Source organism: Bacillus sp. AF62 (assembly GCF_050312695.1).
In the GTDB taxonomy this organism is placed as follows: domain Bacteria; phylum Bacillota; class Bacilli; order Bacillales; family Bacillaceae_G; genus Bacillus_A; species Bacillus_A cereus.
The window spans coordinates 1-57671 of sequence record NZ_JBNPJZ010000076.1 but is presented as its reverse complement, the minus strand read 5'-3'; the positions used below and the strand labels follow the sequence as shown (position 1 = coordinate 57671).

The following is a 57671-nucleotide window of genomic DNA, read 5'->3' as shown; positions in this document are numbered from 1 at the left end:
TCGCAATAAACAACCACCCTTGAAACATTACAATTCCATCTATTATCTCATTTCCTTTCCATAACAAAAACGGAATTGTGCTGATTATAATGACAAATTCGATGCTGAAAACCATTTTCTTTTTTCGACTATATGCTTTCCATTCATTCCAGCGATACATAGGAGCAAAAATCAATACTCCTATACATAATATAACTGGTACCCATTCACTGTTAAGAAATTGTCCTGAAATAATTGATAATAGTAAACAAACTAGCACACCATAATATCCTATTTTTTCTCTCATTCGTACTCCCCCATTCTACTTCTCCTTTAATATGTAACTTGCTATACTTATAACAATTCTTAGAAAAATAACAACTATAATTACAAGATAAAGACCGTTTGCAGAAGACATCCATTCTTGAAAAATAGACATTTTCTCCATTTGTTTCTGACCCTCTATTTAAATAACCCCTGCGAACAATGAGCAAACAACGATGATACCTATCATAATTCCGATACTTTTTACTGTATTGTTTCATACCATCCCAGTTATATAAAAGTATAAATACAAACCCGAAAACAGGTATAATACTTATCCATTCATTGTTTGTAAATAGCTTTAAAATGATTAATAGACTACAAGATATGATAAATCCCAAAAATCCAATTTTTTTGTGCATAAGCCCTCCTCGAATTCCATTTTTAGGATTAATTGTATTGTAACATCCATTTTTTATCCTTACCATTTCAGTACATGAAATTTTACCTTTTTTTCTGTTTCTTATACTCACATACTTTCCCTACTTTCATACAATAAACTACACGATTGCCTAAGGATGTGAATGTTATGGGCGTTGAATTAACGCTATTACACGCTCTCTATGTTATTTGTTTACTCACTATTATTACCTTTTTTATTCTCCGGAAAGATACTACAATTATTTGTATCGTTTTTATCTTTTTATTAGCATTAACTGCTACAAGTTCTATCCCTCTTGCCGTTAGCGGCATTTTTCAAAGTTTTATTTACGCCATTACTGAGCTATTACCAACTATATTAATCATTTCTATTATTGTATCCATGAGCAATTTACTCGTTCATACCGGTATAAATGATACAATGATTTCACCATTTACAAAGATGATCCGTACCCCTACCCTCGCCTACTGGATTATTGGCCTTTTGATGATGACAATTTCTTTCTTCTTTTGGCCTTCTCCCGCTGTCGCCTTAATGGGAGCTATTTTATTACCGGTTGCTGTACGCGTCGGTCTCCCCCCAATTGGAGTAGCAATTGCTATGAACTTATTCGGTCATGGGATTGCTTTATCCGGCGACTTCGTTATACAAGGCGCACCAAAATTAACCGCAGACGCTGCTGGTCTCCCTGTTTCCAGCGTCGTATCTGCAAGTGTTCCACTCGTTATCGTTATGGGCGTTGTGACAACTTCCGTCGCTTTTTTCTTCTTACGAAAAGAGTTTCATACAGGCTTAGCTATACAAGAATCTATTCTATCAACTGAGTCTTCTAAAACGCTCACTTCATTATCTCCTCGCACAAAGAAATGGCTCGCTATTTGTATCCCTATCGTATATATCATTGATATCCTTTGCATGATTCAATTTCAACTACAAGGAAGCGACGCAACTGCACTTATCGGCGGAACAACTGTTATTATGATTATCATCATTTCTCTCATCGCCTACAAAGGTAATGGACTGAATAAAACGACCGATTATTTCATAGAAGGGCTCCAATTTGGCTTTAAAATTTTCGGACCAGTTATTCCTATCGCTGCACTCTTTTATTTAGGAGATAGTGGCTTTGTGAAAATTATCGGAGACTATTTACCGAAAGGTTCACACGGAATCATTAACGACTTAGGCATCGCTTTATCTCAAACTGTTCCTTTAAATCAATATGTATCGGCAGGGACATTAACCATCGTGGGTGTCATTACCGGCTTAGATGGATCAGGTTTTTCAGGTATATCACTTGCTGGTTCCATTGCCAATCTTTTTGGAACAGCACTTGGCCATGGCACAGCTACATTAACAGCACTCGGGCAAATTGCAGCTATATGGACCGGGGGCGGGACGTTAATTCCTTGGGCACTTATTCCTGCTGCTGCGATTTGTAAAGTCGATCCATTTGAACTTGCACGCCGAAACTTTTTACCGGTTGTTATCGATTTAATTGTCACCACAATCGTTGCGATGTTTATCCTATAACGTAACCAAGTGTTCTCTTGCTTACGTTTTTTGCTTGTAAAATTCATCATGAATTGTCAGTTTTCAAGAGGGATTCGTTATTACTTAGCGAAATTATATTAGGAGAGTAATTATTTCAAAACGTTTACGAGAAACAGATTACTGCAATTAGAAAAGGGGACATACCTATGAATGAATTGATTTTCGTCTTATTAATTTGTCCATTATTTATCTTTATCGTATCTGTTATTGGAACACGCAAAACGAAAACGTATTACGTAATGCCGATTGTAACGTTTGCTAGTTTTTTAATAATAGGTGTTATCGCCTTTACTCCAAAATTTTTCTTTTGGGTTGGCATGTACAGCATCTTCTCGTTTATCGTTTCTTAAATGACGCTATTGTTTGTGAAAGGATATGAGGTTGCTGAAAACGCTAAATAGTTGTTAACAAGGAGACAGCAATATGATTTTCTTTGATATTGATGGAACTTTACTTGATTATGAGGCTGCTGAAAGAAATGGTATTATAGATTTTTTTCAAATATATAATACTATTTTTTCAGGCAATGAATTAGAGGCAACGAAAGTCTGGCATGAATTATCAGAAGAATATTTCAAAAAATTTTTATCCAGGGAATTATCTTTTCAAGAACAACAAGTAATGCGAATGTATCATTTATTTAAAACATATGGAGTAAACCTATCACCCAAAGAATCTCAGCATAGATTCAATCAATATATAGAACTATATAAGAACAACTGGACCGCGTTTGAAGATGTACACTATACATTACAGAACTTGCAGCAAGGCGGTCACTCATTAGGTATCATTAGTAATGGTGACTATGAACAACAAGTCGAAAAATTAACTGCCCTAAACATTTTAAAACATTTCAAATATATATTTACTTCTAGTGAACTTGGTATATCGAAACCAGATCCTGAAATTTTTCACAGAACCGTATTACAATCGAACCTTGAAATGAAAGATTGCTATTATATTGGCGATCGATTAGAGACTGATGCGATTAGTAGTACAGCAGCTGGGATGCAAGGGATATGGTTAAATCGAGATAACTCACAACTCAAGTACGATATTCCTACTATCTGTTCTTTACATGAAGTTTTAACAATAATATAAAAAACGACCGCGTTCCCCCGCGGTCGTTTTTTTCATGTTACGCTGTGATCCAAGCTTCGTTAGCTGGATTTTTACGCCACTCTTGTAATTTTTTCGTTTCAGCTTGTCCGATCATACCTTTTTCTGCTGCAACTTCAGTTAATGCACTGTAATCACTTAAAGAATATGATGCTACGTTAGCTGCTTCTAGCTTTTCTTTTCCTGCTTCTAGCTCGTATGTGAAGATTGATACGATTCCTAATACTTCACAGCCAGCTTCGCGAAGTGCTTCTACACATGTAATTGCACTTCCGCCAGTTGAAATTAAGTCTTCTACTACTACAACTTTTTGACCTTTTTCAGCTTTTCCTTCAATTTGATTCCCTTTACCGTGGCCTTTTGCTTTACTACGTACGTAGCACATTGGTAAATCCATACGATCGCTTACCCATGCAGCGTGCGCAATACCAGCAGTTGCTGTTCCTGCAATAACTTCTACAGTTGGGAAGTGCTCTTTAATTAACTCTTCTAATCCAGCTGCAATCGCTTGACGTACTTTTGGATAAGATAAAGTTAAACGGTTATCACAATAAATTGGTGATTTCATACCTGAAGACCATGTGAATGGATCATTCGGTTGTAAAAATACTGCTCCAATTTCTAATAAATGCGATGCGATTTCTTTTTTCATACTGTTACACCTTCCCACTGTTGTTTTACTGTTTTATACGCTTCAAGCGGATTTTCTGCTTTTGTAATACTACGTCCAACTACGATGTAGCTTGAGCCAAGTTCCCTCGCACGTTTCGGTGTTGCTACGCGCACCTGGTCATTTACATCATCGCTTGCAAGACGAATCCCCGGTGTTACTGTTACAAATTCATTTCCGCATACTTCACGTAATTTTGGAACTTCAAGCGTTGAGCAAACAACGCCATCAAGTCCACTTTCTTTCGTTAGTTTTGCATAATGAGCAACCGCTTCTTCTAACGTCTTCTCAATGCCGATCTCTTTTTTCATCATAGCTTCCGAAGTGCTTGTTAGTTGTGTAACTGCAATGCAAATCGGTCTCTCTTTTCCTTCTTGCTTACCTTCCTCTAATCCCTCAATCGCAGCTTTCATCATGCTGCTTCCCCCAGCAGCATGAACATTTACCATATCAACATCTAGACTAGCTAGGCTACGCATAGCGCTTTTTACTGTATTCGGAATATCATGAAGTTTTAAATCTAGAAAAATCTTATGTCCTTTTTCTTTTAAGTACGTAATAATTGCAGGGCCTTCTTTGTAAAATAACTCCATACCAACTTTGACAAATAACTCTTCCCCTTCAAAGTGGCGCAAGAATTGTTCTACATCTTGTTTCCCTGGAAAATCTAGTGCAACGATTAACGACTGTGACATGTTTGCTTCCAGCTCCTTCCTTGACATTCCGAAATGTGATCAAATCCTAATTCATCTAGTAATGCTGGTAACTCTTCAATAATTGTCGGACATACGAACGGATCGATAAAGTTCGCTGTACCTACTGCAACTGCGCTTGCGCCAGCGTAGAAGAATTCAATTACATCTTCCGCTGTTTCAATACCACCCATTCCGATAATTGGAATGTTAACCGCTTGGCTTACTTCATGTACCATACGAATTGCTACTGGCTTAATCGCAGGACCTGATAATCCGCCTGTACGGTTTGCTAAAATTGGTTTAGCTGTTTTTAAATCTAAACGCATACCAAGCAATGTATTAATCATCGTTAAACCATCTGCACCTGCATTTTCAATCGCTTTTGCAATTTCCACTATGTTTGCCACGTTCGGTGACAACTTCACGTATACAGGTACTTCAGAAACCTCTTTTACTCGCTTCGTTAAATCAGCAGCAATTTCAGGATTTGTACCAAAGGCGATACCACCTGTTTTTACGTTCGGACAAGAAATATTTAATTCTAGTGCATGGACATTAGGCGCTTTAGAAATTTCCTTTGCAACCGCTACGTAATCCTCAGCTTGTGAGCCTGCAACGTTCGCAATGATTGGAAGGTCAAATTGTTCTAACCATGGTAATTCAGAATTCATTACTTTTTCTAACCCTGGGTTTTGAAGTCCGATCGCATTTAACATGCCGCCCGGTGTTTCAGCAACACGAGGTGTTGGATTTCCATAGCGTGGTTGTTCTGTCGTCGCTTTAATCATGATTGATCCTAGTACACTTAAATCGTAAAACTGTGCATATTCACGACCAAATCCAAAGCATCCAGATGCCGGTATAATTGGATTTTTTAATGATAATCCTGGTAATTCAACTTGCAATCTGTTCATAGTACAACCTCCCCGATTGGAAATACTGGTCCGTCGCTACACACCTTCTTGTAAGAATGTCCACTTGGATCTTCTTGTAAGTGGCATACACATGCGAAACAAGCTCCAACACCGCAGCCCATACGTTCTTCTAATGAAATATAGGCTTTTTTCTCTTTGTAACGTCCTTCTAATGCACGAAGCATCGCTAACGGACCACATGAATAAAGAATATCAAAGTCAATTCCGTAATTATCAATTACATCTGTGACAAATCCTTTTGTACCGTGTGTACCATCTACTGTCGCAACGTACGTATCACCAAGTTCTGCAAATTTTTCTTCATAGAAAACTACATCTTTCGTTTGAAAACCTAAGATGTGAATTACACGTACACCTTTTGCAACGAGGCGCTGTGATAGTTCATAAAGTGGTGGTACACCAATCCCCCCGCCTACTAGTAAAGCTGTTTGACCAGCTTCTGCTTCTTCTACAGGAAAACCGTGTCCTAGTGGTCCTAGTACGTCTACCATTTCACCTTGTTTTCTAGTTGCTAATGTTTTTGTCCCTTGTCCTTCCGCACGATATAGCATTGTAAATTCGTTCTTCTCTTGATCTACATTACAAATACTAATCGGGCGGCGCAGAAGGGGCGCAATGCCCTCTGCTACCTTAATGTGTACAAACTGCCCTGGTTCGTTCATTTGCTGTACTAAAGTTCCTTGAAGCACTAACTCGTAAATGTTTTTTGCGATTTCTTTTTGATTAACGACGATCATATTTTGCTTTTGCATCATGCATGTACCACCTCGTGACGCTTTGTTTGCGTAATTTCTTTCATTGAATGAGCTGAGAATGTCATAGATTCTAATACTCGTAAGATTGCTCTTGTTGTATCAAGTGATGTTAAGCAAGCCACACCATTTTCTACTGATTCACGGCGAATGCGGAAACCATCACGCGCTGGTTGTTTACCCTTTGTTAATGTGTTAATTACAAACTGTGCTTTTCCTTGACGGATAATATCTAGTAAGTTGTAGTCTTCAGAATCAATTTTGTTTACAACTTGTACTGGGATATTTTGCTCTTCTAATGATTGTGCTGTTCCAGCTGTTGCTAATAAGTTATAGCCGATTTCGTGGAAACGTTTTGCAATTTCCATCGCCTCTTCTTTATCTTTATCCGCTACAGTAATGATTACTGATCCGTGCGTTGGGATGTTAATTCCTGAAGCAACTAATCCTTTATATAATGCTTTTTCAAGCGTTAAGTCTTTACCCATTACTTCCCCTGTTGATTTCATTTCAGGTCCTAATGTTGTATCAACTGAACGTAGTTTCGCGAATGAGAATACCGGAGCTTTTACATATACTTCTTTCTCTTCTGGGTGATAGCCCGTTCCGTATCCTTGCTCTACTAGGTCTTGCCCTAAAATAACTTTCGTTGCAACATTCGCCATCGGTACGCCTGTAATTTTACTTAAGAACGGTACTGTACGGCTTGCACGTGGGTTTACTTCAATTACGTACACTTGATCTTTGAATACTACAAACTGGATATTTAGTAATCCAACAATGTTTAATCCTTTTCCAAGTGCAATTGTATGTTCAATGATTTGTTCTTTTAGTTTTTCAGATAAACTTTGTGGTGGATATACTCCAATTGAGTCACCAGAGTGAACTCCAGCGCGTTCAATATGTTCCATAATACCTGGAATGAATACATTCTCACCATCTGAAATTGCATCTACTTCAATTTCTTTACCAACCATGTAACGGTCGATTAATACTGGGTGATCTGCATGAACTTTAACTGCATTTTTCATGTAGTGCAGCAGTTCTTCTTGACGATATACGATTTCCATCGCACGTCCACCTAGTACGTAAGATGGTCTTACTAATACTGGATAACCAATTTCTTCTGCGATTGCTACCGCTTGTTCTACAGTCGTTGCTGTTTTACCAACTGGTTGCGGGATACCAAGTTTTGTTAAAGCAGCTTCAAATTTATCACGATCTTCTGCACGGTCTAAGTCTTCAAGTGATGTTCCTAAGATTTTCACACCGTGAGCCTCTAATTTCGCCGCTAAGTTAATTGCCGTTTGTCCACCGAACTGAACAATAACGCCTTCTGGTTTTTCTAAATCAATGATGTGCATTACATCTTCGATTGTTAATGGTTCAAAGTATAATTTGTCAGAAATACTGAAGTCTGTTGAAACTGTTTCTGGATTGTTATTAACAATGATTGCCTCATATCCAGCTTCTTTAATTGCCCATACAGAGTGAACTGTTGCATAGTCAAACTCAACCCCTTGACCGATACGGATTGGACCAGACCCTAGTACAACAACACTCTTACGATCTGTTATCACCGATTCATTCTCATCACCATATGTGCTGTAGTAGTATGGTGTTGCAGATTCAAACTCTGCCGCACAAGTATCTACCATTTTATAAACAGGAGTTATATTGCTTTCTTTACGCATATCGTAAATTTCACGCTCCGTTTTGTTCCAAGCAGCTGCAATGTAGTGATCACTGAAGCCCATTTCTTTCGCAGCTTGTAGTACTTCCATATTTCCTACATTCGCTTTTACTTCGCGTTCCATATTTACGATGTTTTCAATTTTTTGTAAGAAGAAGAAGTCCATTTCACACCATTCGTTGATTTCTTCTTTCGTTACACCTTGACGAATTGCTTCTGCTACAATAAACAGTCGCTCATCGTCTGCTTTAATAATGCGTTTTTTCATTGTTTCTTTATCAAGTTCTTTTAAGTGGTCTAATTCTAAGTGATAAATGCCAAGCTCTAAAGAACGAACCGCTTTTAATAATGATTGCTCTAAGTTACGTCCGATTGACATAACTTCACCAGTTGCCTTCATTTGTGTACCAAGTGTTCTGTTTGCTGATTCAAACTTATCAAATGGCCAGCGTGGAATTTTTGAAACAACATAGTCTAATGCTGGCTCGAAGCAAGCGTAAGTTTTTTGTGTTACTGGGTTTATGATTTCATCTAATGTTAAGCCGACTGCAATTTTCGCTGCTAATTTTGCAATTGGATATCCAGTCGCTTTAGATGCTAGTGCAGATGAACGACTTACACGTGGGTTTACTTCGATTACATAGTATTGGAAGCTATGTGGATCTAGTGCAAGCTGAACGTTACATCCACCTTCAATTCCTAATGCACGAATAATTCGTAATGAAGTGTTTCGTAACATTTGATATTCACGGTCGCTTAATGTTTGGCTTGGTGCTACTACGATAGAATCACCTGTGTGAACCCCAACTGGATCGATGTTTTCCATGTTACATACTACAATCGCGTTATCATTCGAATCACGCATTACTTCATATTCAATTTCCTTACAACCAGCAATGCTCTTTTCTAATAAACATTGTGTTACTGGACTATGTTTTAATCCACCGGATACGATTTCAATTAGTTCTTCTTCATTACTACAAATTCCGCCACCTGTTCCTCCCATTGTAAATGCTGGGCGAACAATAACTGGATAACCAATTTCTTTTACAAATTCATGTGCTTCTTCCAGCGTATGAATGATCGTACTAGATGGAATTGGTTCATTTAAATCCTGCATTAATGTACGGAATAAATCGCGATCCTCCGCTTGCTCGATGGCTGATAATTTGGTTCCTAAAATTTCAACTCCGCATTCTTCAAGTATGCCTGATTTCGCAAGTTCAACAGCCATATTTAACCCTGTTTGACCACCTAATGTTGGTAAGATTGCATCTGGACGTTCTTTACGAATAATACGGCTTACGAATTCTAATGTTAATGGTTCGATATATACTTTATCTGCTGTTGCAGTATCTGTCATAATTGTTGCTGGGTTAGAGTTAACAAGGATTACTTTGTAACCTTCTTCTCTTAGAGATTGACAAGCTTGTGTACCAGAGTAGTCAAACTCCGCTGCTTGCCCAATTACAATTGGTCCTGATCCGATTACTAAAATTGTGTTAATGTCTAGGCGTTTTGGCATAACTCTTCCCCTTCTTTCTTGAAGTTTTCAATCATTGCTAAGAAATCTTCGAATAAATCATTTGCATCTTCAGGTCCTGCTGAAGCTTCTGGATGGTATTGTACTGTAAATGCTGGGAACTTCTTATGACGAAGACCTTCTACTGTTCCATCATTTAAAGCAACATGTGTAATTTCAAGCTCTGTATTTTCAACTGATTCTTCTTCTACTGCGTAACCATGGTTTTGAGATGTAATTGCTACTTTTCCAGTTGCAAGATTTTTTACTGGATGGTTTAAACCACGGTGACCGAATTTCAACTTACTTGTATTTGCACCAGATGCTAGAGCGAACAATTGATGTCCTAGGCAAATTCCGAATAAAGGAACTTTACCGATAATGTCTTTTAACATTTCAATTGCTTCTGGTACATCTTTTGGATCCCCAGGTCCGTTACTTAACATAATTCCATCTGGGCTAAGGCGTAAAATTTCTTCTGCTGTTGTGTTGTAAGGAACTACAATTACATCACAGTCACGCTTATTTAATTCTCGTAAAATACCATGTTTCATTCCGAAGTCTACAAGTACAACTCGGTGTCCGCGTCCTGGACTTGGGTATGGATCTTTCGTTGATACGCGTTTCACGTGATCTGTAAATACTGTCGCTTTTAATTGGCTCACGATGTATTCTACATCTGCATCCATGTTACAAAGGCGTCCGCGTAATGTACCGTATTGACGAATTTTTCTCGTTAATTTTCTCGTATCAATTCCTGCTAATCCCGGGATGTTTCTTTCTTTTAAGTAATCATTTAACGAAATTTCATTACGGAAGTTTGATGGATGATCACAAATTTCGTTTACGATTAAACCATTTACAGATGGGTGAATCGATTCGAAATCGTCACGGTTAATGCCGTAGTTTCCGATTAATGGGTACGTGAATGTTACGATTTGACCGCAATATGATGGATCAGATAATGTTTCTTGATATCCAGTCATTCCTGTTGTAAATACAACCTCACCTGACTTTTCGATTTCTCCTCCGAAACCTTTTCCAATTAATACTGTTCCATCTTCTAAGATAAGTTGTCTTTTCATACTAATGCACTCTCCTTTTGCCATGCGATCTTACCACCAACGATTGTCATTACCGGCCATCCTTGGCATTTCCAACCTGCGAATGGTGTATTTTTTCCTTTTGATAAGAATGTTGTTGGATCAATCTCTTCTTCTTGTTTTAAATCAATGATTGTAATATCAGCTGTTCTACCTTCTTTCAGGCGACCTGCTTCTAAGCCGAATGTATCAGCTGGCTTTTCTGTTAAATATTGAATTAATTGTTCTAGCGTAATAACTCCTTTTTTCACAAGGTTTGTGTATAGAAGCGGGAATGCTGTTTCAAAACCAGTAATTCCGAATGGTGCTCTTTCAATTCCTTGTGCTTTCTCTTCCGCTGTATGCGGTGCATGGTCAGTTGCGATCATATCGATCGTTCCATCTAATAAACCTTCAATTAATGCTGCATGGTCTTCTTTTCCACGAAGCGGTGGGTTCATTTTAAAATTAGGATCAGCTGATGGAATATCATCTTCACATAACACTAGGTGATGTGGTGTTACTTCTGCTGTTACTTTAATTCCAGCGCGTTTCGCATCACGGATTACACGTACTGAACCTTTCGTACTTACGTGACATACGTGATAGTGACAATCTGCTGCTTCCGCAAGCAATATATCCCTTGCAATATGTACAGATTCACATACTGATGGGATACCGTTTAATCCGTGTTTCTCAGAAAACTTCCCTTCATGTACACAACCTTTATTAATAAGCGTATTCTCTTCACAGTGCGCAACTACTGCCATATCTAATTTTGCTGCACGTTTCATAGCCGCTAACATCATGCTCGCATCTTGTACGCCTACGCCGTCATCTGTGAAAGCAAATGCTCCAAGTTCTTTTAATGTTTCGAAATCTGTCATTTCAGAACCAGCTTGACGTACTGTAATTGCTCCGTATGGTAGTACGTTGACATGTGCTTTTTCTCTAATACGATTTTGCAAGTCTTCCATATGTTCTCTGCAATCTGGTACTGGACGTGTATTTGGCATTGCACAAATTGTAGTGAATCCACCTTTTGCCGCTGCTAGTGTACCTGTTTCAATTGTTTCTTTATGTTCACCACCTGGTTCACGAAGATGTACGTGTACATCTACTAATCCAGGTGCGATTAACTTTCCGTTCACATCGATTACTTCAGCATTATCTGCCGTAATATTTTCTGCTACCTTAGCGATTTTACCGTCTTGTACGAGAAGATCTGTTGCTACAATTTTTCCTTCTTCATTCATATAACGACCATTTTTAAACAAGTAATTCATGTTTCATTCCTCCTAATACATTTGGTAAGGCGCGTTTTAGTACAGCCATTCTTACGTAAACTCCATTTTCCATTTGTTTAAATATGCGTGAACGCTCACACTCAACAAGTTCACTTGCAATTTCAACATCACGGTTTACAGGAGCTGGATGCATAATAATGCTTCCTTCTTTCATACGCTTTTCTCTTTCTACTGTTAATCCGTGTTTCTCATGATATTCTTTCATAATGTCTGTTTCATAATGATCATGACGCTCATGTTGTACACGGAGTAACATCATTACATCCACTTCTGGAACAAGTTCATCTAATGGTTTGTATGTTCCAAATGTGTTGTCTTCACCTTTCCACTCTTCTGGACTTGCAAAGTAAATTGTTGCACCAAGCTTCGTTAATGCTTCTGCATTAGAACGTGCTACTCGGCTATGACGAACATCTCCTACTATTGCAATCTTCAAACCTTCAAATCTTCCAAACTCTTGTTTAATTGTAAGAAGGTCGAGTAGGCACTGCGTTGGGTGGTTTCCACATCCATCTCCAGCGTTTAAGATCGGGATATTCACCTGATCTTTTAGTTCATCGAAGTAGCGATCTTGCTCATGGCGGATGACCACTGCTTTTGTTCCGATTGATTCTAGTGTTCTTATCGTATCGTATAAAGTTTCTCCTTTTTGTACGCTAGATGCATCAGCTGAAAAGTTTAAAACATCTAGTCCTAATCTCTTCTCAGCAACTTCAAAGCTAAATCTCGTTCTCGTACTATTCTCAAAGAACAAGTTTGCAACAAAAGTTTGCTCTGTCGTTTTGCTCTCTTTTCCATTCGCAAAATCTTCTGCGTCTTTTAGGATTTCTGAAATTTCTACTTCCGATAATTCACTCATCGTTAACAAATGGCTCATCGTCATCCCTCATCTTTCTGATTTTTATGTTACCACTTTTGTATTTTTATAACAACCTTTGCATAAAAATACCCTAGTCATGTAAGACTAGGGTGCAAGGAAGAAGCCACCCTTTTCCGTCTCACAGGACTGAATTAAAAGGTTATTTTTATGAAGCAATCTGCTTAGATTGTTTTGTATGTTTTTCTTGTTTTGATTCTGGTAGTAGTAGATTTAACAGTACACCTACAATTGCTGCAAGCGCCATTCCTTCGACTTGGAATGAATCCCCTACGTGAAGTACCGCTCCACCAATACCGATTACTAGTATTACTGATGCAATCATTAAGTTTCGTTTGTCACTTAAATCTGTTTTATCATCTACCATCATGCGTAATCCGCTTGATGCGATTACACCGAATAGTAAGATTGATACCCCGCCCATAACTGGTGTTGGGATCGAATGAATCAGTGCAGAAATCTTACCGATAAATCCGAACATGATTGCGAATACTGCTGAACCGATGAATAAGTATACACTGTATGCTCTCGTAATTGCTAGCACACCGATGTTTTCACCATACGTTGTATTCGGTGGCCCACCGATTAGTGATGCAATTAATGTTGCTACTCCGTCACCGAAGATCGAACGGTGTAAACCTGGTTTTTCAATTAAATCTCTTTTAATAACATTTCCAAGTACAATTTGATGTCCGATATGTTCTGATATTGTTACTAGTGCAACTGGTACCATCAAGAGTACAATCTTCCATGAAAACTCTGGTGTGTATGTTACAAATGGTACTGTGAAATCTGGTACAACAAACCATTTTGCCTCAGCTACCGGCTTTAAGTCTACTAGCCCTTGGAAGTAAGCGAAGATATATCCGCCGATAATGCCAAGTAACACTGGTATGATACTGAAAAATCCTCTTCCGAATATCGAGCAAATGATTGTAATTGCTAATGTTACTAATGCTACTGAAAAATGTGTAAAGCTGTATTTGCCATCCGCACCGTTCATCGCCATGTTAACTGCTGTATGTGCTAAAGCTAGACCGATTACCATTACTACTGGACCAACTACGATTGGTGGTAGTAGTTTCATAATCCACTCTGATCCTGATTTCTTAATTCCGAGTGAGATTAAGATGTACACAAGCCCTGCTAGCAAACCACCAAGCATTGCTGCTCCCGGCCCACCTGCCGTTTTCGCTGTTATAATCGGTGCGATAAAGGCGAATGATGATCCTAAATATGTTGGTACTTGACCTTTCGTTATAAGAAGAAACGCTAGCGTTCCTAATCCACTTGATATTAATGCTACTGATGGATTCAATCCTGTTAAAAACGGAACAAGCACTGTTGATCCAAACATCGCGAACAAATGTTGTATACTTAAAAATAACCATTTTCCCGGTTTCGGTACTTCATTAACGTCTAACACTGGCTTTTGTTCCATTGTTACATCCTCCTTCAGTTTAAATCTTTGCAATAAAAAAACTCTTTGTGCCTGTGCACAAAGAGTCCTATACTTTCGTATGCCAAATTTGACATATGAAAGCCAAGACCCTTTGGCAGCCTCACAGGACTACATTTAAAAGGGCTTTACTTATCGTATATGCTTACTCGATCTTGTTGATCTGTCTCTTGCAAATCAACTTCGATACGCTCTTCACTTGATGTTGGAATGTTCTTTCCTACATAATCAGCGCGAATTGGTAATTCACGATGACCTCTATCAACAAGAACCGCCAATTGAATTTGAGATGGTCTACCTAAATCCATAAGAGCATCCATTGCTGCTCGAACTGTTCTTCCTGTATATAATACGTCATCAACGAGGATAACTTTTTTCTTCGTAATATCTACAGGGATATCAGAACCTTTTACAAGTGGTTCTTTATTTTTGGATTGTAGTGTTAAATCATCACGATATAACGTAATGTCTAACTCTCCAACTTCCATTTCTTTTCCTTCAATTTGACCAATTCGTTCTGCCAAACGTTGTGCAATAAAAATTCCACGAGTTTTAATTCCGACAAGAACACAATTATCGACACCTTTATTTCGTTCCACGATTTCATGACTAATTCGTGTTAAAGCGCGGCGAATCATTTGGTCATCTAAAACGACAGCTTTCTCTTGCATGCTCTACACCTCCAAGCTTTTTTTCTTGCGTGAGAGTAATGGTATAAAAAAAGTCCTCTCAGCGTGTGCGAGAGGACTTTTGAAAAAAGGATACAACATACCCTAAGTATTTCAAACCGTTACCTTCTCAACCTCACGGGGCTGTGTTAAAGGATCATTATTTAACTGTTGTCAGTATCTCAGTTTTCTTATGATTTGTCAATACTATTTTCGTAAAATATTTAATGCGTCTTCAAACACTTCTGGAATCGGTGCCTCAAACTGAATATATTCACCAGTACGAGGATGATCAAAGCCTAAAATACCCGCATGAAGTGCTTGTCCATTCATATCTAATGTTTTCTTCGGACCATACTTCGGATCTCCTGCAAGTGGATAGCCAATATATTTCATATGAACACGAATTTGGTGCGTACGTCCCGTTTCTAAGCGACATTCTACAAGTGTAAAGTCTTTAAAACGTTCTAACACTTGGAAGTGCGTAACAGCGTTCTTACCATTTTCATCAACTGTCATACTTTGACGCTCTTTCTTATCACGACCAATTGGTGCATCGATAGTTCCCTTATCATGCGGAATCACACCGTGTACAATCGCTTTGTAACGTCTCGTTACTGTTTTGGCTACAAGCTGATTTACAAGCGATTCATGTGCCATATCATTTTTAGCAACCATTAATAGTCCAGATGTATCTTTATCAATACGATGCACGATACCTGGACGCATTACACCGTTAATGCCTGATAAGTCTGTACAATGGTGCATAAGGCCGTTTACAAGTGTACCACTTGTATGCCCTGGTGCTGGATGTACAACCATGCCACGTGGCTTATTTACAACAAGCACATCTGCATCTTCATAATAAATTTCTAAATTTAAATCCTCTGGTTGAATATCTAGCGCTTCTGGCTCAGGAATCGTTACTGTAATTTCATCTTCTTCTTTTACTTTATAATTCACTTTTACTGCTTTCCCGTTCACTGTCACAACATCATCTTTAATCCATTGCTGTACTTGTGAACGTGACCATTCGTTATTTATCCCTGTAACGAATTTATCAATTCGCTCGTTTTTTTGCTCTGCTGCAACTGTTACTTGTACTACTTCACTCATTCAATTACTCCTTCGCTTTCTTGCCTTCTAATAATGTTTGAATAATAATTAATACAACACCAATACATAATGCTGAATCAGCTATATTGAATACTGGATAGTTGTACGAGAAAATATACACGTGAATGAAATCCACTACTTCTTGTCTAAATACACGATCAATAAAGTTACCAATTGCCCCGCCCAAAATTAGACCTAACGAAATACCTAGAAGCTTGTCTGTTTTCGCATACTTTTTCATATAAAATACGATAAACACTACAAAAACAACTGTAATAATGTAGAAGAACCACATTTTATTTTCTAAAATACCCCAAGCAGCGCCTCTATTTCGATGTGATGTTATGTATAATACATTGTCGATAATCGGAATACTCGTACCCAATTCCATGTTCTTTACAATTAACCACTTCGATATTTGATCGATAGCAATGACGAATAACGCTATTACATAATATATCATTTTCATTTCCCCCACAAAGACAGTGTACCTCAAAATTTTAGCATAGCTGCTACCTTTTCACAATGAACCTTTATAGAAGAATAAAATAAATTAAAAAAAGGTAATATAATATCGTTGTGCGTATTCATACATTTACCTTTTCATAGAAGAATTCATGAATCGTACGAGCAGTCGGCATTGTCTTCATTTGCTTTGTCGAAATTAATCTCCCCGTCTCTTCACAAATACCGTACATGTCTATTTCCATTTTAAATAATGCGCGTTCTACATCCTTTAAATCCTCTTTTATATCATGTAATAGCAATTTTTTCTTTATCTCTTCCTTAATTTCATATCCAAGCTCTTGGCTGAACTCGACATCATATTTGTGCATTACTTCTTTAGCTAGTCTCTCTTGCAACTCTTTTCTCATCAATTGCAATTCTTCTTTTATTTCCATGTAAATTTCATTCACGTGTACATTCCTCCTAGCTGTAATGTACAGTTAGTGTGTCCGAAATTTATTTGCTTACCTCACACACATTTTTCCTTCACAGGAAAGAGTCTGAAAAGTTTTTTTGATATGCCATCAACAAAAAAACTGACTGCATGAATAGCAGTCAGTTTTTTATTATTTTACATAGTTTTCTTTAACAACTGTTGCACAACGCTCACATAATGTTTCATGTTCAGCATCTTTACCAATTGTTTCTGAAACTACCCAACAACGTTCACATGTTTCACCAGTTGCTTGAGCAACAACAACCGCTGTATGTTCATACTTCGGTGCATCTGCTGGCGCTTCATCCATCATACCACCAAGTTTATACTCAGAAACGATGAATAATTGCTTTAAGTCTTCGCTAATAGACTCTAACATAGCTTTCATTTCTGCAGTTGGATATAGCGTAATGCTTGCATTTAATGACTTACCGATTACTTTTTCATTACGAGCTACTTCTAGTGCTTTTAACACGTCATCACGTAATGTCATAAATGCATCCCATTTTGTTTTTAACGCTTCCGCGTCATCTAATTGTACAGCTTCTGGCATATCAGTTAATTGTACACTTTCTTCTGTTACGCCTGGAATATATGGCCATACTTCATCAGCTGTATGCGGTAAGATTGGTGTTACAAGTTTTGTTAACGCAACAAGAACATCATATAATACAGTTTGAATTGCACGACGATCTTCGTGATTTGCACCTTCAATGTATAAAATGTCTTTTGCAAAGTCTAAGTAGAATGAACTTAAATCAATTGTACAGAAGTTATGAATTGCATGATACACAGCAGCGAAGTCGTATGTCTCATATGCTTCTTTAACTTTTGTAATTAAGTCATTTAATTTCACTAACATGTAACGATCTACTTCACGAAGTTCAGCTACAGCTACTGCATTTTCACTTGGCTTAAAGTCGTCTAAGTTTCCTAATAAGAAACGGAATGTGTTACGGATTTTACGATACACTTCTGCTACTTGTTTTAAAATATCATCTGAAATACGTACGTCAGATTGATAGTCAACAGAAGATACCCATAAGCGTAAAATGTCTCCGCCTAATTGATCCATAATTTTCTTCGGTACGACGATGTTTCCAATCGACTTACTCATTTTACGTCCTTCACCATCTAATACGAAACCGTGACTTAATACGCCTTTATATGGAGCTTTACCTGTTACAGCAACTGCTGTTGATAATGAAGAGTTAAACCAACCACGATACTGGTCAGATCCTTCTAAATATAAATCAGCTGGACGCTGTAAATCTTCGCGCTCTTCTAATACCGCTTGGTGAGAAGAACCTGAATCGAACCATACATCCATGATGTCTGTTTCTTTACGGAATTCGCCATTTGGGCTACCCGGATGTGTAAATCCTTCTGGTAATAGATCTTTCGCTTCACGCTCGAACCATACGTTAGAACCGTGTTCACGGAATAAATCTGCTACATGGTTAATTGTTTCATCCGTAATAATTGGATCACCATTCTCAGCATAGAATACCGGAATTGGCACACCCCATGCACGCTGACGAGAAATACACCAGTCACCACGGTCACGAACCATATTATGAAGACGAGTTTCTCCCCATGCTGGTACCCATTTCGTTTCCGCTACAGCTTCTATTAATTCTTTACGGAATGCTTCAATAGATGCAAACCACTGTGCTGTCGCACGGAAAATAATTGGTTTTTTCGTTCTCCAATCATGTGGGTATGAATGTGTAATGAATGTTAGTTTCAGTAACGCGCCTACTTCTTCTAATTTTTCTGTAATTGGCTTGTTAGCTTTATCATAGAATAAGCCTTCAAATCCAGGTGCTTCATTTGTTAATACACCTTTATCATCGACTGGGCAAAGTACTTCTAATCCATACTTTTTACCAACAACGAAGTCATCTTCCCCGTGTCCTGGTGCTGTATGAACACAACCTGTACCTGCATCTGTTGTTACGTGATCTCCTAGCATAACTAATGAATCACGATCGTAGAATGGATGTTTTGCAACTGTGTACTCAAGTTCGCTACCTTTTACTGTTTTCACAACTTCAGCATTTTCCCACTCTAACGTTTTTGCAACTGTCTCAAACAGCTCAGAAGCAATGATATATTTCTCATCATTTACTTTTACAATACTATATTCAAGCTCTGGGTGAACAGAAATACCTAAGTTTGCAGGTAATGTCCAAGGTGTTGTTGTCCAAATGATGTACTTTTCATCACCTTCTAATACATTCTTTCCATCTTTTACAGGGAATGCTACGTAAATAGATGCTGATTTTTTATCTTGATATTCAATTTCAGCTTCTGCTAAAGCAGATTCACTCGTTGGAGACCAGTAAACTGGTTTTTGACCTTTATAGATATAACCTTTTTTCGCCATGTCACCAAACACTTTAATTTGTTGTGCTTCATAAGCTGGCTCTAAAGTAATATATGGATTATCCCAATCTGCACGTACACCTAAACGCTTAAATTGTTCACGTTGACGTTCTACTTGTTCATATGCATACTCTGCACATAACTTACGGAACTCAGCAACTGTCATTTCTTTACGTTTTACGCCTTTATTTGTTAAAGCTTGTTCAATTGGTAAACCGTGCGTATCCCATCCTGGAACATATGGCGCACTAAAACCAGTCATTGATTTATAACGAACAATAAAGTCTTTTAATACTTTATTTAATGCATGTCCCATATGAATGTCACCATTCGCATATGGAGGTCCATCATGCAATACAAATAAAGGACGACCTTTTGTATGTTCTTGTACTTTTTCGTAAATATTCATTTCAGCCCATTTTTCTTGCATTGCAGGCTCACGTTTTGGTAAGTTCCCACGCATTGGGAACTCTGTTTTCGGCATCAGTAATGTATTTTTGTACTCCATGCTCAATTCCTCCTTACATGTATAAAAGAAATACTTAAAAAACGGAATAAAAAAGAGACTTTCTCATCCCAAAAAGGGACGAGAAAGTCTCCCGCGGTACCACCCTAGTAGATCATATACATATGTATAGAATCCTCTTTATATTCTTAACGCGAATACACGCCTACGCTTACTCTATTTGTTCAGCGCGGAACTCCAGGGTGATATTCCCACTATCTCCTTATCCTGAGCTTACACCATCCTCAGTTCGCTATATAAGGTTTGAAAAGGTACTTATCCCTATCTTCGTTTTTCTTAATAAATATGTTGTTTAAAATTATATGTAATAATGAGAAAAACGTCAAGCTTACACTGTTTCTTCTTTTTTCAACAGTTCATCTACTTCGTCTTCTAACTCAATTAGTTTATCCCAATCATCGTTGTTTAACATTTCAAGCTGTGTTTCTAATAACATACGGAAACGAGTTCGGAATACTTTCGCTTGTTTCTTTAGCTCTTCAATATCAAAAGCAACTTTTCTTGATTTTACTAATGCTTCGTTAATAATACGATCAGCATTCTTTTCAGCTTCACGCACAATTAATTTCGCTTCTTTTTGCGCATTACGTTTTACTTCTTCCGCTGCTTCTTGCGCAACAACGATAGATTTGTTTAACGTATCTTCAATATTAGAGAAATGATCTAACTTCCCTTCTAACTGCGCAACTTTTTCTTCTAAAGCTTTTTTCTCACGAATGACCAATTCATAATCTTTGATAATTTGATCAAGAAACTCATTTACTTGATCTTCATCATAGCCACGGAATCCGCGACCAAATTCTTTGTTATGAATATCTAATGGTGTTAACGGCACAACGCCACCTCCAAGTAGTTATCTAAATTTCCTCTTTCAATTATATCTTTTCTTCGACAAAATAGGAGGATTTCCTTCTAAAAAACCAATCATTTTAGTATACCATACAAAATTCTCCATTTGTCGCGTTTTGTTCTACCTTCTACAGAAAATAATTTACTTCGGCCATATCCTCTAACAGAAAAAACGTCTCCTGGATAACATTCATAAGAAGTTTGCTCCACTGTTTTCCAATTGACTTTTACTAAACCATTTTTTATGAAAGGTTGTACTTTCTGTCTAGATAAATGTAACATTTCAGCTAACATAACATCTAAACGAAGTGAAGAAACCGTTCCAGATTTCTCCCCCCACGTTTCATGTATTTGTAGAATTTGTTCTCCTTGCACTGCTGATAAGGAGACTTTTACTTTTCCTATTGCTTGTAAGTTCATCTCAATGTACGATACGATTTCTTTCGCAACTACAATTTGGGCACGATTTTCTTGCAGCAAAATATCACCACATTTTTCTCTCGTTAAACCAAGAGACATAAATGTACCTAATATTTGCCTATGTTCTAGCGTATAAAACTTGGAAGGATAGTCAATTTCTAATACTTCTACTTGAAATTCTTCTTCATTTAATTCTAGATAGTCTGGATAAATGAGTGCTCTTTTACGCTCTGCATTAGGCGTTGCACCACCAAATTGCACAGCGACATCTCCTTGTCCAATTACCATAGAAACAATTTGTTGCTGTCTTGGATCAAGGAAATCTGTTAATTTCACTTGATGGTACTCCGCTGTTTGCTTCCACTCCAGCACTTTATCTACAAAGACCTCTTCATCAGGCCTAAAATGTTCGTAAATGCTCATGTATTTAACCTCTTACTATAAGAAATAGCTGAACAAACTGAACAAACCACTTTTAGCAAGTTTTAACGCAAAAATCGCAACGAGTGGAGAAATATCAATCATACCAAGCGGCGGAATAAATCTGCGGAATGGTTCTAAATACGGTTCACAAATTCGCGCCAAGAACTCTCCAAAAGATGATTCCTTTGCACCAGGAAACCATGATAGGAGAATGTAAATAATCAGTGCCCACGAGTAAATCTCGATAGCAGAACTTAACACCATTAAAACTGTTGTCATGGCGTATTACCACCTCTTTATATTTGTTTCTTCTTCTTCACCGAATAACTCTGAAATTGCACCAACAATATCAACATTTTCAGGTGTACACATAAATGTTTTCGGTCCTATTTTTTGAATGTCCCCGCCTATAGCGTATACAGTACCACTTAAAAAGTCAACGATACGTACCGCTTGATCAGTAGACATTCTCTGCAAATTAATTACAACAGCTCGTCTACCTTTTAAGTGGTCCGCAATCCCTTGTGCTTCCGAATATGTGCGTGGTTCTAATAAAACAACTTTTGAAGATTGTTTTGCTGTTTCAATACTCACAACATTTTGCTTCGGTTGCGCTTTTGGAAACGTAACATCTTGTTGTTCTGGTGGATCTTGCTGCTTTTTCATGTCTGTTTGCTCCTTTTCATAACCATATTGAGCTGCTTCTTTTTCTTCCGGTGTATCAAAAAAGAAGTATTTTACTTTTGACCAACTCATAATAAGATTCTCCTTCCTTTTACGCTTTTCCTACTAAAATCGTTCCCAAACGAATATATGTAGCCCCTTCTTCAATTGCAATCGTGTAATCGTTGGACATTCCCATTGATAATTCTTTACATGGCGCATGTAATAACTCTAGCTCCTGCACCTTTGTTTGCAACATACGTAATTCCTTAAAACAGCGTCTGATTTCTTCCTCTTCTTCTGTAAATGGAGCCATCGTCATTAGTCCAACCACTTCAATTTTATCGAATTCTTGCAAACTTTGAATAAAAGAAACAACCTCTTCTATTGCTAATCCTTGCTTCGATTCTTCAGATGAGGTTTTCACTTGAATAAAGCATTTCACTTTCTTATCAGCACGTTTCTGAATTTCTTTCGCCAGGGAAAGACGATCTAACGAATGTAAATAATCAATTTCATTAATGATTTCTTTTACTTTTCTCGTTTGTAATGAGCCAATAAAGTGCCAATTAACTTTTGAACCGAAATGCTCATATTTCTGTAAGAAACCTTCATTTCTATTTTCACCTAAATCGATAATTCCAGTTTCAATTACTTCGTTTGTTTTTTCAATCCCTACAGTTTTTGTCACTGCAACAAGTTTAATATCTTGCAACGAACGTCCAGCTCGAACGCAAGATTCTTTAATAGCTTCGTTTACAATTACTAAATTTTCTTGTACTGTCACTTGCTTCCTTCCTCCTTAAAACCTATGAAACTCAACATTCTTCCTGTCTTACCTTGATCACGACGATGAGAGAAAAATAGTTGCTCTTCACAGCTTGTACAAAGAGATGACATTACAATATGCTCTTCTTTTATGCCTGCTTGTACACATAATATACGATTAATTTCTTTTAAATTAATTGCGTACTGCCCGTCAGAATTTTTTTGATGAGGAACAGCACCGTTAATTACTTTCTGTGCTGCTGTTAATACTCGATCATCCACAACATAACAACAAGATCCAATCGACGGTCCAATTGCAACATGAATTTCATCACTTGAAATACCTTCTGCATTCCACTTTTGAATCATTTCCTTTGCAATCTCTTGTACAGTGCCTTTCCATCCAGCATGCGCAAGTCCTATCATACCATGTGATGGTGCATAAAAATAGAGCGGAACACAATCCGCGTAACAAGACGTTAACAAAACATCTTCATTACTCGTATAAATGCCATCTGTTTTTGAAATGCCGTCCTCATATGAATAAACGCCACTTCCTTTTTCCTGTTGCCCTACTTTTTCAACATGATGATCATGAACTTGTTCAGAGCAAATCCAGTTTTCTAATGGTTTTTGTAACTTATTTGCTAAAATGCGTCTGTTTTCATGAACGTTCTCCACGATATCATTCACATGTAATCCTAAATTCATCGCATGAAAGGAGCCCGTACTTATCCCACCATCTTTTGTCGTAAATCCAGCAGTAATGTTTCCAAGTTCTTTCCACGCTTGTAAATACAGTATACCGTCCACATATTTAAATGGTTCTCTCATAATAAAGCGGCTCCTTTTAATTAAAATAACAGAAAAAAGCATGGTACTTCCTGTCTATTTTACCATACTTTTATTTTTTCATAATCCTAACAGAAAAAAAAGAGGAATTTGTAATATTCTTTATGAAATTGTCGGTGTTTGTATTGATTCTGTTACAGTATTAACAGGATCTACTCTTACAAGTATGACATCCTCCCCAATTTTCACAATTTCCTTCCAAGGAATTACAATCTCAACATCTTTTCCAAAAATACCTAGCATACGTGTCTGTTTGGAAATAATAACAGAACAAACTTGCCCTGTGTTCATATCAATTTCAATATCTCCAATATTCCCAATCCTTTTTCCATCTGAAATATTTATAACATCCTTCATCTGTAACTCTGAAATTCGTATCACCATTTTTACCCTCTCCCTTATATGACGAATTGGAAGCTGTTTCTCATATTTACAGGAAGCCACCTATACGAAACACCATGCTAGTTTCATTATATGAACACTAATCCCCTACTATGAGCACAAACTATATTACATATAAAAAGGTCTCACCATAATTGGTGAGACCTTATCCTTGAATCGTTTTATTCATTTGTTTAATGGCTGACTTCTCTAAACGTGATACTTGAGCTTGGGAAATCCCAATTTCTTCTGCAACTTCCATCTGTGTCTTTCCTTGGAAGAAACGTTTTCTAATAATCATTTTCTCTCGATCATTTAAACGCTTCATTCCTTCTTTCAATGCTAGTTCTTCAACCCACTGCTCGTCCTTTTGTTTTTCATCACTTAACTGATCCATAACAAAGATAGGATCTCCTCCATCATTATAAATCGGTTCAAATAATGAAACTGGATCTTGAATTGCATCTAAAGCAAATACTATCTCTTCATGAGTTACTTCTAGCACTTTTGCAATATCCATTGCTGTTGGTTCTTTTGAATTTTCTGCAATTAACTTCTCTCTTACTTGCAAAGCTTTATACGCAATATCTCGCAATGAGCGCGATACGCGAATCGGATTATTATCACGCAAATATCTGCGTATTTCCCCAATAATCATCGGCACAGCATACGTTGAAAATTTTACATTTTGGCCTAAATCAAAATTATCAATTGATTTCATAAGTCCGATGCAACCAACTTGGAATAAATCGTCAACATATTCTCCTCTGTTATTAAATCTTTGGATGACGCTCAGTACAAGACGTAAGTTTCCATTCACTAATTTTTCTCTTGCGCTTATCTCTCCACTTTGCATTTCACGAAATAATTTACGCATCTCTTCATTTTTTAATACTGGAAGTTTAGCTGTATCAACACCGCAAATTTCTACTTTGTTTCTCGTCAAAGTGTTCCCTCCTATCGGGAGTTGCTGTACAGTGTAAAGTATTTCCTTTGAAGGGGATTTTATGCATATGGTTTTTTCACGATTTTTCATTTAAATTATCTTTCCTAATACAACTAAATAGAATAAGACCAGCCTACATAACGGCTGGTCTTATTCTTCACACCATTTTATTAAATTCTTTTCGTAATCTTTTTATAATTCTTTTTTCTAAACGCGAAATGTATGACTGTGAAATCCCAAGCATATCCGCCACATCTTTTTGCGTCTTTTCCTCTCCTCCAGCAAGCCCAAACCGAAGTTCCATAATTTGTTTTTCACGATCATTTAATTGGTGTAATGCTTTCATTAAAAGGTGACGATCTACAGTAGCTTCTAAATCTTTTGTAATAATATCATCATCTGTACCTAACACGTCAGACAACAATAGTTCATTCCCATCCCAATCAATGTTTAGCGGTTCATCAAAAGAAACTTCCGAACGATTTTTGTTATTCCGACGTAAATGCATTAAAATTTCATTTTCTATACAACGCGATGCATATGTTGCTAATTTTATTTTCTTTTCTGGATTAAATGTATTTACCGCTTTAATAAGGCCGATTGTTCCTATACTAATTAAATCTTCAATATTTATCCCTGTATTTTCAAACTTTCTTGCTATATATACAACGAGCCTTAAGTTGCGTTCAATAAGTAATGACCTTGCTGCCTGATCTCCTTTTGGCAATTTATTCAAAAGAACTTCCTCTTCTTCTTTCGTTAACGGTGGTGGCAACGCTTCACTTCCACCAATATAATAAATTTCATCGGTCTTAATTCCTAATTTCAGCAATACTTTATACCAAAGGTATACTAAATAAAATTTTAATTTCATCATATTATCCCGCCTCTCATTATTAAGCGATCACCATTTTTTGTGAAATCAACATTTTGGGATGCACAATACATTGATACTCCCCATTAGTAGACAGTTGTTGTGTATTTAATCCAATTAATACTTTGTTTACAACAATAGAACTACCTTCATGATCAACTTGCACACTGTCAGGCTTAATTGCCCACAAAAATTGACTTTCTACTCCTACTGCACGGAAAGGAATTAAACGTAATTTTGTCGCCCAACCAGAATCATTTTCTGGTATTTGAGGAATTTCTGTTTTGGAATAAATTTGTTCTGTTAACCAAGATGGTAAGCAATGTTCTAATGATGAAACATGCATAATCATAACGGGTGTTTTTGTTAATGGGTCGTAAAGTTGGTTCCCACTGTCAATAAGACCTGCCAGTTCTAGTTCTTCTTCCGCTAATTGAATTTTTACTTTCACAATTTGGTCATAGTGTATTTTCGTGACCTCTACGCTTTCAATACGCTTTTTAGAAAAATAATAAATTACCGGAAAACCAAAAATAACAAATAACCAACTAATTGGATCGCCGTAAGAAATTGACTGAGATTGAACCAATCCATTTACCATTTCATTCGTTTGCAAAAAGAAATGAGTTCCAATTAATCCTCCGCCAACCATAAAGGTTACAAAGTAAAAAGTAAAAACAGTTTGTGCATAATTTCTAAATGTTGTAAACCCAAATGCTGTATACACAATAAGTAACGAGTACAGTAGTTTCATAATTGGATGTGTCATCATAGAAGCAAAAGGAGTAAAGGCAAAAATAACAATAGTTGAACCTATAAATGCCCCTAACACAAGCCTCCATCTTTTGATCTTCTTTTTTAACACGGTAGCTGTTAATAAAAGCAAAAGAAAATCAATGCAGGCGTTTAACAACCAAACAACGTCGGCGTAAACAACCAAACAATTCACCTCTTTTTTCAAGTTGAGACTAGTATAATGCATATCCAATAGGAAAGTGTGTCAATTTGCGGAGGTGTTTTTTTGTTATTTTGTGATTTCTAGACATAATCTGTCGGTAAAAAATAAAAGTACAAATTCATAGAATGATATACTCTTATTTTCACCAACAAAATATATTGAAATATACGAAATAAAAAAAGACCTGCTTAGCAGGTCTTTTCCATTTAAAAAACAAAAAAGGAGCATGAAAGCTCCTTTTTTTATCGTCTACGACGGTTACGTAAAAATGCTGGAATATCGATATCATCTGAATCTGAATGACGCTCATGTACAACTGGCTCTTCACGCTTCATTTCACGTTTTACTTCACGTTGTTTTGAAGGTTGAGCTACTGGTTGTTGCTGTTGTTGCGTGTGGTTCGCATTCGGACGAATAATTGGTTTTGGTGGTTGAGTTGCAATGCTATCATCAAAACCAGTTGCAATTACAGTTACAACGATATCATCTTTTAATCCTTCGTTAATAACAGAACCGAAGATCATATTTACTTCTGGATCTGAAGCTGAAGCTACGATATCTGCCGCTTCTTGTACTTCATATAAGCTTAAGTTAGCGCCACCCGTAATGTTCATGATAACACCTTGAGCTCCATCAATAGATGTTTCTAGTAATGGACTAGAAATCGCTTTTTTCGCAGCTTCTGCAGCACGATTTTCCCCGTTACCAGAACCAATACCCATTAAAGCAGAACCTCTATTAGACATAATTGTCTTTACGTCTGCAAAGTCTAAGTTAATTAAACCTGGCGTTGCAATTAAATCCGAAATACCTTGAACACCTTGACGTAATACGTTATCAGCTTCACGGAATGCTTCTAACATTGGCGTATTTTTATCAACAATCTCTAATAAGCGATCGTTTGGAATTACAATAAGAGTATCTACATTTTCTTTAAATGCTGCAATACCAGATGCTGCTTGCGTCGCACGCTTACGTCCTTCAAAAGTAAATGGACGTGTTACAACACCAACTGTTAAAGCACCTAATTCTTTTGCAACTTGAGCAACAACTGGAGCTGCACCAGTTCCAGTTCCACCGCCCATACCGGCAGTTACGAAGACCATATCCGCACCACGAAGTGCTTCTTGGATCTGTTCTTTACTTTCTTCTGCAGCTTTTTTCCCTACTTCAGGGTTTGCGCCTGCACCAAGTCCACGCGTTAATTTTCCACCAATCTGCATTTTCGTTTCAGCTTTTGATAGATTTAATGCTTGTGCATCAGTGTTCACAGCGATAAAGTCTACACCTTGTACACCGTGTTCAATCATACGGTTTACAGCATTGTTTCCGCCACCGCCGACACCGATAACTTTTATATTCGCTAATTGATCTTGAGTAGTATCAAACTCTAACATGTCGAAATCCCCCTAGAACCTCATTTTTCGTGTCCAATTTTAATCCCATAAATAACGGAATACACGTTTTACTTTTGACATCATGCGGTCATCATTTTGATTATTATTGTTTTGATTACGAGTTTTTTGTTTTGCAGGTTGCTGTTGTACCGGCGTTGGTGCTGGTGCTGGTACTGGTTCAAAATGCTCTTGCTTTTCCTGCACATTTTTCCCACGTAATTTAGCTTTTTGATAAGAATGTTTAATTAATCCAACTCCACTTGTATATTGGGGCTCACGCACACCAATATAATCAGGAGTTGCTACACGAACATTTTCATGTAAAATATCATATGCAAGGTCAAGAACACCTGGCATAGAAGCAATTCCACCAGTTAGTACATAACCAGAAGCCACTTGCTTTACTCCTAACTTACGCACTTCATCTTGAACAAACATTAAAATTTCCTCTACACGAGCCTCTATTATATCCGATAATTCCAACTGAGAATATTGTTCTGTTTGATCACTTCCCATAATAGGAACCGTAAACATCTCTTCTTCAGATGCTGTATCATAAAAAGCATGTCCATATTTCAACTTAATTTGATCTGCATTTTCTGTTGAAGTTTTCAACCCAATCGCAATATCCTTCGTTATATGGTCTCCACCTAATGGTAATACGCTCGTCGCTTGTAACTCTCCATCTTTAAAAATAGATAAAGTTGTAGATCCTCCCCCCATATCAACAAGGGCTACTCCTCTATTTTTTTCATCTGAAGATATAGCAACTGTTGCAGCCGCTAAAGGTTGAAGACAAATATCAACAATTTCAAGACCTGCTTTTTCTACACAACGAAGTAGGTTATGTAGTAAAGTTCTCGAGCCTGTAATAAGTGTACCTTCCATTTCTAATCTTACACCGATCATCCCGCGTGGATCGTTAATCTCGTCAAGACCGTCTACGATGAACTGTCGAGGTACCACATCAATAAACTCACGTTCTGGAGCAATTGACACAACTTGTGCTGCATCTAGAACGCGTAAGACATCTTCATTCCCGATTTCACGATCTTCATTTGAAACAGCGACTACTCCGTGACAAGGAAGTAGCTGTACCTGGTTTGCATTGACACCTACTACAACTTGCTCAATGTGGATTCCCACCATGCGCTCAGCTTGTTCAATTGCTTTTTTAATTGATCGAACAGTCTCGTCTATATCAACTATCGATCCCTTCTTTAAACCATTTGATTTTACATTTCCAACACCAATAATGTTTAAGCTGTCATTAACCATTTCACCAATGATGACTTTAACATTGGATGTACCGATGTCAAGACTAACATATATTTCATTGCTGTTCATTCTTTGGCACCTCCTTCTTTATTTATACCATACAACTCAATATATGGAACAACAATCGCAACTTTACTATTTATAAGAAAAATATTCAACGTCTTTATACGTTTCCCTTTTTTAACCCTATATTTTTCTTATTTTTATTTAGCATTCAATTAAGAATATCGCAGTAAACTATGAATAACTGCTTATCTTGAAATAATTCTATTTCGAGTGTAAAGTTTACCGCCAAGTATAAGTCTACACTAAGATGTACTCATAGAAAAGTGAAACTTGTACCAATACTAGTATGAATCTAAGAATTTTTACATATTTTTCATCAAATGAACCATTCTTCTAAATTCGTATACATATAATAGAACATTCGTTTTGTTTTTTCTGCTATAATCAACGAAAACTACCATTCTATTCTTTTTTTTCTTCCGCACCTAATTCTTTCGTATATGCACCTACTTCTAAGTCAATTAATACCTTCTTACCTGGCTCAATTGTTTTTAAAATAAGCGGATAGGCTTCCATACGTTTTGCAAAATTTTGAATCGTAGTGCTCACTTCATAACCTTCATTCATATATAAAGTAAGATGATCTTCATTCGCATTCGTTGGTGAATAGCGAATCTCCGAAATAGATTTTAAAATAGCTGGTGTTAATTTTTCTAGTTCAGCGATTAACTCCTTCATTTTCTCTTCTTTAAAAGGTTCGAAAATCGGTGCTGCAACAGGAAGTTTTCCATTAGGTAGTACATCAAGCGTTTTTCCATTTTCTAATAACGGTTGTAATTTTCCCTCTTTATTTATATAACCAATCGTTAAATATTCTTCGATATGAATATCAATCTTGTTTGGAAAACGTTTTTTTACATTTACTGCTTTAATTTCTTTTCGCTTCGTTAAGTTTTCTTCAGCTTTATGTGCTGTCACTCGGAAATAACTTGTATCATATGTCACGCCTGAATCCTTCATTACTTGCTCATCCGTCATATAGTGATTTCCAAACACACTAATCTTTTTTATATTACTAAGCGGAGACCGAAAATAAATTAAAAAGAGCACTAATAAAAATAAAATTGATATGTATAAAATCAATCGATGATTAACATTTTTTTTGTTTTTTTTCTTTTGATTTTTCAATTTTGGTACACGATCTTGTAGTTTAATCACTTTACTATTATTCATGTACGATCCCCCTATGTAACATAAAGAACGGCATGTTCCTCATGCCGTTCTTATCTTCTTATTATAACATAAATGATAATGAGCGGAACGAATAACCGTTATCTTCCAATGATTTCTACTTCTGTATGCATATCTACATCAAATTTATCCTTAATTGTATGTTTTATTAATTCAATTAAGGACAATACATCTTGCGCTGAAGCTCCCCCGGTATTAACAATAAAATTGCCATGCATTTCAGAAATTTGAGCTCCACCAATCCTATAACCACGAAGCCCTGCTTTTTCTACTAAATCTCCTGCAAAATGTGGGATTGGATTCCGAAATACACTTCCTGCACACGGGTGATTCCATGGTTGCGTTTCACGGCGGTAATCTTTATTATTTTGCATGCTACGTACAATTTCTTCACGTTTTCCCGCCTCTAATTGAAACTCCGCCTCTAAAACAATACCAGGACGTTTCGTTTGCAATACAGATGCCCGATAAGAAAACTCCAGTTCTTTATTCATTAACCAGTCAATTGTACCGTCTTCAAACAGAATGAGAGCCTTCGATAATACACTCGATATATCCGATTTATGTGCACCTGCATTCATATATACTGCACCACCGACACTTCCTGGAATACCGCTTGCAAACTCCAATCCAGCTAACCCTTGACGACTAAGTAAAGTTGACAATTTAATAAGAGGATATCCACTACCAACTCTTACCTTATGTTTTTCGACCTCTAAGTGATCTAATCCTTCTCCTAAACGAATAACAACACCTTCTATGCCTTGATCAGATACAAGAAGGTTTGAACCGCGCCCAATTACAGTCCACTTCGTTTTGTATTGCTTTACTAACTGTAATGTTTTTTCAATACCGGCTACATGCTTTGGCACAATTAAAATATCCGCTGGTCCACCTATTTTCATAGTTGTATAACGTGCTAACAACTCGTTAACTAAAACACGACCAACGTCTGCTTCTATAAGCTCATTTACTAATTGTTCCATAGACAATCTCCCCCATATTAAGTCTCCTTATGACAATAATATGCAGGGCGTTCACCTAACGTTATCCCTCTATTTACGGGCAGTACAGCTCCTAAATCAAAATTCGGCGGTAACAAAGAAGTTAGGCGAGAATCGGGATGCCAGTAAACATCCGATTAGTGAAAGGTAATAATCAACGAGAAAGAATCACTCCCCACCGATTAAAGCCTCACTTTATTTTTTTACAAGCTTATTCATTACTTCATACAGCTTATTTGCTGCATCTGGAATACCTAGTTGCTTAGCAGCTAGCTTCATATTTTGTAATGTTTGTGCATCCAATAAAATCTCATCAATATCACGAATAAGCGTTTCAGCTGTTAAATCTTTTTCAAGTAACATTTTTGCCGCTCCTTTATCAACAACTGAACGTGCATTCTTTTCCTGATGATTATTTGTTACGTACGGACTCGGTATTAACACACTTGGTTTTCCTAACGCTGTTAATTCTGCAAGTGTTGTTGCCCCAGCCCTTGAAACAACAAGGTCTACACCAGTTAGTACCTCTGGCATATTATGAATGAACGGCTTAATAATAACATTGTTCGGGTTCCCTTTTTGCTTCACGGCTTCCATCACTTTGTCATAATGCACTTCACCTGTTACATATAGTATTTCGTAGCTTTTGTTCCCAAACTGTTCAATTGCTTCAACGAAGGCATCGTTAATCGGTCTAGCTCCACGACTTCCACCAAATATAAGTACAGACTTTTTAGGAAGAGAAAGCCCAACTGAACGTTTCCCTTTCATTCCATTTTGATCCATTACCTCTGATGCTCGCGGATTACCTGTCATTACCACTTTTGACTCTGGAAAATGCTCTGTAGCTGCTTCAAAACAAACAGCAACTTTATCAACATAACGACTTAAAAATTTGTTCGTTACACCTGGTACACTATTTTGTTCATGTACAATAGTTGGAATACCTAATTTGGCTGCAGCGTATACAACTGGTCCACATACATATCCACCCGTTCCAATTACGATATCCGGATTAAAACGACGAATATATCGTTTACTATCCTGTACACCTTTTAGAAAACGCATTACTGTTTTCACATTATCTAATGATATTTTTCGTTTAAATCCACTTATAACAATAGACTGAAATGGTATACCTGCTTTTGGAACGATTGTACTCTCTAGTCCATTTTCCGTACCAATATATAAAAATCTTGCTTCTGGATTTAACTTTTTTATTTCTCTAATTAAAGCAAGAGCTGGATAAATATGACCACCAGTACCCCCACCACTAACTAATACACGCACTACTAACTCCTCCGCTTCTCTTTTCTTATTTCCATTATATTTATTTCTATATACATATTGCATTTTTACACACATACGAAAAACCCTGTCTTATAAACAGGGTTTAGTAGCGAGAATGGCGACTTATATTTAATAATACACCTACTGCCATTAACATTAATGTCAAACTTGATCCACCATAACTTAAAAACGGCAAGGTAATACCCGTAACAGGCATCAGTCCTGTTACAACACCAACATTAATCATTACTTGAATCGCAATCATCGCCACAATACCTACTGCTAAAAACGTACCATATAAATCTGGCGCTCCTAATGCGATACGAATCCCGCGCCATAATAATAGACTAAATAATAATAACACAAATGAACCACCAATAAAACCTAATTCCTCGGATAAGATCGCAAATATAAAGTCAGTTTGTGGTTCAGGTAAATAAAGAAATTTTTGTCTACTTTGTCCAAGTCCAAGCCCAAATAATCCACCAGGTCCAATTGCGAGTAATGATTGGATAATTTGAAATCCACTTCCAAGCGGATCTGACCACGGATCTAAATATGATGTAATGCGTTTCATTCGATACGGTGCTGATGCAATTAATCCTACAAATCCCGCTACACCAATCAAACCAAACATTGCAAAGTGAAAGACCCTCGCTCCCGAAATAAATATCATAATGATACATGTCCCAACCATTACCGTTCCTGTCCCAAGGTCTGGCTGTAACATAATCATCCCAAAAGCAAGAAACACAAAACTAAGAGCCGGTAATAAACCACGTTTAAAAGATGTGATCAATTTTTGCCGTTCCGCTAAAAACTTTGCCAAGAAAATAATCATCGCAAACTTCATAAATTCTGATGGTTGAATCGAAAATGCTCCGATCCCAATCCAACTTCGTGCTCCTCCTCGAACAAGACCTACTCCAGGAATAAGAACGAGAATAAGAAGAATGAAGCAAACTAGCAAAATTACTTTTGAATACGTACGCCACACCCAATAATCAATTTTCATAATAAAAAACATAGCTACTACACCAAGACCCGCAAACAGTAATTGTCTTTTTGCAAAAAAGAATGAGTCCCCCATTTTATAAGAGGCCCAAACTGCACTCGCACTATAAACCATAATCATTCCGATTGTCAACAACGAAAGTGTTACGATGATGAGCATAAAATCAGGCGTTTTCTTCATTACCCACAAACACCACCTCTTTAGGCAGAACCTTTTGCCCTATGTAACAAAACATCAGTAGGTGTTAGCCTACTGATGTTTTGATTTACTTTATATAAGTTTATGCACAGCTTGTATAAAAATGTCTCCTCTTTCTTCAAATGTTTTAAATTGATCCCAGCTTGCACACGCTGGAGAAAGAAGAACAACATCACCTTCTTTAGAATGAGCATAAGCTTTCACCACTGCTTCATCTAAAGTATCGACACTTTCAATTATATCTAATCCCGCTTTTTCTGCCGCTCTTACTAGTTTGGGAGCTGTTTGTCCAAATGTTACAATCGCTTTTACATTTTTGAAATACGGAATTAAATCATCGAATTCATTTCCGCGGTCAAGCCCACCTGCTAGTAACACAATCGGTTGTGTAAACGCAGATAGTGCTTTCTCAGTCGCTAACATATTCGTTGCTTTTGAGTCATTATAAAACTTACGGTTGTTAATCGTTGTTACATATTCTAAACGATGTTTTACACCCGTAAAACGTTTTAACACGACCGTAATTGCTTCATTAGAAGTACCTAATAATTTCGCAATACTCATCGCAGCTAAAATATTTTCTAGATTATGTTGACCAGGTAAAACGATATCGCTTACTTCAACAACTTTTTCACCTTTGAAATAAAGAGCGTTATCTTTTATACACGCGCCATCTTCAATTTCTTTCGTTGTCGAAAACAAGATTTTTTGACCTTTAGTATCCGCAGATAAAGCCATCACATCTGCATCATCCGCGTTTATTACACTATAATCGTTTTCTGTTTGGTTTTTAAAAACATTTGCTTTTGCTAAACCATATTCCTTCTTCGTCCCATGATAATCTAAGTGGGCTTCAAATAAGTTTAAGAACGCTGCAATTTTAGGCTGGAACGATTCTACTCCCATCAATTGGAACGATGAAAGTTCTGTAACTACAACTTCATTTTCTTTTGCATCCTGTGCTACTTCACAAGCTACAGTTCCTATATTCCCTGCAATAACAGGATGCTTTTGTCCTTCTTTTAACATTTCAAATGTCAGCATTGTTGTCGTCGTTTTACCATTAGATCCTGTAATTCCAACAAATGGCGCTTTTGAAATACGATATGCTAATTCAACTTCCGTAACAATTGGAATTTGCTTTTCTTTCGCAGCAACTAATATTGGATTAGAATACGGGATTCCTGGATTTTTAACGACAAGAGAAATAGTTCTCTCTAATAATTCTAAAGGATGGCCACCGCATACAACGTCCATTCCTTTTGCTTGTAATTCTGCAGCAAGTACATTGTCTGCTAAAGGCTTTCCGTCATTTACAATGACATTCGCCCCTAACTTTTGTAACAATGTAGCTGCTGCATAACCACTTTTTGCAATGCCTAATACAAGAATATTCTTATTTTGAAATTCAGTTACAGTTTTCAATTACATCCACACCCCGATATAAATTCCTAACACAGCTAATAAAAATCCTGCAGACCAAAACGTCACAACAACACGCCACTCTGACCAACCACATAATTCATAATGATGGTGTAATGGACTCATTTTAAAGACACGTTTTCCTGTTGTTTTAAATGAAATGACCTGAATAATAACCGATAAAGTTTCCATGACGAATACTCCGCCAATAATTACTAGTAGCAATTCTTGTTTTAATAAAATCGCTACAGCTGCAATGGCTCCACCTAAAGCTAATGAACCTGTATCTCCCATAAACACTTTTGCTGGATTCGCATTGAATACTAAGAATCCAAGTACAGCTCCTACCACTGCCATACAGAATATCGCTACTCCAAATTGCTCTTGTGCCACAGCAATAATACTAAATGCTCCAAATGCAATAGCAGCTGTTCCTGATAATAAACCATCTAAACCGTCAGTTAAGTTAACTGCATTTGATCCACCAATAAGCATAAATAGTACAAGTACAAAATACGCCCAACCTAATTCAAACTTAACATCCGTTCCCGGAATCATGATGTATGTGTGGAACGCTTGCCCTTTTCCAATTAAAAAGAATGCAATAGCAATAACAAGCTGCCCTACTAATTTTTGTTTTGATGTTAAACCAAGATTTCTCTTCTTAACTACCTTTATGTAGTCATCTAAAAATCCGATTAATCCGTAACCAAACGTCACTAATAGTAATAACGAAACCTCTGCACCTAAATAATTAAACTTAATCGCCATAATAAGTGAAGTTACCATCATAGATACGTATATGACGATACCACCCATTGTCGGTGTCCCTGATTTTTTTTGATGTGACTTTGGTCCCTCATCACGAATACTCTGTCCGAACTTTAATTTTCTTAAAAATGGAATAAACAATGGCGAAAGGGCAACAGAAATTAAGAATGCTACCCCAGCCGTTACTAATAAACCTTGCTCAAGCACATGTAGTCCTCCTCTCACGTTGTTACTCTTCGTTGTTTAAACGCCCTGTAATTGCTTCTTTCGCAACTTCTCGATCATCAAAATGATGAACTTCTTTACCAATAATTTGATACGTTTCATGACCCTTACCAGCAATAATAATGATATCATCTGCTTTTACTTTAGTGATTGCATGGTGTATCGCTTCTTTTCTATCAATAATCACTTCATAATTATTTCCACTTGCACCATGTACCATATCATCTAAAATAGCCGCTGGATCTTCACTTCTTGGATTATCTGATGTGTAAATTGCATGAGTTGCATATTTTGTTACAACACTTGCCATTATCGGTCTCTTCGTTCGGTCCCTATCGCCACCACAACCAACGATACAATACACATCACCTTTTGCAAATTGTTTTGCAGTTTTTAATACATTTTCTAAACTATCCGGCGTATGTGCGTAATCAACAATAACTGTATAATTTTGTCCTCCATCAACAACTTCAAAACGCCCTGGAACCCCAGCTAGTTCCTTTATAACAGCAATGATTGTTTCTAATTTCACACCCGAAACAAGTCCTGCTGCTGTTGCTGCAAGTACGTTATATACATTAAATTTACCTATTAATTTCATCGTAACATTTACACTTTCATACGGTGTGACAAGGGTAAATGTAGTTCCGCCACTCGTCATAACGATATTTTTTGCCATAATGTCACTTGTTGTATCAATACCATATGTTACAACAGTTGCTGCAGTACTTCTCATATACTCTTCTGTTACATTATCATCGCTATTCAGCACAGCGTACTTTTCACGATTATGATTATAACTATTGCCAAGCTGTGCAAATAGTAACCCTTTTGCATGTTTATATTCTTCCATCGTTTTATGATAGTCTAAATGATCTTGTGTTAAGTTCGTAAACACCGCTACATCGTAATCACATCCGTGTACACGACCAAGATCTAACGCATGTGACGAAACTTCCATTACCGTGCTGTCCACACCTTGTTCAACCATTTTTGAAAACGTCTGTTGAAGTGTTAGTGCATCTGGTGTTGTATTTTTCACCTCAAATGTTTCATCACCGATTTTCATATTAATCGTTCCAATTAGCCCTGTTTTATGACCATGTGCTCGCATAATCTCATCCATAATATGCGATGTTGTTGTCTTTCCATTTGTACCTGTAATTCCGATTAAATGTAACTTGTGTGTCGGTTGACCATAAAAATAATCAGCTAAAACCGCTAACGAACGAAAAGTATTTTTCACAAGTACAACTGGAACGTCAACATCAATTGGTCTTTCCGCAACAATAGCAGCCGCTCCTTGTGCCGCTGCTTGCTTAGCAAAATCATGGCTATCAACCGTATATCCTTTCATACATACAAATAAGCTTCCTTCTTTCACTTTACGTGAATCAGCTTCTATAGATGTGATTTCTGGATTTTCTTTTGGAACAACTGGAAAATCATGCAAACATGATAAAAGTGTATGCAACTTCATTTCACTAAACCCTCTCTACATTGTTTATTTATCTTTTTTTCAGTAAGCAACACATTACCTCCTATATAAGGAGGTAAGTGCTACTGGCCTATTTATGACTGAGACACTTATTGTCTCAAGTTAAGTAACTGTTCTATAAAGAACTCACTTCCACCAATTGTACCATAAAACGTACTATGTTACCTTTAATTCCCGAAGTAAATTCTAATTTTTGAGCCTTCTTTTACTTTAGCTCCCGCTTCTGGTGATTGCTTAATTACTTTCTCTCCATCTCCACTTATATCAAGCTGCAAATCGACGAGTTGTGTTTGTAAATCTTTCTTTTTCATTCCAATTAAATTCGGAACTTCCACAGTTGGTGTATCGCCCCATTTATATTCTTTTTCAACTTGTTCTTTTCTCGGTTTCACTCCCATAACAGGAAGCGCATCTCGAAGGATATTCCCGACAATTGGAGCTGCTACCACTCCACCAAACTGTGTAACCCCTTTTGGATTATCAACAGCAACATACACAACAATCTCTGGATCATCCGCTGGAGCAAATCCGATAAAAGATACAATATAATTATTCTCTAAATATTTACCATCTTTCACCTTTTGAGCAGTACCCGTTTTTCCACCTACACGATATCCATCAATATAAGCACCTTTACCAGAACCTTTCGCTACAACATTCTCTAATGCATAACGAACTTTTTCTGAAGTTTCCTTGGAAATAACTTTTCTTTTCTCAACAGGTGCCTTTTTACTAACAACTTGATTATTTTTCGGATCAATAAACTCCTTAGCTATATACGGCTGATACAATGTTCCACCATTTACAGCCGCCGCTACAGCTGCTACTTGTTGAATTGGTGTAACAGAAACCCCTTGGCCGAATGAAGTTGTCGCTTGCTCTAATGGACCAACTTTATCTAAATTAAATAAAATCCCACTGCCTTCACCTTGCAAGTCAATCCCAGTCTTCTGCCCAAAACCAAAATTACGAATGTATTTAAATAATCGGTCTTTACCAAGGCGATCACCAAGTTCAATAAATCCCGGGTTACATGAGTTTTGAACGACTTCTAAAAACGTTTGACTGCCATGACCTCCTGCTTTCCAGCATTTCAATCTAGCTCCACCGACTTCAGCTGCTCCATCATCATAAAACGTATCCTTCTCTAAGTCTACTAAATTTTCATTCAATGCTGCAGCTAGTGTAATGATCTTAAATGTTGAACCAGGCTCATACGTACTCCACACAGGTAGATTTCTGTTATACACTTCTGGAGAGACACTTTGAAAATCCGCTGGATCAAAACTCGGCCGACTAGACATCCCTAAAATTTCACCATTTTTAGGGTTCATTGCAATTGCGATCATACCGTCTGGATTATAAGTTGACTCCGCAATATTCATTTCTCTTTCCATAATCCTTGTAATACGCGCATCGATTGTTAATCCTAAATTTAAACCGGCTTCTGGTTTTTTGAAATCATCACCAACATTAGGCATCCTTTGCCCTTTCGCATCTGCAAAAAAACGCACATGACCTTTGTCTCCATTTAGCTCTTTATCATAATATTTTTCTAGTCCCATAAGACCTTGGTTATCGCTACCTGCAAAACCTAATACATGTGATAAAAAGTTTCCAAATGGATAGTACCGGATAGAATCCTCTGCGATATACACGCCCTTCAAACTTAATCCTCGTACTTCTTTCGCTTTGTCATGTGATATTTTCCTTCCGCCTTTATCTAACCTTACAATCGATTCTTTTTTTGTAATTCTTTTATAAATCTCATCTTTTTCCACACCTAATACTGCAGCTAACTTCTCTGCAGTCTCTGCTGGTTTTTCAATTTGCCTTGGTACAACAAAGACAGTTGGAGCACTTTTATTCGTGGCAAGTTCCACACCATTTCGGTCTAAAATTTTCCCACGTTCGGGTTCAAAAGTAATATTACGACTCCATGAATCTTTCGCACGATCCGTTAACATATTCCCAAGAAAAAATTGCACATATCCAAGACGAATATCGATAATAGTGAAAATAAGTATACCTGATATAAGTATAAAAATAAGTCGTTTTCTAACTGTTACATTTGATACACGCATATCGGAACAAGCCTCCCTTACGCCTAGCTTGTTCCAATATATGCTTGTACTTATTTAATTAGAACTTCTTCTCTTTTACCATTACGGCTTTTCTGCTTCTTGTTGTGGTTCGAGTGGCGGTACGAGTGTGACACCTAATTCTGTACCAGGTTGTAATAATGTTCCTTCCGCCACACTTTGTTCTGTTACGTATCCTGTACCAGAAGGTTTCAAGTTAAGCTGTAATGTCTTCGCTAAATTCATAACATCACGCAGTGCCCATCCTTGTATATTTGGCATTGTAGGCTTATCTCCTACCAAGAAAACTCGGTCGCCTTTTAATGTTTGTTCAGTCGCTTTTGGTACTTGTTGCTGTACTTTCCCTTCACCTAGTACGATTGGACGAAGTTTTGCTTTATCAATCGCTTTCCCCGCTTCAGCCATCGTTTTACCAGTTACATCTGGAACAGTAGTTTGTTGTTCTTTCAGATGTTTTTTCGGATCTTTCACTTCATTTGGCTTAATCTTTAAATACTCTAAACTATTTTTTGTTACATATTTAAAAATATCAGCTAAAGGTTGTGCGCCGTTCTCATCATCTTTTAATTTCGGCTGTTTAACAGCTACATACACAACAAGTTGTGGATCGTCCATTGGTGCCATACCTAAGAATGAGAATATATAATTCTGTCTTCCTGTCATATAGCCGCCTTTTCCATCCGGAATTTGCGCTGTACCTGTTTTACCACCAACTGAATATCCATCAATTTTATAAGCTGTACCTGTACCTTTCGGAGATGTAACAACACGTTCTAATAACTGTCTTACTTGCGCTGCTGTTTCCTTTGTAACAGGTTTTCCTACTTCTTCTGGCTTATGTTCTAATTTTACTTTGTCTGTTATTGGATCTACAATTTTATCAATTGCATAAGGTTTCATCATTTTCCCATCATTTGCAATGGCCGTTGCAGCTTGTACAAGCTGAATTGGTGTTACAGTGGAACCTTGTCCAAAAGCTGTTGTCACTTGTTGTATTTGCTGATCAAATAAAATTGTATTCGATCCTTCACCTGATAAATCAATGTTCGTTTTTTCATCTAATCCAAAACAATGAATATATTTTCGGAAACGTTCTGGACCAAGTTTTTGATCTCCTAAAATTGCAAACGCTACGTTTGAAGAACGCTCTACCCCTTCATCAAACGTGATAGAGCCCCAACCAGCACCACCGTTATGATCTTTTATTTTCCTATTTCCGACTTGATATGTCCCGGACTGATAATAATCTTGCCCTTTGTACACACCTTCATTAATAGCTGCCGCTAACGTGAAAATTTTCATTGTTGATCCCGGTTCAAATGCATTGGCAATTGCGTCATTGAAGAAATATTTAATTTGACGATCATTAGGGTCATAACTAGGTTTAGTAGACATCGCTAATATTTTTCCGGTTTTCGGATCTGCAACAATCCCTATTAAACTTTCTGGCTCATATTGCTTACTTGCTGCTTTCATCGCGTCTTCTAAATAACTTTGGACACGTTGATCAATTGTTAAATAAGCGTTATCTCCATTTTTAGGTGCCTTTACATTAACTTTTCCACCATCAAGGGATACACCTTTACGATCACCTGTATACGCTACTTCTCCATTAGAAGCACTTAAGTATTTATCCAAGCTTTTTTCTATGCCAAATTGACCTACCGAGGTTCCATTCTCATTTGGTTTTGCATGACCTATAACGTAAGATGCAAAATCACCGTTTGGATACACCCTTGCATTTTCTGTAATAAAAGATATTCCCGGCAATTTCAACGCTTCTATTTGTTCCTTCTTTTCTTTCGTCAAATCCTTGCCTAACGTTCCAAATTCGACTTGACTTCTACCTTCCTTATTTAAAGAAGCTAAAATATCCTCTTCGCCTTTTCCAAGTACTCCTGCAATTTTCTTTGCAGTATCTTCTTTATTCTCAACAGAGTTAGCACCTTTTAGCGCAGCTACTATTTTATAAGAGTTTGCGTCTTGTGCTAACACATGACCGTTTTGATCATAAATGGTTCCTCGGTTCGCTTCAAGAACTCCTTTTTTACTATGCTTTTGTTTAGCAAGTGCATCTAAATCCTGATTATGAACTGTTCCTGTTGATTGTATGTAAAAAAATCGGGCTAATAACAGCAAAAAGAGCAGGAGGAAAAATATCATAAAATAACCTGCTCCCTTATTGGTATGAAATTTAGTCATATTCTTCTTCATCGTTCCTTCACACCTATTGCCTTATTTGAGGCCTTTCACATTATTCGCATTAATTTCTAGCCCATGTTTTTTTGCAACTTCAGCGATTCGTTCATAGCGACTTAACTTCTCTACTTCAGCTTGTAATTCTTGATTTTCTTTTTGCTGCTGTACAATTTTTTCTTCTATCGTCGCTGCTTCTACATTAACTTGATAAAGGCCTGCTTTATTTCCAATAAACGCGACACAGGCATACAATAAAAAGCCAATAAACGCTACATACAACAGTTTTTCGATTCTTGTAATTTTCGCTTTAACCTTCGGCTTAGCCATCTGCTGTGGGGGCGTTTGAATTTGCACCTCTTCTTGCGCTTGTTGTTTGTACTTTACAGCTAAATTAGTCATACCTCTCTCTCCCTTTTATCGTTTTTCAGCGATTCTCAACTTCGCAGAACGCGCACGATTATTTTCTTCTAGCTCTATATCAGAAGGTAAAATCGGTTTTCTTGTAATAAGCTTTAATTTCGGCTTAAATTCATCAGGAATAATCGGTAATCCTGGTGGCAATTGTGGCGTTGTACTATTTCGCTTAAACGTTGTTTTACAAATACGATCTTCCAATGAATGGAATGTTATAACACTAACCCTTCCACCTGGCTTAACCATCTCAATAGCAGATTCCAATGCTTCTTCAAATACTTTTAATTCATCATTTACAGCTATACGAATTGCCTGAAACACCCGCTTAGCAGGATGCCCACCAGTTCTACGAGCAGGAGCCGGAATACCTTCTTTAATTAGCTCTACTAATTCTCCTGTCGTTTCAATAGCTTTATTCTCACGATAAGCTTCAATTTTTCTTGCAATTTGTTTTGAAAATTTCTCTTCACCGTATTGGAAGAAAATCCTTACAAGTTGTTCATATGACCAGCTATTTACAACATCATATGCTGTTAATGGGGCATCTTGATCCATCCGCATATCTAACGGTGCATCATGATGATAACTAAAGCCTCGCTCTGGTGTATCTAATTGTGGGGATGAAACACCTAAATCAAATAAAATACCGTCTACTTCTGTTATACCTATTTCTTGCAGTTTTTCAGCTAAATAACGGAAGTTACTCTTTACTGTTATAAACTGTTCACCGTATGAAGAGAACTTTTCTTTCGCGTTTTGAATCGCTATCTCATCTTGATCAAACGCTATTAATTTTCCACCTTCAGTTAATTGAGATAATAAATAAGAACTATGTCCTCCTCCCCCCAGTGTACAATCTACATATGTACCATCTGGCTTTATATCTAAGCCGTCTACTGTTTCCTTTAAAAGCACTGTTACGTGTTTAAACATTGTTGCACCTACTCTTTTTCCAATTAATTATGTTGAATGTATCCCTTCCTCTAAGCACATATTTCACGCTTAGAGAATGAAATAATACGAAAGAACGACTCATTTAACTTACCAACAAAGGCAACATACTATACAAATCGCTATTTTCTTTTATTATATACTAAATTTTATCATCTTTTGCGGGAATTTAAATAAAAAACTGTCGAAAAAGCGAATAATACGTTTACATTTTGTGCTATTTTGTCATATATTTAAGTATCCAACACAATTACCATATCCAACACTTTTTTGATTGATAATTCAGAAAAAAATCACTTCACAGTAAATTCAACGGAATAAAAATAAAATCCTGCTCCAAAGAGCAAGATTTTATAGTTTTATAACATGATGTTTTCCGTCCCAAGAAAAAGGGTTTTCCATTACACGATCAACGAAATCCAAACCAAACTGATTTAAATAATAACATACATTCCACACACGTTCTTGCGGCGCACCTAATGGACGAAGTGCGAATTGTATACGGCGGAATTTATTTAGCTGAACCTCATACTTTTTCTCAACATTTCTTTTCAACATTCTTTCCAGCAGTTCAATTTGTTCATTAATTTTCAATTCGTTTTTCCCTGCAAACGCACCTAATCCTGGCTCTATTTTCTTTACAAATTGCTGTAAAGATATATGAATATCGGCAATTTCTTTTTTCGCCTTTTCAAAATGATCATCAATCGGTTCCTCTACTCGATTAGACAACCAGTTTTCACGCAGTTTATCGACATCATTTAAAAACGGATCACTTTCTCTCAATTGCAGATCGAATAAATCTGTCGCTATATCTCTCTCCACATAAGTAATTGTAAGACGAGGAACGACAGGTGGCATTTGAAAACCGACAGTATGGAATACTTGTTGTAATTCACTCCAATAAGCTAATTCCCCTGGACCTCCAATAAATGCGAGCGTAGGAAATACATACTCTTGCATAAGAGGACGCGTTACAACATTATTACTAAAACGTGCCGGATTTCTCTCCATTTCTTCAATCAACTCTTCATATGAAAAGGAATGCGCCCCATCCTTTCCAACAAACTTACCTTGATGCTCTTCAAGCAATACTCGTTCATTATCTATTTCCATGAATATATGCACTGCATGAGACTTCGTTTCAATAATCGGTTTGTATCCTAGTTCTTTAATTACTTCCTGCTGATTACGAAGCCCCTCTTGCACCTCTTTATACTTACTTATAATTCGCTTAAAAAATGGAATTTCTAACTTTCTTAATTCAGGATGATGTGAATCAACAAGGATTAAACCAGAATTAGCAAAGATTTTCGTAATAAGATGAGCAAAGAAATCTACATACGTATTCGATTTTTTCAAAGCATCATCAACAAATTTTAATACATCCTTTGTAAAATTTGTTTCTGGGTATGTTTTAAAAATCTCTTCAATCCAACTTCTACAATCTTCAACAGAAAGTTCAGACTCAGAAGCACTCGCCTTTTTCGGATTACGATCATAAAAAATAGTTTTTTTCATCTTTTTATTTTTCGCTACAAAAGTATGGTTAATCTCATCCATATCATGATCTTCACCCGCAATCCAGAAGACAGGGACAACTTTAACCCCTAAACTTTCTTCCTTTTCCTTTGCAAGCTGTAAAATTGAAATAACTTTATGAATTGTATAAAGCGGTCCAGTTAATAACCCCGCTTGTTGTCCAGCTATAACAACATATGTATTTTCATCTCCAAGCGCTTTTACATTTTGAAGTGTAGATTCTCCCGCTTGTAATTTTGTATTATATTCTAATAAATGCGCTACTAAATCTTGGCGGAAAAACTCCCTTTCACGCAAATCATGTAAACGTTGTTTAAAAGCATCTTCTGTTAACATATAATCAAAACATGACTGTATCTCTTTTTTACCGTTCATATAGTCCGCTACAACACCTTGTTGCGGAACAGAGATTTCTTTTATCTCCATATAATTCTTCCTTTCGTATCCAGTTCTCTCACCAATCCACATTGTAGTCAATGTTTCACTTAAAAGCAAAGAATAACACTTATACTCTTGTTTCTAACCCCTTTATTGCATCGAACAAAAATTGAAGTGTCGGAACTGGTCGTTGCTGTTTCTTAGCCTCTTCTAATACATACCCAACAATCGCATTAATTTCCGTCTGTCTATTCGCTCTTACATCCGCTAACATAGAGGATGTATTACGAGACGTTCCTTCACACACATTTCGTACCATTTGCCATACCATTTCTTTTTCTCCTCTAATAAGAAATGCGACCTCCTGAAACACTTGCTCCATCATTTGATAAAAAAAACGATTCGTGATTAATTCACCATTCTTTACTCCCAATAACGCTGTCAACGGATTGATACATACATTTACTACTAATTTTTTGCGCATAATCTCTTCCCAATCTGTTTCTATTTGAACTGGAAAATAAGCAACAGGAAAAGAATGAAATATTTTTTTAAAATGTATAGATTGGCCACAAACCACTCCAAATCTCGTTACACCTACTCCAGTATGATGAACGATGTGCCCTCCCTCTTTTTTCGCACCATGTTCTACAATACCAACAGCTATATTTTCACTCCCTATTTGCAGCATCTTTGGGAGATGCGACATTCCGTTTTGCAAAAAGATTAATGATGATGCACCTTCCACAAACGGTAGTATGTCATCTATATGATATTGCTTCACAGCAATAAATATATAATCTAAATTTTGCGCTACCATACTTTCTATCGGTAAAACAGGCGGATATACTGTTTCCCATCTTCCATCTCTAATACAAGTTACACCTGTTTCATTTAATTCTTCAGCCTGCTTAGCTGTTCTTGTAAACAACGTAACATCTTGGTTACTTTTTTGTAAATAAAATGTATACAATAGACCAATAGCACCTGGTCCGACAATTCCAATTTTCATTTTCACACAAGGGATTCACATTAAGTGCCCTTGCCTCCCCCCTTTTTCATATCTTTTTAAAGTACATGAGCACGCCCTATAATTTCGTTGTCCTCTGCCAAACAAATACACTCTCATTTTTCACTATGTATATACTGCCTATTAATACACTTATACTCTTAGTTTAGCAAATCCTCAAAAAAATAATAAAAGAAATATACTATCTTCTTCATAAAAATAAAAAAATGAGTTATACTATTATTATAAATATTTTTACTTTTCTGCATTCAACGAGATAAGAAAAGGATGTGATGTAATGGGATTCCCAAAAGTTGAGCGCTTGCTCATCAATTATAAAACGTTAGATGAATTCAAAAAATTTAAAGGGTGCGGAGCCCAGGAACTATCTATGCTGGAAGAATTGCAAGCAAACATTATTGAAAACGACAGTGAATCTCCATTTTACGGTATTTATTATGGCGGATCACTAATCGCACGTATGAGTCTATATATGAAAAGAAACGGCGGAGAACCATTCGAAATTACAGGTCCTTACCTAGAACTTTATAAACTTGAAGTATTACCAACTTTTCAAAAACAAGGATTCGGACAAATGCTTGTAAATCATGCGAAACAACTGCAATTTCCTATTAAAACGATAGCGCGTATTCATTCAGCTGGTTTTTGGGATAAATTAAATTTCAGCCCCGTATCAGTAACTGATGGAGATTTTTATATTTGGCATCCAGAAACAAATTTGAATGCGGTTACAAATGAAGAATCGGCTTAAGAAATAAAAAAACAGCTGTATAACAGCTGTTTTTTTATTTCTTAAGCTTCTCTAACTTCTCAGTCGAGCGAGCATTGTTTCTTTCCGCTACCATTACACTTCTTTTTTGATCGATATAATCAAGCAATGTTCTATACTCTTCCTCATATACTGATAATCGCTCCAGAAGACGCTCTCTTTCTGTTTGTAATGATTCAACTTGTTGTTGCAACACCGTTAAAGAGTTTTCATCTTTATAATTTTGCAAGAAATCAATAACATCATTCAACGTAATTGACGTAGGTTCTAACACTTTTGTCTCTTTCACTTCATAATTTTCTACTTTACGAAGTTGCTTCGCTTCCTCAATACGTTCTTTATATTGCTTTCTTACGTAAGAATTCCACCTAAATCCACATGCTGCTGGTGTACGAGATAAATTTTTCCCCACTTCCTTAAAGGCAGAAAGTTGTGTTCCACCTTCTCGAATATGCCGGAGTACTACTTCTGCCAGAAGCAAATCTTCATCATCAGTCCAAGCATCTTGTCTTGTTGTCGCCATTTCTCTAGTCCTCCCTATGCATTTTTTATTAAGCATATGCAGTTACTAGAAAAGATAGAATACAACAACTAAAGATTAAGACAAAAAAAATAAACGCAGAAGATATCTTCTGCGTTTATTTCCCTGCAATTACTTGCTGATTACTTCTTTACCTTTGTAAGTACCGCATGCTTTACATACACGGTGAGCTAATTTCGCTTCACCACAGCTTGGGCACTCTACCATACCAGGTACTGATAATTTGAAATGCGTACGACGCTTTCTTTTTACTGTTTTAGAAGTTCTTCTAAAAGGTACAGCCATTCTTCCCACCTCCTTAAAAGAAATAGTTATTTTCATATGAAGGCCTGAACCAGTCTTCCGATTATTTGTCAAAAAACTTTGCAAGTCCTACCAATCTTGGATCAACAGTCTTTTCTTTGTCTTCTTCCGAAATCACTTGCCAGTCTTGACCTTGCGTCGGTGCTCCACCAGAAACATCATCACTGAAAATTTGCATTGGAATCTCCAAAAGTATATTTTCCTTGATTACGGGCAGTAAGTCAAGTACTTCTCCTTCTAAACAATGAATTTCAGCTTCAGTTTCAAATTCTTCTTGTGAAGTTTGGAACACCTCAGTTGTTTTAATGTCAAATGGTAATGTCACATCTACTAAAGAACGAGAACATGGTAAAACCATGCTTCCAGTTATGTGTAGATGAAACGTAAACTTACCGGAGCCAAAATCAACTCTTCCCGTTACATGAACAGGATTAATTTCACGAATATCTTTCTCGACCTCTTTTAGCTCACTTACATCTACCATCTCATCCAATGTCAATCCTTTATTTCTCAATTTATTCAATTGATGGATGGACCATTTCATATCATATCACCTCAAGGCAACAAACAAAATTATAGCTAGCCATTTTATATTTGTCAATGTTTTTTCTTTACACCTCTAAAGAAGCATTGTGTCCATTATGTGTTAAAACGTGTGTTTTTGTCCAGCTATATTTTCTATTTTAGACAAAATGGACATAAAGTAAATAATAAATGTGGTACAAGTTGTGGTCAATGTGGTCTGTGTGGTCAAAAGAGAGTGATCGTTTACGATCACTCTCTTCCTATATGTATTCCCATTTACTATTCCCGTTAACGCATACAAAATTAAATTTTTTGAACTACATTAGGCTTTATGATTTCTTCTATTGTACTTATCCTAAAAATACATGCACCCCTTTTATTTGTTTTTTTATCATTACAAATAACTTGCTATATCAACGTTTTATTCCATGAGCTTTTCTAATCATTTTCTATCTTTTTCTATAAAGTGGGGCAAAGGTGGGGCGTCACTGGGGAAAAGGGAAAAAACGAGTTGGACTTCCATTCAGCTCGTTTTTATTTAGATAATACGGAAATCCTTGAAATTTGATATAATGATACAGTTATTAACATTAACTAGGGGGAACAATTTATGAAGAAATTTTTCAAATTTGGTTGTCTAGGTATTATTGCGATTTTTGCAATCCTTGTTGTCATAATGATTATCGATATTGCTAATGACGACCCAAAATCAAAAGACAAAACAAAGGAAGCTGTTACAACAACAGCTAAATGGGAAGAAAAAATTAAAGAAGTTGCATCAAGTAATAAAAATCCAAATGAAAAGTTTGATGAAGTGAGTAGATATGCCCACGATTACAAACCATCTAAAGATGAAGTAAAACAGTTTGGCGATGCCATTATTAAAGAATATAAAGATAAAAATTATATTAAAGATATCTCTAACCATGAGTACATGTTAACGAATATTTTCAAATCACAAGTTGTTGATAAAAATGCATCAGAAAAGCCATTAAAAGATTTCGCTTTCGACTTCTGGCAAAACTCTAAATACAACTACCGCGGTGTAGAAAATGCGACAAGTAGTGCTACACAAGCAAACGAACGCCAAATGGATAAAGCTTTAGATAAAATGAATAAATAGAATGACCATTTTTTAGGGAGGGTATATTATGAAGGTTGTACGCTCTATATTCAAAGGATTTCGTTTAATAGGTTTAATTGTAAAACCCGTACTTAAAGCATTATCTAAAAGTAAATTTTAAATCTCATAAAAATAAAAATCCCCTTCTGCATATGGATGCAAAAGGGGATTTTTTAAATTAATCTATTCGTTCTACAGATACTGGTTCATAGATAAATAAGAAACGGTGTATATTTACACTAACATTTATAAATCTGAAATTCAAGATATAATTACCTACTTATAGAATCAGATAATATTTTTTATTTATAAAACTATTCTTTTATTAAAAATTATTGAACAAAGGAAAAGCAAACTCATACGAGCTTGCTTTTCACATTAATTAACTTTAATATATTCGTACCACCATTTTCCACCTGGTCGAGTATCCATCCACCAAGTAATCTTGTCTAATTCTGGATTAGGTAAAACATCGGTTTGGATATAAGCTAGACCTGTTAATGGATTAACAACAACTTTTCCCTTTGTTCCTCGTTCAGCCATAGCTTGAATCACTTCATTTAGATAATTTATACCGAATTCACCGGACTTAACATATTGATACCCACTATTAGAACCGCTGTTTCCTCCACCATCACCAACAGTTTGCCCAGTTAAAGCGTAAACAATTGAGTTAGCGATTTTATCAACATTCCATTTGGCCATATCAGATTCGTTATCAATGAATCCTAATTCAATAAGAATAGCTGGTGCTTTTGTCCCATTCAATACCGCTAAATCTGTACGTTGCTTTGCGCCACGATCACGCCACCCAATATCTTTTGCCAATTGAGCCGAAATTTTAGCCGCCAGATCTTTCTGATCATAATACAGAACTTCCACTCCCTGTCCATTTCCGTCACTTGCATTAAGATGAAAAGAAATAACTAAATCCACAACATGAGAATTACTGTTACGAATAATATTATTTAAATTTTGCGCTTGAGTGCCTCCTACTTCGTCTGTATCATCATAGACTGTGTGTCCTAAAGCTCTTAACTTAGCTGCCACTGCATCTTTTACCTGACGATCCATAATATGCTCTTTTCGATTTCCTGAATTAGCTCCTTGTACAATACTGTTGTGTCCTCCATGTAAACTATAACGAGTCATCATTCAACATCTCCTTTTTTATTATCATATTCAGAACTTGTCTTATTGCTCCTGCCACCTAAAATTTCAACTGCATTCGTTAATGCTGAAGGTAAAGGTATTCCCATACGCCCTGCATTTTCTAAAAGTGAAAGTAACTCATTGCCCATGAAGAAGAAAATAGTCGCTTCACGAATCGCGCTGTTACTTCCAAGTGCTGAATCTAGTTGTGCGGCCGCTCCGACCAAAAGAAAAAGCACCACCTTTTTGGCGATGCCTTTGAAACCAACTTTACTTTTTAATTCTCCGTTATACCCTGCTGCAATCATGTCAGTTAAATAATCAATAACTGCCATCGTCACTAAGATTTTCAATGTTGCATCCCATCCTCCCAAGAAATACCCACAGAAGCCACCAAACGTAGCTATAAATGCTTTCAGTAATACATCAATACGATCCATCTTTTTCTCTCCTTTTTAAGCTGCAAAGCAACTTGGATCCATTCCAAATATCTCTGCAATATCTTCCTCACTTCTATCTTTTAAATAAGATTCAGTTGTAGAAATATCAGAATGGTTAGCAAGTGATTTTAGTTTTTCAAGCGGCACTCCTTGTACTTTCAAATTATCTAATCTGCTATGACGGAAACAATGAGGATTGATTTTATATTTCTTTCCTTCCTTTTCATTCAGCATCTTAGCAAATATGTCGCACTAATAATTAAATACACTCTTGTTCAATCTTTTTCTCTCACCATTCTTATAAACCCGCACAAACAAATCTGGAATAGTATCCTTACCTCGCTGATTTATATATAAACGAATGCATTTCTGCACCCGGTGATTGTAATATAATCTAAATTTCTTACCACGTTTTCCTCGTACCACATTTGTATAATAGTGTTCTATTAACCCTTCTTTCTGAACCTGGTAAACCTCATTCTTTCTAGCTGCGCTGTAATAAGAAAGGGCCAAATACATTGCTAACATGTATTTTTCTTGCTCAAGTAATTCATCGATTAACCAATTAATCTGCTCCTCAGTTATAAAAGTGATATCTCGAATTGGATTCTTAGGTAAACCACGTACCCTTGAACCCATATTAAATTCATAATCATAGTCGTCATCATCCGCACAAAATTCTAATGCGGATCTTAACGCACTCATTAATCCATTTACACGAGCATTAGACATTTCCATCTCTTGAAAAATAATAGATAAATTCCGAATGTCTTTACGTGTTAGGTCAATAAGGTTTTTATTTTCCAAGTGTTGATGTATTAGAAACAAAATAATTCTCAAATCCCAACCATATTGTTTTAAAGTGCTTGCCGCTTTTCCTTGTGCTTTCTTTTCAATAAGAAAATCTTTGACTAGGTTTTTATTTTCTTGGCTAACATACTTTTCATAAATTGCTTGGTCTACTATTCGTTTCACACTGATCATCTCCTCAAAATAAAAAGAGAAGCGAAATCGCTCCTCTTGATCTATGAATTGAATTTACTCAAAGCCGTATTTTGTGCAAAATAAAAACAGCTTATAGCTGCTCTGGTTTCTTAACAATTAAATTTTGAAGTAACAGTTGTTCTAAAACTTCAATTCTACTGTTCATTTGTTTATTTTCTTCTTTTAACTCTTGAATTTCAGCATCTTTCGCTTGTTTTTCTTCTTGAAATGCCTTTATTTGAATTGCTACTGAAGAATATATTTCAGCTGCATTTCTTGTTTTTGTAACAAAACACTCAGGAGTATTTTCATCATCTGCAATCCACCCATAGTGAGTTTCTATATCGTTTGTCGTAAGAATTGGGTCACCTTCAACACGATTCATTCGCTTCTCATATAAGTCTTCTATATCTGTTTTCAAGTTGTATTGTTGGATTTGAAGTGCCATAATTTTTTCTATTGCGCTAAACTGCACGTCACGAATATTTGTTTTGTATTCACGTTTCGATGCTGTTTGAAAAGCTGATGCCGTAACAGCATTAAAAGCATTACCTGTTCCATCTTTAACTTGAAGTGTTTTATATCCATCAACGTTACCGTTACGCAAAGTTACTGTTTGGAAACGGAGATCAGTTTCAGCATTTGACGTTGCAACTATATCAAGCATATTTTTACCTTTTAAGTTGAATACAATGGAAGACTGACTGTCCATCCATACGGATTTAGATCCACCTTTTAATGTTATTCCACCAGCAGAGTCTACCCAAAATGCGTTCGATGGATTAGATACAGTGAAGGTAGCACCGTTGGCTACTTCAACCCAATATGATCCATTTTTTGCATACTGACTTATACCTTTTCCAGAAGTGATAATTGTATGCCCACCAGAATTGACCTCTGTATTCTGATTACTTTTCATAAACAAAGCCCCACCAGTAAGAATATCTACATGGCTTACAGAATCTAAACGAATTGTATTAGTATAAGCGCTAAATTGTTTATCAGACCTTAGGGTAACTCCGTTATTACCAGTAATATAAATATAGTTATCTCCATTAAGAGATACATCCCCTTTTGTATCCACATTTAATTTAGCGCAATAATGTGGAGTTTGATCCGCATCATAACCTTTAACAATACCAAAGCTACCGGTATAGTAATTTTCTCCTTTCACCGGGAATTGAGATATTGTTAAAGTACCATCGCGGAAACGTGATGTATCCACATCATCATGCATAAGTATTGTTGGTTGTATTTGGCTATCAACAGCTCTTTTGTAATAACCAATAAACATTCGATTTAAATTCGACTCCATCAAACGTATGAATTGCTTTTGAATGTGAACATAATTAGAACCATTGTCTGTACGTATGGTTGTACCTTTAAGTTCCTGCGCTTCTAAATATTTTGCTATTGTTGTTCCATCTAATTGTATTTTACCTACACTAATTTTAACGGCCTCTGCTGTTTGATTGATAGATGAAATAATATCGCCTTTTTTGACTGTTGAATTAATTTCATTAGACATTAATGTAATAGAGCTTTCGTGCTTTTCCACCATTGCCTTACTTCCAAATTGACCGTTCGCTTCTGTTTTGGTGTATACATCCGTTTTCTCTGCCTTTAGGTCAATACGGCTAGATTGCTGATTGATCGTTGTTTCCATTTTAGAAACTTTACTATCAAAATCAGAAGTAGCCACTTTCTTTGCAATTTCGCCTACAAGTTGGTCATAGTTGGCATAGTCTTTCGGATTCTCCATGAAACTAGAAGGTGTAATACCTTGTTGTAATTGTGGTTGCGATACCCAAAGTCTACCGTTTTTTCTAATAACCACTACAAAACGTATCGTAGTAACACCAGATGCAGGAGATGGCATAGTTACACTAACAAATTTCCATGATCCATTAGTCAGTAATGGTACAAGTTGTACGACTTTATTCGTAACCCAAGTAGAACCATTGTAAAATTCAATCATTACAAATGCTGTATTATCTATGGTAGCAACTGCATCTGTGTAAAACCATGCAGATAACACATAATCACCGGAGTTAGGAGATACAGGTAATGATTGATAGAACGCTGCATTTCTGTCTACTGTCTGCCCGGACGATTCTAATTTAACGGAATTCATACCGTCATGGTTTCTCGCTGTTTCTGGTACAGCTGTAAAGTTACTGCCGTTTGGACCGACACCCCATTTAGAAATACTCGGTTTTCTACTCGTTACAGCTCCTGTAGTAGCGTTTATTACTCGATCTTCAAATGCAGTATTAAATAGTAAGTTTGTACTTCCTAATCCACCTACATATTCTTGCATTTGAGTATCTGTTACTTTGGATTTAATTTGATTATTCAACTGTGTGATATCACTCGTGTTTTGTTGTACAATTTCTCCTTGTTTGCCTTGTGTTTGAGATAGAGATGTAATGGTTTGTGAATTAGAATCCGTTGTTTGTTTAACTTGATTCAAGGTAGTTTGCATTGCACCTTGGTCTTTTTGAACAGTTGATACAGTAGTTTTTACACCATCCACACTTTTTTCGATTTCGGTTGTTTTCTTCGTGAATTCATCGGTTGTTACTTGATCTTCTGCTGCTGGTTTATAGTCTGTTGCTTTATTTCCAATTTCAATTTGCCATTCTTTTAATTCGATCATGCCTTTAACATTACGTAATAGCGTTTGCGAATTGAAAACCTCAATTGCTTTATCTTTAAGATTATAAGTAAAGGAATATGTTTTCCATTCTTGATTTGCGCTAACATCACTTTCGCAACGAACACCAGGCCATAATTGTTCACCATCTTTATACTTTATCCACACTTCTACCCCAGCCCATGGATTCGGTGTTCCCTTTTCATATCCAATAGTTCTTGCTTTAAAGCTAATAGTAAACTGCTGCCCTTGTAGCATCGATAAACCATCCGGCACAATTTTAAATGACTTATTTACTATATTAGACACTGTTGTTCCTGTGTCAGATTTAAGTGTGCCACCTGTATTTAACAGAATGTTACGTCCGCCAATCTTCATATCATCAAACTTTTTTTCCACACTACTCAACTTCTCAGTGACTTTTCCTGCTTCTTCTTTAATTTCAGTTGTTGTTTTCTTAAGCTCACTTGTTGTTTGCTGCACATCAGAAATAGTCTTCTTCGTACCTTCCACAGTGGATTCAACCGTATTTAATTTATTACTGATTTCAGTATCTTTTTTTGTTAACGATTCAATAGAAGTTTTAAATCCATCTGCGGTTTGCTCTGATTTCGTTACACGTTCAGTAAGCTTTCCTTGTTCATTTTGAATATTAGAAACCGTCGTGTTAATCCCTTTAATAGTAGTCTCAATTTCTACCGTCTTTTTAGTAAAATCAATTGTTGTTACTTGATCTTCTGGAGCTGGTGTCCATGCTGTAGCAACGTTAGATAATTCAAGTTTGACGTTTTTTACATACGCTGTACCTTCAATACCTTCGCCACCATATATATACAATCTAACAGCTTTAGTAACGTCAAATTTTTCATGAAGTTTCATGATAAACGTATAGCGTTCCCATCTATTAACTTCACTTACGTTAAACACATACTGACCACTGTGAAAGCTTTGTGCTGTGTTACCTTCAATGAAATGATGTAAACCACCGTTTATACGGAAACCTTTTGTATCTGACCAAATATCCATACTAATAGTAATTTCTTTACCCGCGACATTATTTCTCGCAAATTCTGCAACCACATCTTCAGCGATACCCATCCATCTATTTTTTTGACCGATGATACTGTTTTTGTTAATAAACGCTACAACTGGATAACCGAAAGTAGTTATATCTAGATGGGCATGATAACCTTTTGTTGGATCTGCTACACCACCGTTATACCCACTTCCCCAACCAGATGCCTGAAGGTTCCCATTTAACGATTTGTCCCAACTTATAGAATCATTAACAATATAACTAGAAAAATTAGAGTTTTTAAGCGAATTTCGGCCATCTAGTTTTGTATTATCTACTTGCGTTTTAAGTTCTGTAAGAGTCTGTTTCGTCCCCTCAGCTGTTGTCTTAATCTCGTTTGTTTTCTGCTCCAACTGTGACATGCCTTCATTCGTTTTCTTTAATTCGGACTTCTCCGCTTTCTGTGTAAGAGCTTCATTTGTTTGACCAATCGATGTATTAATATCCTTGAATTTCTGTACATTCCCTTGTTTATCAGTTTCATAGATTTGTTTCCCTATAAAACCATTGTTAATTTCCTCTTTTGTAAACACTCCAGATTTATCGGCTTTATCTTTTAACTGTGTATTAATCCATGTTTGATCCACTTTGCCATTAACTTGCTTTTGAACATCCACTATTTGTCCAGCTATCTCTTGCGCTTTACCTTCCACACTTTGAACCTTTTGATTTAATTCCGTTTTAGCTGTTTCAATATCTTTCTTAACATCTTTAATACTTTGCTGTAATGGAGCTGTATCAGGAACAACAGGTTCCCACGATACACCCGTCCATATTTTTAAAATACCAGGCTTACCATTACTAATATCACGCCATAGTGTTTTATTAGGTTTAAGATTAGTAGTAGGTGGATTAGCCCCTTCTATAATATCTACAAGATTTTGATTCATATATTTTTGTGTTGCTTCTGCCAAGTCTTTTGCTGTTTGGCTTTCTTTTTGAGCCTGATCAGCTTTATCTTTAGCATCAATGATGTCTTTGTTTTGTTCCTTTACTTTATTATTTAA

51 protein-coding genes, 2 pseudogenes and 1 other annotated feature (1 of these 54 running past the window's edge) are annotated in these 57671 nt (G+C 36.6%); of the genes and pseudogenes, 5 read left to right on the top strand and 48 right to left on the bottom strand.

Going from position 1 to position 57671, the window contains the following annotated elements; translation table 11 throughout:
• Positions 1 to 286 carry the 5' portion of a YoqO family protein gene (locus tag ACQRBL_RS18480; RefSeq protein WP_327879533.1) on the bottom strand. It extends 83 nt beyond the left edge of the window, so only the first 286 of its 369 coding nucleotides appear in the window; its start codon is at positions 284 to 286; the stop codon falls past the left edge of the window.
• Between the two features lie 15 nt (positions 287 to 301).
• Positions 302 to 665: pseudogene (locus ACQRBL_RS18475) on the bottom strand (YoqO family protein).
• Between the two features lie 167 nt (positions 666 to 832).
• Between ACQRBL_RS18475 and ACQRBL_RS18470 the strand changes: the two are divergent.
• The 3 genes from ACQRBL_RS18470 to ACQRBL_RS18460 all read left to right on the top strand — a co-directional run bounded on the left by ACQRBL_RS18470 (position 833) and on the right by ACQRBL_RS18460 (position 3340).
• Positions 833 to 2218 (top strand): hypothetical protein, encoded by a 1386-nt coding sequence (locus ACQRBL_RS18470; RefSeq protein ID WP_411995994.1) that lies wholly within the window; start codon positions 833 to 835, stop codon positions 2216 to 2218.
• Positions 2219 to 2385: 167 nt separating this feature from the next.
• Positions 2386 to 2589 carry a YbeF family protein gene (locus ACQRBL_RS18465; protein ID WP_411995993.1) on the top strand — a complete coding sequence of 68 codons (204 nt, stop codon included), beginning with the start codon at positions 2386 to 2388 and terminating at the stop codon, positions 2587 to 2589.
• 73 nt (positions 2590 to 2662) lie between these two features.
• Positions 2663 to 3340, top strand: coding sequence for an HAD family hydrolase (locus ACQRBL_RS18460; RefSeq protein ID WP_000575793.1), 678 nt, complete (start codon positions 2663 to 2665; stop codon positions 3338 to 3340).
• Positions 3341 to 3377: 37 nt separating this feature from the next.
• Here ACQRBL_RS18460 and pyrE read toward each other — a convergent pair whose 3' ends face one another.
• From pyrE to panE, 39 genes are all read right to left on the bottom strand, one after another.
• Complete coding sequence (gene pyrE / locus ACQRBL_RS18455; protein ID WP_000711449.1) at positions 3378 to 4010, bottom strand: orotate phosphoribosyltransferase; 633 nt, start codon at positions 4008 to 4010, stop codon at positions 3378 to 3380.
• The gene (gene pyrF, locus ACQRBL_RS18450; RefSeq protein ID WP_000083496.1) at positions 4007 to 4723 is read right to left on the bottom strand and encodes an orotidine-5'-phosphate decarboxylase; all 717 of its coding nucleotides are present in this window, start codon (positions 4721 to 4723) and stop codon (positions 4007 to 4009) included. Before pyrF ends, pyrE begins: the two co-directional genes overlap by 4 nt.
• Positions 4708 to 5637: a dihydroorotate oxidase B catalytic subunit gene (gene pyrD, locus ACQRBL_RS18445; RefSeq protein ID WP_001081057.1), complete on the bottom strand. Its 930-nt coding sequence runs from the start codon at positions 5635 to 5637 to the stop codon at positions 4708 to 4710. Before pyrD ends, pyrF begins: the two co-directional genes overlap by 16 nt.
• Positions 5634 to 6413, bottom strand: a complete 780-nt coding sequence (pyrK, locus tag ACQRBL_RS18440) for a dihydroorotate oxidase B electron transfer subunit (RefSeq protein ID WP_411995992.1) — start codon at positions 6411 to 6413, stop codon at positions 5634 to 5636. The genes pyrD and pyrK overlap by 4 nt, the downstream gene beginning before the upstream one ends.
• The gene (gene carB, locus ACQRBL_RS18435) at positions 6410 to 9628 is read right to left on the bottom strand and encodes a carbamoyl-phosphate synthase large subunit (protein ID WP_001126128.1); all 3219 of its coding nucleotides are present in this window, start codon (positions 9626 to 9628) and stop codon (positions 6410 to 6412) included. Before carB ends, pyrK begins: the two co-directional genes overlap by 4 nt.
• Complete coding sequence (locus tag ACQRBL_RS18430; protein ID WP_000828670.1) at positions 9613 to 10710, bottom strand: carbamoyl phosphate synthase small subunit; 1098 nt, start codon at positions 10708 to 10710, stop codon at positions 9613 to 9615. The genes carB and ACQRBL_RS18430 overlap by 16 nt, the downstream gene beginning before the upstream one ends.
• The gene (gene pyrC, locus ACQRBL_RS18425) at positions 10707 to 11993 is read right to left on the bottom strand and encodes a dihydroorotase (protein WP_327897832.1); all 1287 of its coding nucleotides are present in this window, start codon (positions 11991 to 11993) and stop codon (positions 10707 to 10709) included. Before pyrC ends, ACQRBL_RS18430 begins: the two co-directional genes overlap by 4 nt.
• The gene (gene pyrB, locus ACQRBL_RS18420; protein ID WP_000018860.1) at positions 11977 to 12891 is read right to left on the bottom strand and encodes an aspartate carbamoyltransferase; all 915 of its coding nucleotides are present in this window, start codon (positions 12889 to 12891) and stop codon (positions 11977 to 11979) included. Before pyrB ends, pyrC begins: the two co-directional genes overlap by 17 nt.
• Before the next feature lie 148 nt (positions 12892 to 13039).
• Positions 13040 to 14332: a uracil permease gene (gene uraA / locus ACQRBL_RS18415; RefSeq protein WP_411995991.1), complete on the bottom strand. Its 1293-nt coding sequence runs from the start codon at positions 14330 to 14332 to the stop codon at positions 13040 to 13042.
• A gap of 146 nt (positions 14333 to 14478) precedes the next feature.
• Positions 14479 to 15021 carry a bifunctional pyrimidine operon transcriptional regulator/uracil phosphoribosyltransferase gene (gene pyrR / locus ACQRBL_RS18410; protein ID WP_001156491.1) on the bottom strand — a complete coding sequence of 181 codons (543 nt, stop codon included), beginning with the start codon at positions 15019 to 15021 and terminating at the stop codon, positions 14479 to 14481.
• A 204-nt stretch (positions 15022 to 15225) separates the two neighbouring features.
• Positions 15226 to 16134, bottom strand: a complete 909-nt coding sequence (locus tag ACQRBL_RS18405; RefSeq protein ID WP_000005832.1) for an RluA family pseudouridine synthase — start codon at positions 16132 to 16134, stop codon at positions 15226 to 15228.
• Between the two features lie 4 nt (positions 16135 to 16138).
• Positions 16139 to 16597: a lipoprotein signal peptidase LspA gene (lspA, locus tag ACQRBL_RS18400; protein WP_000642180.1), complete on the bottom strand. Its 459-nt coding sequence runs from the start codon at positions 16595 to 16597 to the stop codon at positions 16139 to 16141.
• A gap of 124 nt (positions 16598 to 16721) precedes the next feature.
• Positions 16722 to 17051: a molecular chaperone DnaK gene (locus ACQRBL_RS18395; RefSeq protein ID WP_001002956.1), complete on the bottom strand. Its 330-nt coding sequence runs from the start codon at positions 17049 to 17051 to the stop codon at positions 16722 to 16724.
• 156 nt (positions 17052 to 17207) lie between these two features.
• Complete coding sequence (ileS2, locus tag ACQRBL_RS18390) at positions 17208 to 19973, bottom strand: isoleucine--tRNA ligase (protein ID WP_000455951.1); 2766 nt, start codon at positions 19971 to 19973, stop codon at positions 17208 to 17210.
• A gap of 71 nt (positions 19974 to 20044) precedes the next feature.
• Positions 20045 to 20268: a binding site (T-box leader), on the bottom strand.
• A 51-nt stretch (positions 20269 to 20319) separates the two neighbouring features.
• Positions 20320 to 20826, bottom strand: coding sequence for a septum site-determining protein DivIVA (gene divIVA, locus ACQRBL_RS18385; RefSeq protein WP_001131611.1), 507 nt, complete (start codon positions 20824 to 20826; stop codon positions 20320 to 20322).
• A gap of 89 nt (positions 20827 to 20915) precedes the next feature.
• The gene (locus ACQRBL_RS18380) at positions 20916 to 21683 is read right to left on the bottom strand and encodes an RNA-binding protein (RefSeq protein WP_023522859.1); all 768 of its coding nucleotides are present in this window, start codon (positions 21681 to 21683) and stop codon (positions 20916 to 20918) included.
• A 15-nt stretch (positions 21684 to 21698) separates the two neighbouring features.
• The gene (locus tag ACQRBL_RS18375; protein WP_000214324.1) at positions 21699 to 21962 is read right to left on the bottom strand and encodes a YggT family protein; all 264 of its coding nucleotides are present in this window, start codon (positions 21960 to 21962) and stop codon (positions 21699 to 21701) included.
• 6 nt (positions 21963 to 21968) lie between these two features.
• Positions 21969 to 22439, bottom strand: coding sequence for a cell division protein SepF (locus ACQRBL_RS18370; RefSeq protein ID WP_000119129.1), 471 nt, complete (start codon positions 22437 to 22439; stop codon positions 21969 to 21971).
• 19 nt (positions 22440 to 22458) lie between these two features.
• Positions 22459 to 23133 (bottom strand): YggS family pyridoxal phosphate-dependent enzyme, encoded by a 675-nt coding sequence (locus ACQRBL_RS18365; protein ID WP_000218011.1) that lies wholly within the window; start codon positions 23131 to 23133, stop codon positions 22459 to 22461.
• Positions 23130 to 23948, bottom strand: coding sequence for a peptidoglycan editing factor PgeF (gene pgeF / locus ACQRBL_RS18360; protein WP_411995990.1), 819 nt, complete (start codon positions 23946 to 23948; stop codon positions 23130 to 23132). The genes ACQRBL_RS18365 and pgeF overlap by 4 nt, the downstream gene beginning before the upstream one ends.
• A 120-nt stretch (positions 23949 to 24068) precedes the next feature.
• On the bottom strand, positions 24069 to 24350 hold the full coding sequence (locus ACQRBL_RS18355; RefSeq protein ID WP_000236749.1) for a YlmC/YmxH family sporulation protein: 282 nt from the start codon (positions 24348 to 24350) through the stop codon (positions 24069 to 24071).
• Positions 24351 to 24513: 163 nt separating this feature from the next.
• Positions 24514 to 25293 (bottom strand): RNA polymerase sporulation sigma factor SigG, encoded by a 780-nt coding sequence (sigG, locus tag ACQRBL_RS18350; protein ID WP_000197755.1) that lies wholly within the window; start codon positions 25291 to 25293, stop codon positions 24514 to 24516.
• 157 nt (positions 25294 to 25450) lie between these two features.
• Entirely contained in the window at positions 25451 to 26170 is a 720-nt protein-coding gene (gene sigE / locus ACQRBL_RS18345; RefSeq protein ID WP_000976948.1) for an RNA polymerase sporulation sigma factor SigE, read from the bottom strand.
• Positions 26171 to 26189: 19 nt separating this feature from the next.
• Positions 26190 to 27107 (bottom strand): sigma-E processing peptidase SpoIIGA, encoded by a 918-nt coding sequence (spoIIGA, locus tag ACQRBL_RS18340; RefSeq protein WP_000261975.1) that lies wholly within the window; start codon positions 27105 to 27107, stop codon positions 26190 to 26192.
• 260 nt (positions 27108 to 27367) lie between these two features.
• On the bottom strand, positions 27368 to 28522 hold the full coding sequence (gene ftsZ / locus ACQRBL_RS18335) for a cell division protein FtsZ (protein ID WP_000888984.1): 1155 nt from the start codon (positions 28520 to 28522) through the stop codon (positions 27368 to 27370).
• Positions 28523 to 28561: 39 nt separating this feature from the next.
• Entirely contained in the window at positions 28562 to 29869 is a 1308-nt protein-coding gene (gene ftsA, locus ACQRBL_RS18330) for a cell division protein FtsA (protein WP_001087557.1), read from the bottom strand.
• A gap of 399 nt (positions 29870 to 30268) precedes the next feature.
• Positions 30269 to 31039, bottom strand: coding sequence for a cell division protein DivIB (gene divIB, locus ACQRBL_RS18325; RefSeq protein WP_001065789.1), 771 nt, complete (start codon positions 31037 to 31039; stop codon positions 30269 to 30271).
• A gap of 98 nt (positions 31040 to 31137) precedes the next feature.
• Positions 31138 to 32043 (bottom strand): UDP-N-acetylmuramate dehydrogenase, encoded by a 906-nt coding sequence (gene murB / locus ACQRBL_RS18320; RefSeq protein WP_223617731.1) that lies wholly within the window; start codon positions 32041 to 32043, stop codon positions 31138 to 31140.
• 213 nt (positions 32044 to 32256) lie between these two features.
• On the bottom strand, positions 32257 to 33351 hold the full coding sequence (gene murG / locus ACQRBL_RS18315) for an undecaprenyldiphospho-muramoylpentapeptide beta-N-acetylglucosaminyltransferase (protein WP_024927913.1): 1095 nt from the start codon (positions 33349 to 33351) through the stop codon (positions 32257 to 32259).
• A gap of 103 nt (positions 33352 to 33454) precedes the next feature.
• The gene (gene spoVE / locus ACQRBL_RS18310) at positions 33455 to 34546 is read right to left on the bottom strand and encodes a stage V sporulation protein E (protein WP_000753524.1); all 1092 of its coding nucleotides are present in this window, start codon (positions 34544 to 34546) and stop codon (positions 33455 to 33457) included.
• Between the two features lie 90 nt (positions 34547 to 34636).
• Entirely contained in the window at positions 34637 to 35989 is a 1353-nt protein-coding gene (gene murD / locus ACQRBL_RS18305; protein ID WP_411995989.1) for a UDP-N-acetylmuramoyl-L-alanine--D-glutamate ligase, read from the bottom strand.
• Entirely contained in the window at positions 35990 to 36964 is a 975-nt protein-coding gene (gene mraY / locus ACQRBL_RS18300) for a phospho-N-acetylmuramoyl-pentapeptide-transferase (RefSeq protein ID WP_000893060.1), read from the bottom strand.
• 22 nt (positions 36965 to 36986) lie between these two features.
• Entirely contained in the window at positions 36987 to 38462 is a 1476-nt protein-coding gene (gene murE, locus ACQRBL_RS18295; protein ID WP_411995988.1) for a UDP-N-acetylmuramoyl-L-alanyl-D-glutamate--2,6-diaminopimelate ligase, read from the bottom strand.
• 185 nt (positions 38463 to 38647) lie between these two features.
• Positions 38648 to 40564: a stage V sporulation protein D gene (locus tag ACQRBL_RS18290; protein WP_411995987.1), complete on the bottom strand. Its 1917-nt coding sequence runs from the start codon at positions 40562 to 40564 to the stop codon at positions 38648 to 38650.
• Positions 40565 to 40645: 81 nt separating this feature from the next.
• On the bottom strand, positions 40646 to 42745 hold the full coding sequence (locus ACQRBL_RS18285; RefSeq protein WP_411996017.1) for a penicillin-binding protein: 2100 nt from the start codon (positions 42743 to 42745) through the stop codon (positions 40646 to 40648).
• A gap of 72 nt (positions 42746 to 42817) precedes the next feature.
• The gene (gene ftsL, locus ACQRBL_RS18280; RefSeq protein ID WP_000182804.1) at positions 42818 to 43180 is read right to left on the bottom strand and encodes a cell division protein FtsL; all 363 of its coding nucleotides are present in this window, start codon (positions 43178 to 43180) and stop codon (positions 42818 to 42820) included.
• 15 nt (positions 43181 to 43195) lie between these two features.
• Positions 43196 to 44128 (bottom strand): 16S rRNA (cytosine(1402)-N(4))-methyltransferase RsmH, encoded by a 933-nt coding sequence (rsmH, locus tag ACQRBL_RS18275; RefSeq protein ID WP_000472508.1) that lies wholly within the window; start codon positions 44126 to 44128, stop codon positions 43196 to 43198.
• Positions 44129 to 44497: 369 nt separating this feature from the next.
• Positions 44498 to 46114, bottom strand: coding sequence for a bacillithiol biosynthesis cysteine-adding enzyme BshC (gene bshC, locus ACQRBL_RS18270; RefSeq protein ID WP_000403042.1), 1617 nt, complete (start codon positions 46112 to 46114; stop codon positions 44498 to 44500).
• Between the two features lie 79 nt (positions 46115 to 46193).
• A complete protein-coding gene (gene panE, locus ACQRBL_RS18265; protein WP_014482115.1) occupies positions 46194 to 47078 on the bottom strand; it encodes a 2-dehydropantoate 2-reductase in 885 nt (294 codons plus the stop codon).
• Between the two features lie 295 nt (positions 47079 to 47373).
• On the opposite strand from panE, the gene ACQRBL_RS18260 reads away from it, so the two are divergent.
• Positions 47374 to 47847, top strand: coding sequence for an N-acetyltransferase (locus tag ACQRBL_RS18260; RefSeq protein WP_000506690.1), 474 nt, complete (start codon positions 47374 to 47376; stop codon positions 47845 to 47847).
• A gap of 34 nt (positions 47848 to 47881) precedes the next feature.
• On the opposite strand, the gene ACQRBL_RS18255 is transcribed toward ACQRBL_RS18260, so the two are convergent.
• The 3 genes from ACQRBL_RS18255 to ACQRBL_RS18245 all read right to left on the bottom strand — a co-directional run bounded on the left by ACQRBL_RS18255 (position 47882) and on the right by ACQRBL_RS18245 (position 49253).
• Positions 47882 to 48388, bottom strand: a complete 507-nt coding sequence (locus tag ACQRBL_RS18255; RefSeq protein ID WP_000246469.1) for an RsfA family transcriptional regulator — start codon at positions 48386 to 48388, stop codon at positions 47882 to 47884.
• A gap of 129 nt (positions 48389 to 48517) precedes the next feature.
• On the bottom strand, positions 48518 to 48691 hold the full coding sequence (rpmF, locus tag ACQRBL_RS18250; RefSeq protein WP_001984764.1) for a 50S ribosomal protein L32: 174 nt from the start codon (positions 48689 to 48691) through the stop codon (positions 48518 to 48520).
• A 61-nt stretch (positions 48692 to 48752) separates the two neighbouring features.
• Positions 48753 to 49253, bottom strand: coding sequence for a YceD family protein (locus tag ACQRBL_RS18245; protein WP_411995986.1), 501 nt, complete (start codon positions 49251 to 49253; stop codon positions 48753 to 48755).
• A gap of 591 nt (positions 49254 to 49844) precedes the next feature.
• On the opposite strand from ACQRBL_RS18245, the gene ACQRBL_RS18240 reads away from it, so the two are divergent.
• On the top strand, positions 49845 to 50357 hold the full coding sequence (locus tag ACQRBL_RS18240; protein WP_411995985.1) for a hypothetical protein: 513 nt from the start codon (positions 49845 to 49847) through the stop codon (positions 50355 to 50357).
• 378 nt (positions 50358 to 50735) lie between these two features.
• Here the strand turns inward: ACQRBL_RS18240 and ACQRBL_RS18235 are convergent, their stop codons facing one another.
• The 4 genes and pseudogenes from ACQRBL_RS18235 to ACQRBL_RS18220 form a co-directional block, all read right to left on the bottom strand.
• Positions 50736 to 51509 (bottom strand): N-acetylmuramoyl-L-alanine amidase, encoded by a 774-nt coding sequence (locus tag ACQRBL_RS18235; protein ID WP_023522869.1) that lies wholly within the window; start codon positions 51507 to 51509, stop codon positions 50736 to 50738.
• A complete protein-coding gene (locus ACQRBL_RS18230; RefSeq protein WP_411995984.1) occupies positions 51509 to 51949 on the bottom strand; it encodes a phage holin family protein in 441 nt (146 codons plus the stop codon). Before ACQRBL_RS18230 ends, ACQRBL_RS18235 begins: the two co-directional genes overlap by 1 nt.
• Positions 51950 to 51964: 15 nt before the next feature.
• Positions 51965 to 52924: pseudogene (locus ACQRBL_RS18225) on the bottom strand (tyrosine-type recombinase/integrase).
• A gap of 100 nt (positions 52925 to 53024) precedes the next feature.
• The coding region (locus ACQRBL_RS18220) for a tail fiber domain-containing protein (RefSeq protein ID WP_427735086.1) at positions 53025 to 57671 on the bottom strand (4647 nt) is incomplete at its 5' end.

Excerpts from the sequence above, each read along its gene's own strand:
- ACQRBL_RS18405 (WP_000005832.1), bottom strand. The coding sequence starts at position 16,134 with ATGAGTGAAGTAGTACAAGTAACAGTTGCAGCAGAGCAAAAAAACGAG.
- spoVE (WP_000753524.1), bottom strand. The coding sequence starts at position 34,546 with ATGAAGAAAACGCCTGATTTTATGCTCATCATCGTAACACTTTCGTTG.
- rsmH (WP_000472508.1), bottom strand. The coding sequence starts at position 44,128 with ATGTTTAAACACGTAACAGTGCTTTTAAAGGAAACAGTAGACGGCTTA.
- ACQRBL_RS18460 (WP_000575793.1), top strand. The coding sequence starts at position 2,663 with ATGATTTTCTTTGATATTGATGGAACTTTACTTGATTATGAGGCTGCT.
- pyrK (WP_411995992.1), bottom strand. The coding sequence starts at position 6,413 with ATGATGCAAAAGCAAAATATGATCGTCGTTAATCAAAAAGAAATCGCA.
- ACQRBL_RS18285 (WP_411996017.1), bottom strand. The coding sequence starts at position 42,745 with ATGATATTTTTCCTCCTGCTCTTTTTGCTGTTATTAGCCCGATTTTTT.
- pyrB (WP_000018860.1), bottom strand. The coding sequence starts at position 12,891 with ATGAGCCATTTGTTAACGATGAGTGAATTATCGGAAGTAGAAATTTCA.
- murB (WP_223617731.1), bottom strand. The coding sequence starts at position 32,043 with ATGGAACAATTAGTAAATGAGCTTATAGAAGCAGACGTTGGTCGTGTT.
- lspA (WP_000642180.1), bottom strand. The coding sequence starts at position 16,597 with ATGATATATTATGTAATAGCGTTATTCGTCATTGCTATCGATCAAATA.
- murE (WP_411995988.1), bottom strand. The coding sequence starts at position 38,462 with ATGAAGTTGCATACACTTTTATCATGTTTGCATGATTTTCCAGTTGTT.
- sigE (WP_000976948.1), bottom strand. The coding sequence starts at position 26,170 with ATGATGAAATTAAAATTTTATTTAGTATACCTTTGGTATAAAGTATTG.
- ACQRBL_RS18235 (WP_023522869.1), bottom strand. The coding sequence starts at position 51,509 with ATGACTCGTTATAGTTTACATGGAGGACACAACAGTATTGTACAAGGA.
- ACQRBL_RS18230 (WP_411995984.1), bottom strand. The coding sequence starts at position 51,949 with ATGGATCGTATTGATGTATTACTGAAAGCATTTATAGCTACGTTTGGT.
- ftsA (WP_001087557.1), bottom strand. The coding sequence starts at position 29,869 with ATGAACAGCAATGAAATATATGTTAGTCTTGACATCGGTACATCCAAT.
- pyrE (WP_000711449.1), bottom strand. The coding sequence starts at position 4,010 with ATGAAAAAAGAAATCGCATCGCATTTATTAGAAATTGGAGCAGTATTT.
- ACQRBL_RS18260 (WP_000506690.1), top strand. The coding sequence starts at position 47,374 with ATGGGATTCCCAAAAGTTGAGCGCTTGCTCATCAATTATAAAACGTTA.
- carB (WP_001126128.1), bottom strand. The coding sequence starts at position 9,628 with ATGCCAAAACGCCTAGACATTAACACAATTTTAGTAATCGGATCAGGA.
- ACQRBL_RS18290 (WP_411995987.1), bottom strand. The coding sequence starts at position 40,564 with ATGCGTGTATCAAATGTAACAGTTAGAAAACGACTTATTTTTATACTT.
- pyrC (WP_327897832.1), bottom strand. The coding sequence starts at position 11,993 with ATGAATTACTTGTTTAAAAATGGTCGTTATATGAATGAAGAAGGAAAA.
- rpmF (WP_001984764.1), bottom strand. The coding sequence starts at position 48,691 with ATGGCTGTACCTTTTAGAAGAACTTCTAAAACAGTAAAAAGAAAGCGT.
- ACQRBL_RS18240 (WP_411995985.1), top strand. The coding sequence starts at position 49,845 with ATGAAGAAATTTTTCAAATTTGGTTGTCTAGGTATTATTGCGATTTTT.
- ftsL (WP_000182804.1), bottom strand. The coding sequence starts at position 43,180 with ATGACTAATTTAGCTGTAAAGTACAAACAACAAGCGCAAGAAGAGGTG.
- ACQRBL_RS18430 (WP_000828670.1), bottom strand. The coding sequence starts at position 10,710 with ATGAAAAGACAACTTATCTTAGAAGATGGAACAGTATTAATTGGAAAA.
- divIB (WP_001065789.1), bottom strand. The coding sequence starts at position 31,039 with ATGAATAATAGTAAAGTGATTAAACTACAAGATCGTGTACCAAAATTG.
- ACQRBL_RS18370 (WP_000119129.1), bottom strand. The coding sequence starts at position 22,439 with ATGAGTTGGTCAAAAGTAAAATACTTCTTTTTTGATACACCGGAAGAA.
- ACQRBL_RS18355 (WP_000236749.1), bottom strand. The coding sequence starts at position 24,350 with ATGGTGATACGAATTTCAGAGTTACAGATGAAGGATGTTATAAATATT.
- ACQRBL_RS18255 (WP_000246469.1), bottom strand. The coding sequence starts at position 48,388 with ATGGCGACAACAAGACAAGATGCTTGGACTGATGATGAAGATTTGCTT.
- pgeF (WP_411995990.1), bottom strand. The coding sequence starts at position 23,948 with ATGAGAGAACCATTTAAATATGTGGACGGTATACTGTATTTACAAGCG.
- ftsZ (WP_000888984.1), bottom strand. The coding sequence starts at position 28,522 with ATGTTAGAGTTTGATACTACTCAAGATCAATTAGCGAATATAAAAGTT.
- pyrF (WP_000083496.1), bottom strand. The coding sequence starts at position 4,723 with ATGTCACAGTCGTTAATCGTTGCACTAGATTTTCCAGGGAAACAAGAT.
- ACQRBL_RS18375 (WP_000214324.1), bottom strand. The coding sequence starts at position 21,962 with ATGACAACAGTTTTAATGGTGTTAAGTTCTGCTATCGAGATTTACTCG.
- ACQRBL_RS18380 (WP_023522859.1), bottom strand. The coding sequence starts at position 21,683 with ATGAGCATTTACGAACATTTTAGGCCTGATGAAGAGGTCTTTGTAGAT.
- ACQRBL_RS18465 (WP_411995993.1), top strand. The coding sequence starts at position 2,386 with ATGAATGAATTGATTTTCGTCTTATTAATTTGTCCATTATTTATCTTT.
- bshC (WP_000403042.1), bottom strand. The coding sequence starts at position 46,114 with ATGGAGATAAAAGAAATCTCTGTTCCGCAACAAGGTGTTGTAGCGGAC.
- ACQRBL_RS18245 (WP_411995986.1), bottom strand. The coding sequence starts at position 49,253 with ATGAAATGGTCCATCCATCAATTGAATAAATTGAGAAATAAAGGATTG.
- pyrD (WP_001081057.1), bottom strand. The coding sequence starts at position 5,637 with ATGAACAGATTGCAAGTTGAATTACCAGGATTATCATTAAAAAATCCA.
- ileS2 (WP_000455951.1), bottom strand. The coding sequence starts at position 19,973 with ATGGAGTACAAAAATACATTACTGATGCCGAAAACAGAGTTCCCAATG.
- ACQRBL_RS18470 (WP_411995994.1), top strand. The coding sequence starts at position 833 with ATGGGCGTTGAATTAACGCTATTACACGCTCTCTATGTTATTTGTTTA.
- uraA (WP_411995991.1), bottom strand. The coding sequence starts at position 14,332 with ATGGAACAAAAGCCAGTGTTAGACGTTAATGAAGTACCGAAACCGGGA.
- pyrR (WP_001156491.1), bottom strand. The coding sequence starts at position 15,021 with ATGCAAGAGAAAGCTGTCGTTTTAGATGACCAAATGATTCGCCGCGCT.
- panE (WP_014482115.1), bottom strand. The coding sequence starts at position 47,078 with ATGAAAATTGGAATTGTCGGACCAGGTGCTATTGGTCTATTGTATACA.